The 57,671-nt window shown below is 60.7% G+C and carries 52 protein-coding genes and 1 riboswitch (1 of these 53 running past the window's edge); of the genes, 35 read left to right on the forward strand and 17 right to left on the reverse strand.

Annotated elements, in window-relative coordinates; genetic code table 11:
- Positions 1-304: 304 nt before the first annotated feature.
- The 3 genes from LK493_RS07000 to LK493_RS07010 all read right to left on the reverse strand — a co-directional run bounded on the left by LK493_RS07000 (position 305) and on the right by LK493_RS07010 (position 3,958).
- Positions 305-1,219: a helix-turn-helix domain-containing protein gene (locus LK493_RS07000; protein WP_055309474.1), complete on the reverse strand. Its 915-nt coding sequence runs from the start codon at positions 1,217-1,219 to the stop codon at positions 305-307.
- A 433-nt stretch (positions 1,220-1,652) separates the two neighbouring features.
- On the reverse strand, positions 1,653-2,732 hold the full coding sequence (locus LK493_RS07005) for a 6-phosphofructokinase (RefSeq protein WP_117847972.1): 1,080 nt from the start codon (positions 2,730-2,732) through the stop codon (positions 1,653-1,655).
- Between the two features lie 140 nt (positions 2,733-2,872).
- Positions 2,873-3,958, reverse strand: a complete 1,086-nt coding sequence (locus tag LK493_RS07010; protein ID WP_195361853.1) for a carcinine hydrolase/isopenicillin-N N-acyltransferase family protein — start codon at positions 3,956-3,958, stop codon at positions 2,873-2,875.
- A 161-nt stretch (positions 3,959-4,119) separates the two neighbouring features.
- On the opposite strand from LK493_RS07010, the gene LK493_RS07015 reads away from it, so the two are divergent.
- Positions 4,120-5,505, forward strand: coding sequence for a M18 family aminopeptidase (locus tag LK493_RS07015; RefSeq protein WP_227790561.1), 1,386 nt, complete (start codon positions 4,120-4,122; stop codon positions 5,503-5,505).
- Positions 5,506-5,688: a hypothetical protein gene (locus LK493_RS07020; protein WP_227790562.1), complete on the forward strand. Its 183-nt coding sequence runs from the start codon at positions 5,506-5,508 to the stop codon at positions 5,686-5,688.
- 287 nt (positions 5,689-5,975) lie between these two features.
- Here the strand turns inward: LK493_RS07020 and LK493_RS07025 are convergent, their stop codons facing one another.
- From LK493_RS07025 to LK493_RS07035, 3 genes are all read right to left on the reverse strand, one after another.
- A complete protein-coding gene (locus LK493_RS07025; RefSeq protein WP_227790563.1) occupies positions 5,976-6,911 on the reverse strand; it encodes a D-2-hydroxyacid dehydrogenase in 936 nt (311 codons plus the stop codon).
- A 126-nt stretch (positions 6,912-7,037) separates the two neighbouring features.
- Positions 7,038-7,925, reverse strand: a complete 888-nt coding sequence (gene map, locus LK493_RS07030) for a type I methionyl aminopeptidase (RefSeq protein ID WP_055286839.1) — start codon at positions 7,923-7,925, stop codon at positions 7,038-7,040.
- Between the two features lie 160 nt (positions 7,926-8,085).
- Complete coding sequence (locus LK493_RS07035; RefSeq protein WP_227790564.1) at positions 8,086-8,862, reverse strand: radical SAM protein; 777 nt, start codon at positions 8,860-8,862, stop codon at positions 8,086-8,088.
- 225 nt (positions 8,863-9,087) lie between these two features.
- Here LK493_RS07035 and LK493_RS07040 point away from each other — a divergent pair, with 225 nt between their 5' ends.
- The 8 genes from LK493_RS07040 to LK493_RS07075 all read left to right on the forward strand — a co-directional run bounded on the left by LK493_RS07040 (position 9,088) and on the right by LK493_RS07075 (position 16,177).
- Complete coding sequence (locus LK493_RS07040) at positions 9,088-9,885, forward strand: alpha/beta fold hydrolase (protein ID WP_227790565.1); 798 nt, start codon at positions 9,088-9,090, stop codon at positions 9,883-9,885.
- A 211-nt stretch (positions 9,886-10,096) separates the two neighbouring features.
- Positions 10,097-11,977 (forward strand): HD domain-containing phosphohydrolase, encoded by a 1,881-nt coding sequence (locus LK493_RS07045; RefSeq protein ID WP_227790566.1) that lies wholly within the window; start codon positions 10,097-10,099, stop codon positions 11,975-11,977.
- 23 nt (positions 11,978-12,000) lie between these two features.
- Positions 12,001-12,357 (forward strand): Hpt domain-containing protein, encoded by a 357-nt coding sequence (locus LK493_RS07050; RefSeq protein ID WP_227790567.1) that lies wholly within the window; start codon positions 12,001-12,003, stop codon positions 12,355-12,357.
- A 251-nt stretch (positions 12,358-12,608) separates the two neighbouring features.
- Positions 12,609-13,148, forward strand: a complete 540-nt coding sequence (locus LK493_RS07055; RefSeq protein ID WP_227790568.1) for a hypothetical protein — start codon at positions 12,609-12,611, stop codon at positions 13,146-13,148.
- Positions 13,149-13,156: 8 nt separating this feature from the next.
- Positions 13,157-13,486, forward strand: a complete 330-nt coding sequence (locus LK493_RS07060) for a helix-turn-helix domain-containing protein (RefSeq protein ID WP_161194074.1) — start codon at positions 13,157-13,159, stop codon at positions 13,484-13,486.
- A gap of 342 nt (positions 13,487-13,828) precedes the next feature.
- Positions 13,829-14,554, forward strand: a complete 726-nt coding sequence (locus LK493_RS07065) for an ABC transporter ATP-binding protein (RefSeq protein WP_118081114.1) — start codon at positions 13,829-13,831, stop codon at positions 14,552-14,554.
- Entirely contained in the window at positions 14,551-15,375 is an 825-nt protein-coding gene (locus tag LK493_RS07070; RefSeq protein WP_227790569.1) for a hypothetical protein, read from the forward strand. The genes LK493_RS07065 and LK493_RS07070 overlap by 4 nt, the downstream gene beginning before the upstream one ends.
- Complete coding sequence (locus LK493_RS07075; RefSeq protein WP_227790570.1) at positions 15,359-16,177, forward strand: hypothetical protein; 819 nt, start codon at positions 15,359-15,361, stop codon at positions 16,175-16,177. The genes LK493_RS07070 and LK493_RS07075 overlap by 17 nt, the downstream gene beginning before the upstream one ends.
- A 113-nt stretch (positions 16,178-16,290) precedes the next feature.
- On the opposite strand, the gene LK493_RS07080 is transcribed toward LK493_RS07075, so the two are convergent.
- From LK493_RS07080 to LK493_RS07100, 5 genes are all read right to left on the reverse strand, one after another.
- On the reverse strand, positions 16,291-17,100 hold the full coding sequence (locus LK493_RS07080; protein ID WP_227790571.1) for a gamma-glutamyl-gamma-aminobutyrate hydrolase family protein: 810 nt from the start codon (positions 17,098-17,100) through the stop codon (positions 16,291-16,293).
- An 87-nt stretch (positions 17,101-17,187) separates the two neighbouring features.
- Positions 17,188-17,952: an amino acid ABC transporter ATP-binding protein gene (locus LK493_RS07085; protein WP_321573276.1), complete on the reverse strand. Its 765-nt coding sequence runs from the start codon at positions 17,950-17,952 to the stop codon at positions 17,188-17,190.
- 36 nt (positions 17,953-17,988) lie between these two features.
- Positions 17,989-18,822: an amino acid ABC transporter permease gene (locus tag LK493_RS07090; RefSeq protein WP_227790572.1), complete on the reverse strand. Its 834-nt coding sequence runs from the start codon at positions 18,820-18,822 to the stop codon at positions 17,989-17,991.
- On the reverse strand, positions 18,819-19,478 hold the full coding sequence (locus LK493_RS07095) for an amino acid ABC transporter permease (protein WP_227790573.1): 660 nt from the start codon (positions 19,476-19,478) through the stop codon (positions 18,819-18,821). The genes LK493_RS07090 and LK493_RS07095 overlap by 4 nt, the downstream gene beginning before the upstream one ends.
- 138 nt (positions 19,479-19,616) lie before the next feature.
- The gene (locus LK493_RS07100; RefSeq protein WP_055309461.1) at positions 19,617-20,612 is read right to left on the reverse strand and encodes a glutamate ABC transporter substrate-binding protein; all 996 of its coding nucleotides are present in this window, start codon (positions 20,610-20,612) and stop codon (positions 19,617-19,619) included.
- Between the two features lie 269 nt (positions 20,613-20,881).
- On the opposite strand from LK493_RS07100, the gene LK493_RS07105 reads away from it, so the two are divergent.
- Positions 20,882-22,084 carry an iron-containing alcohol dehydrogenase gene (locus LK493_RS07105; RefSeq protein ID WP_055309460.1) on the forward strand — a complete coding sequence of 401 codons (1,203 nt, stop codon included), beginning with the start codon at positions 20,882-20,884 and terminating at the stop codon, positions 22,082-22,084.
- A 303-nt stretch (positions 22,085-22,387) separates the two neighbouring features.
- On the opposite strand, the gene LK493_RS07110 is transcribed toward LK493_RS07105, so the two are convergent.
- Positions 22,388-24,169, reverse strand: a complete 1,782-nt coding sequence (locus LK493_RS07110; protein WP_227790574.1) for a 1-deoxy-D-xylulose-5-phosphate synthase — start codon at positions 24,167-24,169, stop codon at positions 22,388-22,390.
- Between the two features lie 228 nt (positions 24,170-24,397).
- Between LK493_RS07110 and LK493_RS07115 the strand changes: the two genes are divergently transcribed.
- From LK493_RS07115 to LK493_RS07145, 7 genes are all read left to right on the forward strand, one after another.
- Positions 24,398-24,934, forward strand: a complete 537-nt coding sequence (locus tag LK493_RS07115; protein WP_227790575.1) for an HD domain-containing protein — start codon at positions 24,398-24,400, stop codon at positions 24,932-24,934.
- Positions 24,935-24,937: 3 nt separating this feature from the next.
- Positions 24,938-25,957: a putative ABC transporter permease gene (locus tag LK493_RS07120; RefSeq protein ID WP_227790576.1), complete on the forward strand. Its 1,020-nt coding sequence runs from the start codon at positions 24,938-24,940 to the stop codon at positions 25,955-25,957.
- A 26-nt stretch (positions 25,958-25,983) separates the two neighbouring features.
- Positions 25,984-26,130, forward strand: a complete 147-nt coding sequence (locus tag LK493_RS10300; protein WP_082437715.1) for a P-II family nitrogen regulator — start codon at positions 25,984-25,986, stop codon at positions 26,128-26,130.
- A gap of 87 nt (positions 26,131-26,217) precedes the next feature.
- Entirely contained in the window at positions 26,218-27,075 is an 858-nt protein-coding gene (locus LK493_RS07130; protein WP_227790577.1) for an HAD family hydrolase, read from the forward strand.
- A 121-nt stretch (positions 27,076-27,196) separates the two neighbouring features.
- Positions 27,197-27,907 (forward strand): TetR/AcrR family transcriptional regulator, encoded by a 711-nt coding sequence (locus tag LK493_RS07135; protein WP_055309457.1) that lies wholly within the window; start codon positions 27,197-27,199, stop codon positions 27,905-27,907.
- Positions 27,908-27,919: 12 nt separating this feature from the next.
- A complete protein-coding gene (locus LK493_RS07140) occupies positions 27,920-32,704 on the forward strand; it encodes a 2-hydroxyacyl-CoA dehydratase (protein ID WP_227790578.1) in 4,785 nt (1,594 codons plus the stop codon).
- 595 nt (positions 32,705-33,299) lie between these two features.
- Positions 33,300-33,650 carry a hypothetical protein gene (locus tag LK493_RS07145; protein WP_227790579.1) on the forward strand — a complete coding sequence of 117 codons (351 nt, stop codon included), beginning with the start codon at positions 33,300-33,302 and terminating at the stop codon, positions 33,648-33,650.
- 127 nt (positions 33,651-33,777) lie between these two features.
- Here the strand turns inward: LK493_RS07145 and LK493_RS07150 are convergent, their stop codons facing one another.
- Both LK493_RS07150 and LK493_RS07155 read right to left on the reverse strand, forming a co-directional pair.
- Positions 33,778-34,917, reverse strand: a complete 1,140-nt coding sequence (locus LK493_RS07150) for a DUF389 domain-containing protein (RefSeq protein WP_227790580.1) — start codon at positions 34,915-34,917, stop codon at positions 33,778-33,780.
- A gap of 216 nt (positions 34,918-35,133) precedes the next feature.
- Positions 35,134-36,837, reverse strand: a complete 1,704-nt coding sequence (locus LK493_RS07155; protein ID WP_227790581.1) for an OPT/YSL family transporter — start codon at positions 36,835-36,837, stop codon at positions 35,134-35,136.
- Positions 36,838-37,121: 284 nt separating this feature from the next.
- Here LK493_RS07155 and LK493_RS07160 point away from each other — a divergent pair, with 284 nt between their 5' ends.
- The 13 genes from LK493_RS07160 (at position 37,122) to LK493_RS07220 (ending at position 48,979) form a co-directional block, all read left to right on the forward strand.
- Positions 37,122-37,973, forward strand: a complete 852-nt coding sequence (locus LK493_RS07160; RefSeq protein WP_227790582.1) for a type III pantothenate kinase — start codon at positions 37,122-37,124, stop codon at positions 37,971-37,973.
- An 84-nt stretch (positions 37,974-38,057) separates the two neighbouring features.
- Complete coding sequence (locus LK493_RS07165; RefSeq protein ID WP_227790583.1) at positions 38,058-38,582, forward strand: deoxycytidylate deaminase; 525 nt, start codon at positions 38,058-38,060, stop codon at positions 38,580-38,582.
- Positions 38,583-38,753: 171 nt separating this feature from the next.
- Positions 38,754-39,032, forward strand: coding sequence for a NifU family protein (locus LK493_RS07170; protein WP_035137589.1), 279 nt, complete (start codon positions 38,754-38,756; stop codon positions 39,030-39,032).
- 108 nt (positions 39,033-39,140) lie between these two features.
- Positions 39,141-39,962 carry a prolipoprotein diacylglyceryl transferase gene (lgt, locus tag LK493_RS07175; RefSeq protein ID WP_227790584.1) on the forward strand — a complete coding sequence of 274 codons (822 nt, stop codon included), beginning with the start codon at positions 39,141-39,143 and terminating at the stop codon, positions 39,960-39,962.
- 80 nt (positions 39,963-40,042) lie between these two features.
- Positions 40,043-42,226 carry a DUF6020 family protein gene (locus tag LK493_RS07180; protein WP_227790585.1) on the forward strand — a complete coding sequence of 728 codons (2,184 nt, stop codon included), beginning with the start codon at positions 40,043-40,045 and terminating at the stop codon, positions 42,224-42,226.
- Between the two features lie 165 nt (positions 42,227-42,391).
- The gene (locus LK493_RS07185; protein ID WP_035137586.1) at positions 42,392-43,198 is read left to right on the forward strand and encodes a YebC/PmpR family DNA-binding transcriptional regulator; all 807 of its coding nucleotides are present in this window, start codon (positions 42,392-42,394) and stop codon (positions 43,196-43,198) included.
- A 165-nt stretch (positions 43,199-43,363) separates the two neighbouring features.
- Positions 43,364-43,909 carry an alkaline shock response membrane anchor protein AmaP gene (locus tag LK493_RS07190; RefSeq protein ID WP_227790586.1) on the forward strand — a complete coding sequence of 182 codons (546 nt, stop codon included), beginning with the start codon at positions 43,364-43,366 and terminating at the stop codon, positions 43,907-43,909.
- Positions 43,902-44,279 carry a DUF2273 domain-containing protein gene (locus LK493_RS07195; protein ID WP_227790587.1) on the forward strand — a complete coding sequence of 126 codons (378 nt, stop codon included), beginning with the start codon at positions 43,902-43,904 and terminating at the stop codon, positions 44,277-44,279. Before LK493_RS07190 ends, LK493_RS07195 begins: the two co-directional genes overlap by 8 nt.
- Before the next feature lie 44 nt (positions 44,280-44,323).
- Positions 44,324-44,851 carry an Asp23/Gls24 family envelope stress response protein gene (locus LK493_RS07200; RefSeq protein ID WP_035137581.1) on the forward strand — a complete coding sequence of 176 codons (528 nt, stop codon included), beginning with the start codon at positions 44,324-44,326 and terminating at the stop codon, positions 44,849-44,851.
- A gap of 207 nt (positions 44,852-45,058) precedes the next feature.
- A complete protein-coding gene (locus LK493_RS07205; protein WP_195245883.1) occupies positions 45,059-46,081 on the forward strand; it encodes a YitT family protein in 1,023 nt (340 codons plus the stop codon).
- Positions 46,082-46,230: 149 nt separating this feature from the next.
- The gene (locus LK493_RS07210; RefSeq protein ID WP_227790588.1) at positions 46,231-47,598 is read left to right on the forward strand and encodes a zinc-ribbon domain-containing protein; all 1,368 of its coding nucleotides are present in this window, start codon (positions 46,231-46,233) and stop codon (positions 47,596-47,598) included.
- Positions 47,599-47,793: 195 nt separating this feature from the next.
- Complete coding sequence (locus LK493_RS07215) at positions 47,794-48,489, forward strand: DUF4234 domain-containing protein (RefSeq protein WP_227790589.1); 696 nt, start codon at positions 47,794-47,796, stop codon at positions 48,487-48,489.
- A gap of 13 nt (positions 48,490-48,502) precedes the next feature.
- Positions 48,503-48,979, forward strand: coding sequence for a DUF2752 domain-containing protein (locus LK493_RS07220; RefSeq protein WP_227790590.1), 477 nt, complete (start codon positions 48,503-48,505; stop codon positions 48,977-48,979).
- A gap of 106 nt (positions 48,980-49,085) precedes the next feature.
- On the opposite strand, the gene LK493_RS07225 is transcribed toward LK493_RS07220, so the two are convergent.
- Positions 49,086-50,549, reverse strand: a complete 1,464-nt coding sequence (locus LK493_RS07225) for a M20 family metallopeptidase (protein ID WP_227790591.1) — start codon at positions 50,547-50,549, stop codon at positions 49,086-49,088.
- Positions 50,550-50,717: 168 nt separating this feature from the next.
- Here LK493_RS07225 and LK493_RS07230 point away from each other — a divergent pair, with 168 nt between their 5' ends.
- From LK493_RS07230 to groL, 3 genes are all read left to right on the forward strand, one after another.
- Positions 50,718-52,355 carry an amidohydrolase gene (locus tag LK493_RS07230; protein WP_227790592.1) on the forward strand — a complete coding sequence of 546 codons (1,638 nt, stop codon included), beginning with the start codon at positions 50,718-50,720 and terminating at the stop codon, positions 52,353-52,355.
- Between the two features lie 920 nt (positions 52,356-53,275).
- Positions 53,276-53,569, forward strand: coding sequence for a co-chaperone GroES (gene groES / locus LK493_RS07235; RefSeq protein WP_040358989.1), 294 nt, complete (start codon positions 53,276-53,278; stop codon positions 53,567-53,569).
- Between the two features lie 96 nt (positions 53,570-53,665).
- Positions 53,666-55,303, forward strand: coding sequence for a chaperonin GroEL (gene groL / locus LK493_RS07240; RefSeq protein ID WP_006234938.1), 1,638 nt, complete (start codon positions 53,666-53,668; stop codon positions 55,301-55,303).
- A 194-nt stretch (positions 55,304-55,497) separates the two neighbouring features.
- Here groL and LK493_RS07245 read toward each other — a convergent pair whose 3' ends face one another.
- Together LK493_RS07245 and LK493_RS10380 are read right to left on the reverse strand one after the other, a co-directional pair.
- On the reverse strand, positions 55,498-56,265 hold the full coding sequence (locus LK493_RS07245) for a transposase (protein WP_227790593.1): 768 nt from the start codon (positions 56,263-56,265) through the stop codon (positions 55,498-55,500).
- Positions 56,238-56,780: an IS110 family transposase gene (locus LK493_RS10380; protein ID WP_408583400.1), complete on the reverse strand. Its 543-nt coding sequence runs from the start codon at positions 56,778-56,780 to the stop codon at positions 56,238-56,240. Before LK493_RS10380 ends, LK493_RS07245 begins: the two co-directional genes overlap by 28 nt.
- 426 nt (positions 56,781-57,206) lie before the next feature.
- A riboswitch (FMN riboswitch) is annotated at positions 57,207-57,399 on the forward strand.
- Positions 57,400-57,404: 5 nt separating this feature from the next.
- Here LK493_RS10380 and LK493_RS07255 point away from each other — a divergent pair.
- Positions 57,405-57,671, forward strand: the 5' portion of a protein-coding gene (locus LK493_RS07255; protein WP_227790595.1) for an ECF transporter S component. It continues 324 nt past the right edge of the window; the window shows 267 of its 591 coding nt (coding positions 1-267); the start codon lies at positions 57,405-57,407; the stop codon falls past the right edge of the window.

Raw genomic sequence — 57,671 nt, forward strand, 5'->3', positions numbered from 1 at the left:
GCGCCCCCGCAGTGCCCGCTTCCCCCAAGGACAATTATCAGTGCAGGTAGAAGGCCTGTCGATTTTCGAAAAAGGCGGTCATGGTTGGCCCCATCGAGTTAAACGTAGTAGATAGGCCCTTTTCGTGGCGGACCATCAAACGAACGCCGACGCTTGTGCTGTAGCCGCTCCGACCATTCGTAAGTTGCGGTGGAATAGTTCCTAAACTCGACTACTCAAGGCTAAAACCGGAGCTATATCACCGCAACTTAGGGGGGATGGGCGGGGGAGTACTAGTTGGGTGCTGCTGTCGGGCTGGGATGGTTTAGGCTCGCTCGCGATGCTTCCATTGTTTGCGGCACCAGCGCATGAGTGCTTTTACGACCGGGATGGTGATGAGGATTACCCAGGCGGGATGGGGTTGTTCCAGGCAGAGCCACATGTAGAGGAACCATGCCTCGGCACTGACTGAATAGACGACATCGATCAGCTTAGATAAGTGGCGTTGGTCGATAAAGTCGCCAAATGCGTAGTAGACGGGAATCAAAAAGACGAGGAAGAGTCCCGCAGCCCATGTGCCGTAGACAATGCCGAGCACCAGATAGGCGAGGGCGACAAGCGCGGGGAAGGGGAATTTGTTCCATGTACGTCCGACCTTGGTGTGGAAATGCTTGCCATGATGGTCGAGCTTGTCGTGTGCTTCCTTCCAGCTGGAGAACGTCTCGCCGTCGATGGTGACGGTGCCGTCGTCATCGGTATGCACGCTATGTCCATCGTCCTCAAGCGTATCGACATGCACGCCGTCCGGCCCCACATGCACCTCTTCGCCCTTGCGCTCGTTGGTCACATGGATGCCGTTCCAGCCAACATGGACTTCCTCGCCTTTATTGGGATCAATGACGTGGATGCCGCGCGCGAGGGAAATATCGACAAGTGGTTTGTCGCCGCAATCGGCGTGCTCGGCAGAATCTTCGGCCTCTTTAGCCTCATCCACCGTTTCGGTGCTGCCGTCCTCTGAGCTATCGGCATCGCTAGCCGCTTCCCCATACAACAACTCATCCAGCGACACGCCATACAGCGCGGCGAGCGCAATGAGGTTATCGGTATCGGGTGAGGACTCGCTGCGTTCCCATTTACTGACAGCCTGACGACTCACACCCAGCTGGGCGGCAAGCGCCTCCTGAGAAAGCCCGGCAGCTTTGCGGCGATCGACGAGGCGCTGCGCCATCGCAAGATCCATGGTGGTTCCTTTCGTTTGATGGTCGAATCGAATGAGCCGAGTATGCCGAGAACAACCGGTAGCGACCACCATTTCTAGTTAGAATCTGCTCCAACCCTACCGCAACTACCGGTAGCAACCCCTAACGACCAGCCATTTCAGGACAAATGTCAGTGCAAGTAGCGGCCAAGAGCCCCCACTCAGTAAGTTGCGGTGGAATAGTTTCTAGATTCAGCCATTTGAGGGCTAAGCTGGAACTATTTCACCGCAACTTAATTTCAGGCTAGGCACCTGTAGCAAGAAGGCGAATAGCCTCGGCGAGTATGTAAACGAAGGGCCCTCCGACCCCGCCCGACGATTTCGATTGGCGACCTTTGACGGAGTCAAGGGAGGAGCCAAATCGAAATACGTCGGGCGGGGTCGGAGGGCCCGATGGGATGGATTTCGGCCGAGGCTATTCGTCGCCGAAGCTGATGCCCAACGCCTTGGCCTCGCGTACCAGGTCGCTCTGGGGATCGACATACTTGAGCTTGCCGGCGACATCCTCGAGCGGCATGTGGCACATCTTGCCATCGCGCAGGGCAATCATGTAGCCAAACTCGCCGCGCAGGCAGCCGAGCGCCGCCTCGACGCCGCACTGGGTCGCAAAGATGCGGTCCTGGGCATCGGGCTGACCGCCGCGCTGCGTGTGGCCGGGGATGGCGACGCGGGTCTCGCGACCGGTCTTGGTCTCAATCTCCTTGGCGATGTCGTAGACAATCGACGGACTCGTGCGCTCGGCGAGTTTCTTCTTGTACTCCTTCTTGGACAGCGCCGCGTCCTCCTTGGAGATAGCGCCCTCGGCGACGGCCACGATGGTAAAGCGGCTGCCGGTCTCCATGCGATGCTCGATGGTCTTGATGACGTTATCCATGTCGTAGGGGATCTCGGGAATCAAGATGACATCCGCGCCGCCCGCGACGCCGGCGTATAGCGGGATCCAGCCAACCTTGTGGCCCATGATCTCGATAACGAACACGCGGCCGTGACTCGAAGCGGTGGTGTGAATGTCGTCGATGCACTTGGTGGCGACGTCGATGGCGCTCGTAAAGCCAAACGTCAGCTCGGTGCCCCAGGTGTCGTTATCGATGGTCTTAGGCAGGGCGATAACGTTGAGGCCCTCTTCGCGCAGACGGTTGGCGGTCTTGGTGGAGCCGTTGCCGCCCAGCATAAACAGGCAGTCGAGCTGCAGCTTATGATAGGTGTGGACCATTGCCGGCACCTTCTCGACGCCGTCGGCCTCGGGAATATCCAGGCGCTTGAACGGCGTACGGCTCGTGCCCAGGATGGTGCCGCCACGGGTAAGGATGCCGCTAAAATCGGCGGGCGTCATGACGCGGAACCGGCTGTAGATAAGGCCCTGGTAGCCGTCCTCAAAACCATAGATCTCAATAGGCTCTTCGCTATTGGTCATAAGCGTTTTGACAATGCCGCGCATGGTGGCGTTGAGCGCCTGGCAGTCGCCGCCACTGGTAAGAAGACCGATCCTAAGCATGATGAATCCTTCCGGGCAAGTTATAACATGCGCATAAGTTTACCCCCGCACACTGTTGATACGGGGGTAAAACGTGTTAGCTCAAGCGTATAGAAATGTAAACAACGTCAGGCGAGCGTAAGGTCGACGAGCCTGGGTCCTTACAGTGCGAAGGCGTCGACGTCGCCCCAGTGGCGGCGCAGCGTAATGGCGGCGGCGGGTTCGGTATTGTCAAAGACGACCGACCATTGCGTATTGCTGGTGATGTCTTCCGGATTGGGTTCTTGCGCTGCGGCACGCAGGGCTTTCCAGACAATCGTTTCGTCCTGGGCACCGACATGGGCGTCAAGGACATCGGCGATTGCGACGGCGCGCTCTTTACCATGGCCCAGCTCGCCATTCTTTTGGTTGGGCAGCACTTCGTCGCCATAGCAGGCGTAGAAGTTCGTAACCTGGCGTACAGGAGTCGCTTTGAAAGCACGGTCCGGATCGCGCGGATCCCACTCTACTACGCGCGCGTCACCGGCGGCGTCGTTGATAAAGAAGTGGTAATCGCGTCCTGCCATGGCGTGCATGTCGTAGGCGGAAAGCAGGTCGACAGCTTCTTGCGTGGTGGCGGCACGGTCGAGCACCAGGCGGATGGCGAGCGAGGTATTGATGACGGGGCGCTGCGTGTCCTGGTCACAGGGCTTGGAGTCCAGAGTGAGTACGGCAATGGACACGCCGCATTCGTTAACACCGTCGAGCTGGGCAAACGGGCCCATGAGTGCGGCGGCGCGTCCGCCGACGGAGTCAAGCGGAGTGTTATCGCCCAGGTTGTTAAGGGCGGCAAACCCGATGGAGGCATAGCCGTCGCGTGGGTGATTGCGCACCAGCAGCGCCGAGGTGTCGTCCTTAAAGTCGTAATTGCGACCGGTGCGCACGCGGCCTTCGGCATCTACGGCGACAAAAGCGCTGCAGGCAAACTGGGGCGCCTGGACATGTACCGGCACACCGGGCAGCACCTGCGCCACCACGGCATCGATGTAGGCCTGGTCGTCGCGCACGCCAGCGGCGATGATGCGATCAAGATCGTAGTCGTAGGCGATGTCGATTGCGTACAGGTCATAGCTATCCGCGTAGCCGGTCAAGCGTTTGAGCGACGCGGCGGACTTGATTTGCTTGCGGTAAACGATACCGGTGGCAGCGGCAAGGCCGACGGCGACTCCCGCGACACCGCAGGCGATGGCAATGTTACGTGGCTTCATGACGGCTCCTCTCGTCCTGTTAGCGTAATTGTCGCAAAAGGAGCGCGGGCATGATGGCTCAACTTGGTGAGCGGCGCGGGATTAAACATGGAATGAAGAGTGCGGCGCTGGCGTGGCGGGGTATGCTGGAGGGGACCATCAACCCAGCGAAAGGGGAGAGCATGACGGATCAGGAAACGCCCGAGCGCGCGCATGTGACGGCCGACGATATCGAGGCCGCCAACGACCTCATCGACTTTATCGAGGCATGTCCCAGCATGTTCCATACGGCGGCGACCATTATGGCCGAGCTCGACGAGGCGGGCTTTACCTACCTGCCCGAGAACGCGGCGTGGGACATCGAGCCGGGCGGGCGTTATTACACGCAGCGCAATACCTCGAGCGTTATTGCCTTTAAGGTGGGCGAGGACCTGACCGCGACGTGGGGCGAGGACGGCGTTGCCGGTGACTATCATTTTCAGCTCACGGCGTCGCACAGCGATTCGCCGACGTTTAAGGTCAAGGCCGTGCCCGAGCTCGACGGCGCAGGCGAGACGCTGCGCCTGAACACCGAGGCCTACGGCGGCATGATCGACTACACCTGGTTCGACCGCCCGCTGGCGCTCGCGGGCCGCGTGTTGGTACGCGAAGGCGACCGTATTGAGAGCCGCCTGCTTGCCACCGAGCGCGAAGTCGCGATTATCCCGAGCCTTGCCATCCATATGAACCGCGGCGTTAACGAGGGCTTTGCGCCCAACCGAGCTGTTGACCTGTGCCCGCTCATCAGCGCCGGCGAGCTTAAGCAGGGTGACTTCGATGCCCTGATCGCCGACGAGCTGGACGTTGAGCCCGAGCAGATTCTGGGCCGCGATCTGTTCCTGGTCAATCGTCAGGATGCGCGCATTTGGGGCTGGGCCGATGAGTTTATCTCGACGCCCAAGCTCGACGACCTGGCCTGTGTCTATACCTCGCTACAGGCATTTTTGGGCGCCGAAAACGCGCACGACGTCTCGGTCTTCTGCTGCTTCGATAACGAGGAGGTTGGCTCCGAGACCAAGCAGGGTGCCATGTCGACCTTCTTGGCCGACGCGCTGTGCCGCATCAACGGATCGCTGGGTTTTGACGACGAGTCGTACCATCGCGCACTTGCTGCCTCGATGCTTGTAAGCTGCGACAACGCACATGCCGTGCACCCCAACCACGCCGAGAAGTGCGATGCCCGCAATCAGGTGGTGCTCAACGGCGGTATCGTCATCAAGGAAGCCGCCAACCAGCACTACTGCACCGATGCCTTTAGCCGCGCGGTGTTCCAGGCCATCTGCGATGACGCCGACGTGCCCACGCAGGCCTTCGCCAACAAGAGCGATATGGCCGGCGGCTCCACGCTCGGCAATCTGTCCAATATGCAGGCGAGCATGCATGCTGTGGACGTGGGCCTGCCGCAGCTTGCCATGCACTCGAGCTACGAGACCGGCGGCGTACGCGACGTGATGTACGCCATCCGCGCTCTCACCGCGTTCTACGAGCGCAACCTAACCATCAACGGCGCCGAAAGCGTGGAGCTCTAAATGCAAGCCGAAGACGAGAAGACCGAGGGCAGGTCTCAACTAATCGATCAGGGGTCGAAGCTGTTCGCCACCGCTTGCCATGAATCGGGAATCGACGTGTCCAACGCGTGGCCAGCGAGCGATGAAGAACTCAAGCGTAGCGCCTATTCGGACCATTATGGTAAGGAGATGGACTGGCTCTAATAGGCGAAACGTCGAAAACGCCAGATGAATGCCTGATATCACTTTGACAAAAGTATCGCAGGCAAAACCAACGTAATGGTGCAAACTAACCTGACCCCATTGCACCAAAAAGGGAGAATGCCGCAGGTCGGACAAAAGTCAGCGAGAGCCCGCCAGAGCGAGCAAGGTGACGTGAAAGAGGAGGGCATTGACCTTCTGGTCATGCCCGACGATTGAAAGGCAGATTGCCGCTCTGGCGGGCTCGCAGCGTCGAGGGGTTCCGGCGTTTGGTAAAACGCCGGAACAACCTAATGCTCAATCCAGCAACGCAGGGTCTCGCCGGCTTGCAGGTGACGCAGATTCTCCGCGGCGATGTCGACCACGTTGTTGAGCGTGGCTGCCAGGTGGAACCAGCCCGAGACGTGCGGCGTGATGAGCATGTTGGGCGCATCCCACAGGGGGTTTGTCGCAGGCAGTGGCTCGGGATCGGTGACGTCGACCGCGGCGCCGGCGAGATGTCCCGACTCCAGAGCGGCAACCAAGTCGTCGGCGACCACAAAATCGCCGCGGCCGCCGTTGGCAAAGAAGGCGCCCGGCTTCATCGCGGCGAAGAACTCGGCGTTCGCCAGGCCGCGGGTCTCGGGTGTGCTCGGCATAAAGGATGCGACGACATCGGCCTCGGCCAGGCGCTCAGACAGGGCATCCATGCCGTCCATGTCCTCAAATACAATGGGGTAGACGAGCGGATGGCGCTTGATGCCGCGGACGTGCGCGCCCATGTTGCGGCAGAGCGTGGCGAAGTGGCCGCCGATATCGCCCGCGCCCAGCACCAGCACATTGGCGCTTTTGAGCGAGGTGACCGGTCCCAAATCCTCCCAGCGATGCTCGCGCTGCAAGTCGTGATAGCCGGGCAGGTGCTTCATCATGGAAAGGACCATGGCAAACATGTGCTCGCTTACGGCCTGACCGTAGGCGCCGATCGAGCAAGACAGCTTGACGTCAGCCGGCACGGTGCCGGCAGCAAGGTAGTCGTCATAGCCGGCGGTCTGCAATTGCAACAGCTGGAGATACTCGCATGCCGTGAGCATGTCAGGGTCGATGTTGCCCAGGATCACGTCGGCATCGGCGACCTGCTCGCGCGTGGCGGCGTCGGCGCTCGTGTAGATAAAGTCCTCGCCCGGAGCGCTCGACTCAAGAATTACGCGATGACGGTCGTTGACGGGCAGCAAAACCAGGATGTTCACAAGCAGTCCTCTCCGCTCGACCTGCCAAAAAGGGACAGGTTTATTTTGGCAGGTTATATCAGGCAAAACGCTAAAAAACGCCGGATGCAAGACGAGCGTGCCCGTCAGCATCCGGCGCATCCACGGCTACCAGCTCAGCAGCTCGTAACCGTCCTCGGTCACCACGAGCTGTACCTCGCACTGGGCCGAATCGCTGCCGTCCTTGGTGCGCACACACCAACCGTCACCCTTGCTAATCTTGATGTCGGGCGCTCCGGCATTGACCATGGGCTCGATGGTAAAGACCATGCCCGGGGCCATGATGGTGTCCACATCGGGTGCCTCGGTGGTAAAGCCCACAAACGGGTCCTCGTGGAACTCCTTGCCAATGCCGTGTCCGCCGTACTCGCGCACCACGCTAAAGCCGGCGTCCTCGACGGTCTTTTGCACGGCCTCGGCCATAACGGACAGCGGTAGCCATGGCTTGACGGCCGCCAGACCCGCCTCCACGCTGGCGCGGGTGACGTCGACCAGGCGTTGGCGCTCGGCCGAGACCTCGCCGATGCAGAACATGCGGCTCGAGTCGCTAAAGTAGCCGTCCAAGATCGTGGAGCAATCCACGTTGATGATGTCGCCTTCGTGCAGCACATCCGTATCGCAGGGGATACCGTGACAGACCACGTCGTTGATTGAGGTGCACACGCTCTTGGGATAGCCCTCGTAGTTGAGATCGGCCGGCGTGCCACCGTGCTCGACGGTGTAGTCGTAGATCATCTGGTCGATCTGGTTGGTGGTCATGCCTGCGGCGATATGCTCGCCTACGTAGTCGAGCACGCCCACGTTGATGGCAGCGGAGCGCTTGATGCCCTCGATGTCGGCGGGCGTCTTGTAGAGTGTGCGGGGCAGAACCTCCCAGCCCTCTTCCCACAAGCGCTCGAGGCGCTCATCAAAGGCACTGTGGCATTTCTTGTATTTTTTGCCGCTGCCGCACCAGCAAGCGTCGTTGCGGCCAGGCACGGGTCCTTTGTCATACATGGCTAACTTCCTTTCATCCGCAGCTAGTATAGCCCACCCACGCGTCCATAAAAGTTGCGGTGATATAGTTCCGATCTAAGCGGTTTAACAGCATAAACAGGAACTATATCACCGCAACTGATGGAGTGGGATGGCGGACACTGGCTGCTGCGTGGCTTTGCTAGTAGCTCACCTGGCAGGGAATGCCGAGGGCTTGGACGCGCGCGGCAATGGCGTCAAGCACCTCGGGTGCTGCTTTGGCAAGGCCTGCGACCGGTGTCTCGCGCGCCACCGTGTAGATGGTCGCCTCCTGCGGACGAATGCGCTCGAGCGCCGCGAGCCAGGGGACAACGTACTCCTCGCCGGTGTTGTCGATGGGCTTGCCCTGATACTCGCCGGTCAAAAAGATCGTCTGGATAATAACGTGACCGTCAAAGCTTGCGAACGTCTCGATCTGGTGCTCGACGTCGTAGGGGCCAACAGGCTGGTCGAGCAGCTGGATAAACGCCGGGTCGACGGTATCGAGCTTAAGAATGTTGTCGTCGACCATCATGAGCGCGTCGTGCACCTCGGGACGGTCGGCGCGCGTGCCGTTGGAAAGCACGGCGATCTTGGAGTTTGGGGCAAGCTCGTCGCGCAGCGCGACGGCGCCGGCGATGGCCTGCGGAAACTCCGGTGCGGCGGTGGGCTCGCCGTTGCCTGCGAAGGTGATCACATCGGGGAGCTCGCCCTCGGCTGCCATCTCGCGCAGCTTTTCCTCGAGCGCGTCGAGTACCACGGCAGCTGTGTTGTACGGCTCATGACAGGGGCGCTCGGCGTTGAGGCCGTTTTCGCAGTAAATGCAGTCGAACGTGCAGATTTTGCCGCTGGCCGGCATCATGTTGACGCCGAGCGAGAGACCAAGGCGACGGCTGCGAACGGGCCCAAAGATGGGGCTGGCATTCAAAAACGTAGACATAGGCATGTGCTCCTCAAGACAATTGTGCCTAAGCATAGCATCGGCTCCAAAGCAAGGTGCGGGCTCTTGCTTTACAAGTTTCGTTTTTTCACGTCGCTCATTATGCCGTGCCATGAAAAGCCTCGGGTCGGGTACAGTTAATCTGTTAACAAGGCGTAAGGCAATGCGGGTCCATCCAACCGCACCGACGTGCAACTGGATGAGCATTGATGATGGGGGCACAACATGGATTTTACGGTCGAGAATGCGGGCACCACGATTGCCTGTCGCGAATATGCCGGCCCGGATGTGTCGCCTGATGCTCCTGCCTTGGTGTGCGTGCACGGCGCTTGTGTCGACGGCACATTTTTCGACGGTATCGCTTGTGAGCTCAGCCGCAACTACCGCGTAATTGCCTACGACCGCCGCGGCTGTGGTGACAGCAGCGAAGCGGCAGACGGCAGCTATGATCTTGCCGCTCAGGCCGCCGACCTGCAGGCCGTGATCGAACACGTCGGCGCTCCGACAAATGTGCTTGCGCACAGCGCCGGTACGTTGGTGGCGCTGGAGCTTCTTCGCGCCGAACCCCATCTCGTCGCCCGTGCGATTCTGCACGAGCCGGCTGTGTCGGCCGAAGGCGTCGGCATGGGCGCAGCTCCGGTTTTGCTCGATATGATTGCGGCTGGAAAGGTTTCAAGGGCGCTCCGGCTTTTCTTGGGAGCCCTCGGCGACTTGGACCCCGAGGCTCCTGGGACGACTAAGGCGGAAGCCAAACATGCCCTGCGCAATGGTCGTTGCTTCATGGCCAATGAATACGGAACAAATATGACATATGCTCCCGACTGGGAGCGCGCCTGCGCGTCAAAGGCGGTGTCGGCTGTGTTTTTGGGCGAGCTTTCGGTCGATACGCCCCGCGAGGCTGGCACGCGAGCGGCTGCCGAATATCTCAATTGCCCCCTTGTGATGATCCCGGGCGCGCATAACGGTCTGCGCGATCGTCCCGTTACGGCGGCAAACGCCGTTCGCGATATCTTGGAGCGTTAGCACGCTCGATGACCTGCGGGGAGGGGGACTGTTAGCGTTTCGTCATTGTTAACGAATGCGCCCATAACCGCGCGCCCGCGGCTCCATTACCGCCGTTTGCCAGGTCATAAAAATGTAACGATAATCGCGCGTTTGCCTTCAGCTGTTAGATGCTACCCTTGTACCAATTGATATGCACCGTTGCCGTGCGTAACGATAGGAAGGGCCCCATATGCTCAATGATCACGAGGTCAATCTAACCGGCGAGGAGGCTGCCGCCGAGGTCGCCCGCGTCGCGAAGACCTACCCCGTGGTGCGTTTGCTGTCGGCCGACCAGATTAAGAGCGAGCCTAACTGCTTGCTCGCCGGCGATCGCTGCCCTTGTTTACGTCAGTCGAGTCTTGAGGCCTTGGCAGGTTCCGATGAGATATCGGAGCGCCTGCTAAACGACGGTGTCGAGTATCGCGCTCGCCTGCGTTCTCTGATGGTGGAGGGCAAGCCTCATGTCCTGCTGATGGTGCGTCCGATCGATGAGCAAGAGGCTGCAGAAGAGGACCTTGTCTACACCGACGTGCTGACGAGTGTGCACAATCGCCGGTATTACGAGGAAAAGCTCCGAAGCGCCCGTATGAATGCCGGCGTGGCGGTGATCGACCTTGATGATTTTAGGGTCTTCAACGATACGTGTGGTCGTCATGCCGGCGACCTTGCACTCGGTGCTGTGGCGACAGCCATACGCAGCGGAATTCGTTCGACTGACGAGCTTGTGCGCTATGGCTGCGACAAGTTTGTGGTCGTCATGCCCAATATTCCCTCCGATGACTTCACCCGTCGCCTGCATCAGGTGTCCGATGCCGTTCGTTCCACGATTGTTCCGGGCCATGAGTACGTGAGCTTGACGGCATGTGTTGGTGGCGTTCGCATTCATGGCGAGACGGTCGATGAGGGCGTTGGCCGCGCTGTCCAGTTATTGAGCCGCGCTAAGGCAAAAGCCGGTACGGTCGTGACCGATGCCGATTCCATCGAGGCCTTCCAAAGCGAAAAGCCTTTGGTGCTTATTGTCGATGACTCCGAGATGAACCGAGTCATTCTCAACGAGATGCTCAAGGACGAGTATTGCATCCTCGAGGCCGATAACGGTCGTGCGGCGCTCGACATGGTCGACCGCTATGGCGATGAGTTGTCGCTCGTGCTGCTGGATATTGTCATGCCGGGCGTAAGCGGCTTTGAGGTGCTGGCCGATCTGTCGCGCCGATCGGTTAGTGACAATCTGCCCGCCATCATGATTTCGAGCGAAGATTCCGATGATATGGTTCTGCGCGCGTACGAGCTGGGCGCCTCGGACTATATCAACCGCCCGTTTGACTCCCGTGTCGTGCGCCGCCGCGTAAGCAACACCATCCGCCTATACGCCAAACAGCGCCGCCTGACGAACCTGCTGTCCCAGCAGTACAACGAGCGTGTCAAGAACAGTCGCATGCTCATCGACATCATGGCCGGCGTCATGGAGCTTCGCAACGGCGAGAGCGGCAGGCACGTTACGAACATCGAGAAGCTGACCGAGCTGCTGCTTGGCTGTCTGGTCCAGCGTAGTGGCACCATCTCCCTCGACAATGAGGAGCGCTCCACGATTGCCCTGGCTTCGGCGCTGCACGATATCGGCAAGATGTCGATTGACGATGCGATTCTCAACAAGCCCGGACGCCTTACGCCCGAGGAGTTCGAGATTATGAAGACGCATACCACGATCGGCGCCGACATGCTGCGTGAGCTGGGTAGCCATCACGCCGGCAATGCGCTTATGGAATATGCGTACCAGATTGCGCGTTGGCATCACGAGCGCTGGGACGGCAAGGGCTATCCCGACGGTCTTAAGGGCGACGAGATCCCCATTGCCGCGCAGGTGGTTTCGGTGGCCGACGTATACGACGCGCTCACGAGCGTGCGCGTGTACAAGGACGCCATCCCGCACCAGGAAGCGATTCAGATGATCCTGGACGGTAAGTGCGGTCAGTTTAACCCGCTGCTGCTCGACTGTCTGCTCGAGGTGCAAGACCGTATCGCCGAGATGTTGGCACGCCCTGCCGATGTCGTCGCGTTTCCCACGATTTAGTTTGACCGAAGGAGTTTTAATTCATGGGTTCCATGCGTGAAGCGTATGAGAAGATCGGCGCTAATTATGATGACGCGTGTGCTCGGCTGATGGGCGGGGAAATGCTTGCCCGCTTTGCCCTCAAGTTTTTAGATGACGAGAGCATGGACAAGCTGGAGGCTGCCATGGCGGCGGGAGACGCCGAGGAAGCGTTTATGGCAGCGCACACGCTCAAGGGCGTGAGCCAGAACCTGGGATTCGATAATCTGTACGAGCCGGCGGTCGTGGTGACCGAGGCGCTGCGCGGCGCCGATGTCGTTGACGGCGCTCGCGAGGGAATGCATGCGCTGCAGCAGCAATATGCGGCTACGATGTCGGCCCTGCGCGAGGCGGCCGAGTAAGAGGTTGTGAGCCTTGATGACTATGAGAGTGGATAATCTCCCGTTTTAGGCCCGGTGGTGGCCTCAAAGTGGGAGATTATCCACTCTCGTTCGATACGTGTCCAAAAATCCACTCTCACCCCTTCTGATTAGTGAATGGCCTATGCGCACTGGCGGGGCTTTCCGCATGCAATCCATATCGTTGTTCGATAAACTATTCGGATAACGATAGATTCGATGAGGGTGAGTGTATGTCCAACAGCGTTCAGCGTATGGCCAAGGCGGGCGAGACTGTAAGGAAGCTTGGCTTTTGCATGGCGGTCGTTTTTGCGGGAATGCTCGTCGCTTTCGCCGCGTTGGTTGTTTACGTGATCTGGTATGCGGTTGCAAACGCTGCTTCTGTCGATTCTTTCGGTGTTGTGACGCTTCTCAATGGCGGGTGCATCGTTATCCCAAGCGGACTGTGCATGGCGCTTGCCATGGGTATTTCGCTTGTCGTTTTGTGCGGAATCAGCCGCGACATTTCGCGGGGCGTATCGCCCTTTACCAGGGCGCATGTGCGGCTTATCCGTGTTCTCGCGCTTGCCTTTGCTGTTAACGCCGCGGTTTCGCTTGTTGGTGCCTATGGATCGGTCAATCTCACCATTGGCGGACTGGAGCTTTACATCGTGCCTCATTCCTTTGTTATTGAGATTTGCCAAGGCGCTACCTTTGATGCGGGGTCGTTTATCGGCGCAGTTGTCTGTCTGTTTATCTCGGCGATTTGGAGTTATGCCTCGCTGCTCCAGGAGCAGTCTGACGAGCTTGTGTAGGAGGAAACATGAGCTATCTCATCATCGAGCTTGAGACGCAGCTGCTTAAGACCGGAAAGACCAGCTCTGATCTGATTCGTGCCACGGGGCATACTCCGGCTAATATTTCTAAGCTAAGAAACGGAAAAATTAAAGCTATTCGTCTTAAGACGCTTCTTGAAATCTGTGATGAGCTTGATTGTCAACCGGGAGATATTATTCAGCGCGTGAGCGAGAAAGAGCTCGAGGAACTTATTGTCGAGCGCGCGAAGAATGCCGTGAGGCAGATGCGGGATGGCAGAGGCAATGAGGCGTCGCTTCCGACATCGGTCTTCGCTGTAGATTTGAGCGACGAGTAGCATAAAAAGAACAACTATAACGAAATATCAGTGTAGCGGAACCCGTGTCTAACACGGGTTCTTTGTTTATTAATTATCTTGACAAATATAAGTTATCGGCAAACAATAACATCAAGAACGAACGATAAAAGAAAGGAGGAACGATATGAGTTGGATTGTAAAGCCGAGTTATGTGGACCCCGGTGGTGGGTGCAACGGTTACTGCAAGGCATTCTGTGGAGCACGCGTCTGCGTCAATAACTGCAGCAAAAACTTGTGTGTTGTTAATTTCTAGCAGTTGCAGCTGCTGCCAGGCGACAGTCTGGCAGCAGCGGTTTTGTTATCAAGCAGAATAGGAGGCCAATGAGCGCATCAGCGATAAAGCTATCAAAGGTGTCAAAGCGCTATGGAAAACGGCGTGTGTTGCATGACGTTTCCTTCGAGGTGAATCAGTCTGAACTTTGCGCCCTTGTTGGTGCAAACGGGGCGGGCAAAAGCACGCTTATTAAAATAGTGCTGGGCCTCTGTGAGCCATCGTCGGGGAGCGTGGAGCTCTTTGGAGGCAAGTCGAAAAAAGAGCTGAGCCTGATGCGGACGCGTGTCGGCTATGTGCCAGATTCCAGCGGAGCATACCAATCCCTCAGTGCGGTGGAGAATCTTCGGATCCGATGTGCGGAATGGGGGCTCGATGAGACACGTGAGGTTCCTCGCGTTTTGGGCCTAGTCGGGCTGGACGTCGATGAGAAAAAGAGCGTGAGCAGTTTTTCTCTGGGAATGAAACGGCGACTGGATATAGCTACGGCTTTGTTGGGCGACACCGACGTACTAATTTTCGATGAGCCGGCAAATGGGTTGGACCCGCTGGGCATCGAGAGTATATGGGCCCTTATCGGCCGATTGAATCGAGAACAGGGTAAGACCATGCTCATCTCTAGCCATGATTTGGATGAGTTGGCATCGGTTGCAACAAGTTGCGTGTTTATTCATGACGGTGAACTGCTGAAAAAGGAATCGATGGATGTCATAAGGGATGAGGCGTCGTCCCTAAAAGAATATTACAGGCGCTTGATGAACGCGGTCTCGCTATGAAGCGGGCGATCCATCCCATAAAGGCAGATATGATGCGTCTACACAGGATGTTTCCGGCGCAGTTTGGTCTTACGCTTATGTTGGCGTGCGGTCTTCTCTTCGGTGTTTTTCTAAATAACGGAGCAACGTTGCTAGGCTTTGGCTATGGCGTTTGTGGGGAGGATATTGGTTTCCTCTGGAATGCAATCGATCCTTCTGCGCCTGATGAGTCCCTTGCGCGCAGCGCTTTTGCCGGTACATCCCTGTTCGTTCCACTCATCGTTTGTTTGGTGCTTTTACAGGAGCATGGCTATAAAGAGGGATGCCGAATTTCTTCAGCAAGAGGTCTCGCCCGCTTTAATGGGGCTCTGGCACATGTGCTTTCGTCTGCTTTAATAGTCGGTGCAGCTTATAGCGCACTTTGCCTTCTTTTGTTTGCAATAGCCATAATGCGTGGGGGGCAAAACTACACGCACGGCATGCTGGCTGCATTTTTGCCTGCGATGATAATCAACGCCGTATTGGTGATATCGGTTGCGTTGGAGACGATGACCATCTATCGGATTACAGGCAGCGCTGTATTGAGCGGGGCTGTAATAATAATTGGATTTGTCATGAGCTTGACGCTCTACGGAACCTTCCTTCAGGCACCTATACCATCCTTGCGATGGATCTTCCTCCTTCCGGGGCCGTACCTTGGAGCCGGATGTGCCCTTGGGTATAGCGATATGGGGCAGCTGACGCTTCTGGGATATGGCGTGGCAGCTGGCTGTCTATCGGTATTGATTTACGCTCTCGTGACCTGTCGTGTCGGAGGTGTGCTCAATGGCTCGTCAGATTAAAAGGTTCCTCCATTCAGAATTGAAGCATGTAAGCGAATGGACGTACGTCTTAATCCTGGCAATTTATGCGTGTATGGTGATATTGCAGCTTAATTCTTTCCCGATGTGGTTCTGTAGCCTCCGCGAGGGCAGTTTCTTGGGCTTTTTCCCAGACCCGACGCTTAAACTGTCGGCAGAGGACGCCCTTCTATTTGGTAATGCAGAGGTTTTTCGCGGCTTGCTGTTCAATGTGGCCCCGTTGGCTCATGCATTGTTCTTTCCGCTTGTCGCGCCTTGCGTTGTCCCACGCTTTGTCAGTTCGAGCTTTGTCGAGGAACCGTGGGGGCTGTCGGAGGCTCGGGGAGGGAAGCGGGCGTGCGTTACCGTTGCGCGAGCGATGCTGTCTTCTTTCGCCCTATTGGGCGCGTTTATCCTGTCAAGTGTCGTTTTGTACTGTCTTAACTGCGCAATCGTTTTGGATGCTCAACAGTATTTCAACCTGAATATGTTTTGCGATCGACTTCTTCTGACGAGTGCGGTCTGCCTTGCATACGTGGTCTCTTGCGTGATCGTTGTTTCCTATTTTGGATCCGGCTTCGGTCCTATTGGCATGCTGTTGCTTGTCAACGTCGTAACGATCTACATACAGGTCGGAGCCAATTCCATGCTTCCGTTTCCGTCCTCGATGCTCATGTGGATTTGCGGCGTGACCCCGTTGGAGGATAGTCAATGCACCTCGATTTTAATTGACTGCCTGATTAACGTAGCAAGCGTTCTTGCCATTTGCTTTACCGTCGACCAATTGCGGTCGAGATTTCTTTGATTGTTTGTGAGGGATAATCATACCGAGCATACCAAATACAGGGGGGGGCGGGCACCGTGGCTGGTGTCCGCCCCCCCCCGTCATGGAAAGCTTTAGCCTGTGTGATTCGCGAGCTAGCGGGCCTGCTTGACCTTGGCTGCCGCCTCGACAAACGACTTCCACAGGTTAAAGTCGGTCTCGAGCGTCTGCCAGGTGTACTCGGGATGCCATTGCACGCCCAGACAGAACGGCTGGCCTTCGACTTCGATGCACTCGGGAACGCCGTCGGTTGCTTTGGCGACCAAGCGCGTGCTTTTACCCAGACGGTCGACGCAGCAGTGGTGTGCGGAGTTGGTCTGGATTAGCCTGTGCCCGCCAACCGCGCGTTCCAGCAGCGAGCCCGGCACGACCTCGACGGGGTGCACGGGATCGTTGAGCACGTGGGTGTGACGCCACTGCGTGCGACCCTCGCGCGCACCCAGGCTCGGCACGTCCATGCACAGGGTGCCGCCGGTGGCGACGTTGAGCAGCTGCGTGCCGCGGCAGGTGGTAAAGAGCGGCTTTTTGGCGCGGAGCACCTCGTTAACCAGCTTAAACTCAAAACGGTCGCGAATCTCGCAGCACAGTGTGGGGTCGTAGGGGCGCTCGTCGCCCCAGCGCTTGGGGTTGACGTCCGGGCCGCCGGGAATAGCGATGCCGTCGGCGATATCGACGTAATGACGGATGACCTCAATGTCCTCGGTGATGGACATCTGCAGCGGCAGGCCGCCGGCGGCAAGAATGGCATCGACAAAGACACTTGCGATTTCCTCGTTGGGGGAGAGCGCCTCGCTCAAAAACGGCTTTGCCTCTTCCCAACGCGGTGCGACGAGGATGAGTGGGCGGTCGGCGGGGTCGACGTCGACATGCGGGGTGTAGGACGATGAGGTGCGGGTTCCGATCATGGTTGCGGCTTTCGAATCCGGGTGGACATGGCACAGGGGTGGCGCGGGGCAAACGTTACTGATGAATTTGCCCGCGTGGCAATTAGGTTAGTGGCCCTTGATAGAGTTGAGGAAGTCCTGGGCGCGCTTGGTCTGGGGGTGGTCGAAGAACTCGTCGGGCGTGCCGGTTTCCACGATCTGGCCGTCGGCCATGAACACGACGCGGTCGGCCACGCGGCGGGCAAAGTTCATTTCGTGCGTGATGACGATCATCGTCATGCCCTGCTGGGCCAGACGGACCATGACCTCGAGCACTTCGTTGATCATTTCGGGGTCAAGGGCACTCGTGGGCTCGTCAAAAAGCATGGCCTTGGGCTGCATGGCGAGTGAACGGGCGATGGCCACGCGCTGCTGCTGGCCGCCCGAAAGCTGTGCGGGCACCTTGTCGGCCTGCTCGGCCACGCCCACGCGGCTCAGCAGGTCCATGGCGCGCTCACGAGCTTCCTCCTTGGACACGCCCAGCACGTCGACCGGTCCCAGCATGACGTTCTGCAGTACCGTCATATGTGCAAACAGGTTAAACTGTTGGAACACCATGCCCAGCTCGGCACGCATGCGGGCAAGATCCTTGCCTTCCTGCGGCAGGGGCTCGCCCTCGATGAGAATCTCGCCCGAGTCGATGGTTTCCAGGCGGTTGATGGTGCGGCACATGGTCGACTTGCCCGAGCCCGAGGGGCCAATCACAACGACGACTTCGCCGCGGTCAACCGACAGATTGATGTCGTTGAGAACGTGTAGCTCGCCATAGTGCTTATCGACGTGTCTGAGCTCGATCAGCGGCTGATTGCCGGTGGAAGAGGTGCTCTGTGCCATGGTGCTCGGCTCCTTATGACTCGAAATGGTAAAGCGTTAGCGGATAATGGTTGCGCCGGTCTTGTGCGAAACATAGACAGCGGCTTTGTTGATCGCGACGTTGATGAGGATATAGATGACCGCGATTACCAGGTAGACCGACACGAGAGCGTCGTAGTTGGTAATGAGCACGCGGGCGTTTTGCATGAGGTCGGGGTAGCTCACCACATAGGCGACGGTGGTGTCTTTGACTACGACCACGAGCTGCGAAATCAACGACGGGATGATAAATCGAATAGCCTGCGGCAACACGATTTTAAAGGTGATTTTAGCTTTGGAGAGACCGAGTGCCTGGGCCGCCTCGACCTGCCCGCGCGGTACGGCGTTGACGCCGGCGCGGAAAATCTCGGCAAGTACACCGGCGGCAGCGAGCGCGACGGGAAGCGTGAGCATCCAAAACGACGGCAGCGCGATCTTGTACTGGGGCAGTACCAAAAAGAAGAAGTAGATGAACAGCAGGCTCGGCACGCCGCGGAAGAAATCGGTGAGCACGCGGCAGGCCAGCTGCAGCGGCTTAATGTCGCTGGTGCGGCCGAGCATAAGGGCTAAGCCCAGCACCAGCGCGATGGCGCCAGCGGTGAGTGCGACTTTAACGGTGCCCTCAAAGCCGGCAAGTAGGAACTTCCAGGTGGTGAGGTGCGTAAAGAAATACCAGTAGTGGACCGAAAGCTGGCCGGTCACATAAAAGCGCTGCAGCACCAGGGCGACGAGCGCGGCCACGGCGACGAGTGAGATGGCGGTGCCGATGCGAATCTTGGCGCGCATCTTGGGGCCGGGAGCCTCGTAGAGCGCATCGCACATGGTGAGTGCAGGGGAGGAATGCTTGCTCATCGGAGGATCCTCACCTTCTTATCGATATAGTTGCCAATGTGGCTCACCACAAAGGCCGTGCCCAGGTAGCCGAGCGCCGAGATAAAGAACGCGGCGACGCCGCCGAGCGAGCGGGTATTGATGTAGCTCACCACGCCGGTAAGCTCTTGCGGCTTAAGCGGCACCTGGCTGCCGAGCGCGGTGGTGAGCATGACGGCGATAAAGAGGTTGGTCATGGGCAGCACGCTCGAACGCAGCGCCTGCGGAATCACGATCTTAGCGAGGATACGGCTGAAGCTCATGCCGAGCGAGCGGGCGGCTTCCACCTGGCCGACGCCGACGGTGTTGATGCCGCTCATAAAGTTCTCGGAGCCAAAGGCCGAGCCCAAAAGGACCGTGGCGACGATAACGCAGGTGCGATAGGGCAGAACGACCTTAAGCGGCGGTAGCGCATAGACGACGATGATGAGCAGCGCGATGCCGGGGATGTTACGGAAGACCTGGACATACAGGTCGCCAAAGACGCGCAGTGGCTTGAGCGGCGACACGCGCATCACGGTGACGGCGACGGCCAGCACCATGGCGATGGCAAACGACTCAAGCGTCATGCCCCAGGTTGCTAGCAGCGCGTCGATATAGTTCTGGCCATAGAGCAACCAGAGCTCGGAGAGACTCATGCGGACCTCCCGCCGATAAGGAAAGGGGCTCCCGTGTGTACGGAAGCCCCGACAACTCAGTGAGGAAACAGTTTACCGCAATAAAGCGCACCATGCGTTTCCATATGGTTTCGTTGCGGTCGTTACCAGGTTCGCTGCCTAGGCGCCGATCTCGGGCAGCTCGGGAACATTGGTGTCGCCCGTACGGTCGCCGATGCAGATCTGCCACAGCTCGGTCCAGGTGCCATCATCCTCGATCTTCTTAAGGAAGTCGTTGACAAAGGCGACGCCGTCGGAATCGAGCGGCAGACCGATGCCATAGGGCTCCTTGCTGCCGAAGGGCTTGCCGGCAATCTTGTACTTACCGGGCTCGCGGACCAAGGCGCTCTGCTGCATGTTGTTATCGATGACGTAGGCATCGACGCGGCCCTGCTGGAGTGCCTGGCGGGCCTCCTCGTCGGTCTTGAACTCCTGCTGGCTGGCCTTGGGAACGAACTCCTCCAGGATGGCGGGGCCGTTGGAGCCGGACTGGACGGCGACGTTCTTGTCGGCCAGGTCGTCGACGCTCTTGATGTCGTCGTTATCGGCGAGCACCAGGATGGCCTGCTGGGTGTAGTAGTAGGGACCGGCAAAGGAGACGAGTTTCTTGCGCTCGTCAGTGATGGTGTAGGTGGCAAAGACAGCGTCGACCTGGCCGTTCTGCAGGACAGACTCGCGCGTGTCCGAGGTCACCTGGGTAATCTCGACCTTGTTCTCGCCCAGAATGTAGTTGGACAGGAGCTGTGCGATACCGGCATCGAAGCCGCGGGTCTGACCGTCTTTCTCGTTGAGGAGGGAGAAGAGCGTGGAGGTCTGAACGCCACCGATCTTAAAGACGCCGGCGTCCTTGACGGCCGTGGCCCAGGTGCTGGCGGCGATGGCGTCGTCATCGGCCTTGGGGCCGTCGTTGACGAGCTTGTCGAATGCCTTGGCATCGAGCGTGGTGGAAGCCTCGGTATCCTCGGAGCTCTTGGAGGAACCGGCGGCGGAACCCTTGTCGGCCTCGGCGCTGGTGTCGGAGCAGCCGGCAAGACCAAGGCCGGCGACGGTTGCGAAGGTGGCGGCAACGAAGCCGCGGCGGTCGAGAACGACCTGCTGGGAGAGGTTCTTGCTCATGGTAGAACACCTTTCTCAATAAAATCCCTAGCGGTTGAGTAGAGTTATACCCTATCGCGCTCAAATGGGTCAACACGAAATAACTCAGAAACATATTTACCTTATGGGTAATTCTACCTACCAAAAAGGGACAGGTTTATTTTGGCAGGTTTTATCTGGGCAAACGTCGATTATTACAGCTGAGATAGCGTTTTGCGGACGGCGTGGCCGCTCGCGGCGGTCGCTATAATGGCGGCAACGCGACACATATATGAGTAAGGAGATCGCGTATGAACGGTTATTCGTTTTTCGCACCGACCAAGGTGCTGTTTGGCGCGGGCAAGTTGGGCGAGCTGGGCACGCAGAAGCTGCCCGGCACCAAAGCGCTCATCGTTACGACCGGCGGCAACTCGGCCAAGCGCTTTGGATACCTGAGACGCGTGGAGGCCGAGCTCGAACGCGCCGGCGTGGCGCATGAGCTGTTCGATCGCATTGAGCCCAATCCCCTGCGCGAGACCGTCAATGCGGGTGGCTGGATGGCGCGCACCCATGGCTGCGACTTTGTCCTGGCGCTCGGCGGCGGCTCGGTCATGGACGGCAGCAAGGGCATCTGCGCGGTGGCGGCCAACCCGCATACCGATGCCGAGGGTAACGAATGCCTTGGTGACATCTGGGATTTTGTGAATGGCGGTACTGCGCTCGGCCTGCCGATCCCCAACGATCCGCTGCCGCTTGTTTGCGTAACCACCACGGCGGGTACCGGCTCCGAGGTCGATGCGGGCGGTGTCCTGTCCTGCGAGGACAATGACGAGAAGCTTCGCCTGGGCGATCCGCGCCTGTTCCCGGTACTTTCGATCGTTGATCCCGAGCTCATGGTGAGCGTCCCGGCGCGTCTGACCGCCTATCAGGGATTCGACGCTCTGTTCCATTGCGTTGAGTGCTACATCTCAAATACCAACACGCCCATGGGTGACATGGTTTGCCGCGAAGGCATCCGCCGAGCCGCCGCGGCGCTGCCTACGTGCATCAATAATGGCGATGACCTGGAGGCGCGCTCGAGCCTTGCGTTTGCCAACACGCTCGGCGGCTATGCCATGGATGCCTCGGGCACCACGGGCTCGCATGGTCTTGAACATGGCATGAGCGCGCATCATCACGACCTGCCGCACGGCGCCGGCCTCATCATGATCGCCCGTGCCTACCACACGTGGATGATCGATCACGGTGTTGCACCAGAGCGCTATATCGACATGGCGCGTCTGATGGGCAATGCCGCCGCGGATGATCCGCACGATTTTGTGATTGAGCTCACGCGCCTGATGGAGGCTTGCCATGTGGCCGACCTCGCCATGAGTGAGTGGGGGATTACGGTCGAAGAGCTGCCGGCCATCGCGCACAACGCTCTGACGACCAACGGCGTCCTGTTCAGCCACGACCCCGTGACGCTGACCGACCCCGACGTCGTCGAAATTCTCAAGCTAAGCTACCGCTAACCACCACAAAGGGGACACTTTGGCGGTTCGTCTCAATCTGTAACATCTGCAGCCGTTTTTGCCGAGCAACTGTTACAGATCGAGATTTGCTCTTCAGGGGAATTCGAATGTCTCGATCTGTAACATCTGGACGGACAAAAGGTCTCTATCTGTTACAGATTGAGACAAACGTCGGGGACTAAGACGTCTTGTCTCGATCTGTAACAGTTAGACGGGAATTCGGGCCCTGGATGTTACAGATTGAGATAATCGCGTCGCGAAAACAAAAACCTCCGCAGGGATGCTTCCCTTGCGGAGGTTTTCTTACTCGTTGAGTAGTCTTGCGGCTTCGGCGGCCATGTTCTCGACCGTCATGCCGTTTTGAGCGAGCAGTTCGTTGGGGTCGTAGCGGTCGGAGAAGCCCTTGGCGATGCCGAAGGTGCGCGTGCGCAACGGCGTGCATGCCAGATAACATGCCACACGCTCACCCCAGCCGCCGTCCAAGACGCCGTCCTCGAGGGTGACGACAACGCGATGCTCGGCGGCAAGGCTGTTGAGGAACTCGCGGTCGAGCTCGGTTGCAAAGCGCGGGTTGACGAGCGTGGCCTCGATGCCGTACTCGGCGGCCAAGCGGTTTGCCACGCGCTCGCCCAACTCAAAGAAGTCGCCGAGCGCAAGCACGGCCACATCGCGGCCCTGACGCACCACGTTGTAGCGAACGGCGCTATAGTCGGTGTCCTCGGCAGGCGCCAGATCGGGACGGCTCACCAGGCCAATACCAGGTACACGAATCGCCACGGGATGCTCGCGGTGGTCGAGCGACCAGCTCAGCATGGACAGGTATTCCTCCATGCAGACCGGCGCCAAGTAGCGCATGTTGGGAAGAGCGCCCAGCATGGAAATATCAAAGAACGAAAGGTGCGTCTCGGACGTGGTGCCAAAGATCGACGCACCAAACACCAGGATGGTTGCGGGGGCGTCGTTGAGGCACAGGTCGTGCCACAGCTCGTCGTAGGCGCGCTGCAAAAACGTACCGTACACGCCAAAGACCGGCTTGGCGCCGGCGCGGGCGAGCGCGGTGGCAAAGGTCACGGCATGCTCCTCGGCAATGCCCACATCGACGAACTGTTTGCCGGCGGCAGCGCGAAGCTCGGGTGTAAAGCCCATGATGTAGGGCGTGGCGGCCGTGATGCCCACGACCTGCGGATCGCGCTTGATGGCGGCGCTGAGCGCCTCGCCCGTAATGTCGGCATAGGTGCGCGGCGCGGGCTCGCTCGGATGACCCGGGCAAAGTTTGCGGCCGGTTGCCATATCGAAGGGTCCCACATGATGCCAGTGCTCGGGGTCGCTCTGGGCCGGCTCAAAGCCTTTGCCCTTGGCGGTCGAGACGTGCAGCACGATGGGGTGATCGATATCGCGCAACTCCTGCAGCGTATCGACTAGCGCTTGGACATCGTTACCGGCGTCCAGATAGCGGTAGTCGAGCCCCATCGCGCGGAAAACGTTGCGCTCACAGGTGCCGTTGCTGGCGCGCAGCTCGGCCAGATTGCGATACAGGCCACCGTGGTTCTCGGCGATGGACTGGTCGTTATCGTTGACGATGATGATCAGGTTGCTGTCGAGATCGGCGGCATTGTTGAAGCCCTCAAACGCCAAGCCGCCCGAAAGTGAGCCATCGCCAATAACGGTGATAACGTTGTACGCATCGCCCGCCAGGTCACGAGCGTGCGCCAGGCCGCAGCCCAGGCTCACCGACGTGGAGGTATGGCCTATGGCGAACAGGTCGTGCTCGGACTCGTCGGGATTGGCAAAGCCAGAGGCCTCGCCGTAGCGTGCCGGGTCGATATAAGTGTACGCGCGCCCGGTCAGCGCCTTGTGGGCGTAGGTCTGGTGCGAAACGTCAAAGACAATCTTGTCGATAGGGGAGTTAAACACGCGATGAAGCGCGACCGTAAGCTCAACGACGCCCAGGTTGGGGGCAACGTGCCCGCCGACGGCGGCGGAGCTTTCGAGGATGGCGTGGCGAATCTCGTCGCAGAGCTGCGGGAGCTCGGCACGATTAAGAGCCTTGACGTCCTCGGGCGTTGTCGTTTGCGTAAGCAGCATCGTTGTGGGTTACTCCATGCGAATCGAGCGCCGGCGCTCCCTCGGCCGACACAATTGCACAAGACAGTCTCGCACATTTTGGCGTTTGATATGTGACGGCGGCGCGGTAATTCGCCAACTGGTGGGGCAAAACGTTTTGTCCGATGCCATACTGATATGTTCCATAATGTTTTTATCGATCGTGCACAGGCTGTGGCTTGCCGCCGTGAGCCGCTGGAGGGAGGCAGCATGTCCGATGCCGTTCGTGCCGAGAAAATCGCGCGCGAAGTAGACCATGCTGCCCGTCAACTGGCACAGGCGGGCCGTCTGGACCTGACGCGCGAGTTTATCCAACATGGCGATGTGACGGTCTATGCGCACGTGACTTCGGTAGCGCGGGCGAGCCTGTCCTTTGCCGAGCGCCTGGGCCGCGTCGGTGTTTCGGTCGACCGCGCCTCGTTGCTGCGCGGAGCCTTGTTACACGATTACTTTCTCTACGATTGGCACGACCCCGACCCGAGCCATCGACTGCACGGATTCCGGCATCCATTTTTTGCTCTGGCGCGTGCCGAGGAAGATTTTGAGCTGACGTCGCGCGAGCGGAACATTATCGTGCGGCATATGTTTCCGCTGGTGCCGGTGCCGCCGACGTGTCGTGAGGCATGGATTGTATGCCTGGCAGATAAATGGTGTGCTCTGCGCGAGACGCTTGCCGGCCGCCTGCCACGCAAGGACGAGGCGGACGATGGCGTGAGCAGCGAATCGAGTGAAAAGAGGAGAGGGTAGACGGTGGAAACCGCGATTGATATGGCGTTTGGCGGCGCGACGCTTGCCGCCTGCCCACTCTCGGCACTGGTGCTCTCGTTTGCCTTTTACGGGTTTTGCGGTTGGGCATGGGAGCCGACAGTATGCGCCATGCTCAATCACGGACGATTTGCCAACAGTGGCTTTTTGCTGGGGCCGTGTTGTCCTATCTATGGTGTGGGCGGCATTGCCTGCTGGCTTTTGCTGCGCGGAATTCCGGATGCCGCGAGCCAGTTTGTCGCCGCGGCGCTTGTGTGCAGCGTAATCGAGTACAGTGTGGGCCTCCTATTGGAAAAGACAACAGGCGCTCGCTTTTGGGACTATTCGCACCTGCCGTTTAACTTGCACGGACGCATCTGTCTGTACTGGGCCTGTGCGTTTGGCTTGGGTGCGTTGTGCATCTGTCGCGTGGTGGAGCCGGCGGTGTTGGGCCTGCTTGCCCATCTGCCGGTGCTGATTGTGCGGCTGTCCGCCTTTATCGTCGCGGTCGCGATGGTGGTCGACGCGGTGTGCTCTTTGGCCAGCTGGCGGCGTCTGTCCGATCAGTTGGAGCGTGTGCGCGCCGACCTTGCCGACCGCATCAACGAGTCGCTTGCCGATGCGTCCGACTCAATGCTCGAGCGCATTCCCGAATCGACGATTGACTCGGTGGCACAGACGCATATCCGTAGCCGTGCCGTTAACGCGTGGCTGGCGGAGCTGGGCGATGCGACGCTCGATGCCCTGCGCGAGAAGGCTTCGATGCCGACTTTTATCGCGGATGGTGCTCGCGGCCTGGCGCTTGCCGCCCGCCGCGTGGCCGATGCCGCGCCGAACATGCCGCGTCCGTCGCTCAGTCGTCGCCTTGCCGGCAAGCGCATAAGCCGTCCGGTGCCGAGCGTGTCACTCAGCCGCCGCGACCTACGCTTCTTTAACGCCTTCCCGCGCCTGCGCATCAATCGCTACGAAGGTGTCATTCGAGCAACTAATCTCCGCGACCGCGCCCACGAGCTGTTCCGGCGCTAGCCGGGACGGGCGCGCTCGCGGCTTCCTTGCTCGCGTATTTCCCGTTGGTTTCGCGCCCGTTGCCGCGCCGTTTCCAAGATTGCGGCACCGTCGGCGATGGCAAGATCTGGGTCGAGCCGGTCGAGGAAGTTATCCGCATCCGTACCGGCGAACACGGCCCCGCCGCGGTGTAGGACAATCTTTCGCCTGACGGGCGTGCCTCTCTTGGGGCGCGCCCGTTCTCGTCTACAATATCGTGCAGACGAAGGAGAGGCATGCCCATGATCAAGATGTTTGCGAGTGACTTAGACGGAACGCTGCTGAACGCCCTGCACGAGGCGGACGGGACCATCCGCCGTGCCATTCGCGAGCTGACCGAGGCTGGCCTGCATGTGGTTCCCGCGACCGGACGCTCGACGCTGCCAATCGGCGAGCATGGCTTTACGGGCCTGGCGCTCGATGCTTGCTGCTCTAACGGATCCATCGTGCGTGACAGCCATGGCGAGGTGCTCAAGACCTGGACTATCGACCCGCAGATTACCGAGGAGCTGCTCAAGGAGTTTCCGGATATCTGTTTTGACTGCTCCACGCCCGATGGCATGTTTTCGAGCGGATCGTTCGAGATGCACCAGGCGGGCTTTAAAAAGGACAGTCCTATCAAGCGCATCGTGATGCGCGGCATGCGTGCACGTGGGGGGTATCACGAGGAGCAATATTTCGATCAGTCGATCGGTGACATCCTGCGCCATGACGTGTGCAAGATTAACTGTCGCGTGATCTCGTCCGAGCTGGAGCGCGACCTTAAGGCATATCTGGCCGAGCGATCGGACCGCGTGGTCAACGCACCGTTCGATCCGGTGATGTTTGAGATCACGGACGTGGCGTGCAACAAGGGCGAGAGCGTGGCCTGGCTGGCGGGCTACTACGGTATTGCCGAGGACGAGGTCGCGGTTTACGGCGACGGCGGCAACGACATTGCCATGCTCAAGCGCTTCCGCCACAGCTACGCGACCAAAAACGCAAGCGATGCAGCTAAGGCCGCCGCTAGTGCGACCATCGGCAGTTGCATGGTTCACGCCGTCCCCAAACACATGCTCGCCACCATGCATAAGCAGAACTCCTGCGCCATCATCGAATAATGCGACAAAAGGACTGCCCCTTCGTCACATCCCAAATATTGCCTTTACGTGTTGATGCACACGGTGTGCAATAATACTCGCACTGTGCAATAGCGCACAGGTTGAGTAACAAGGAGGACGCTTGTCCCAGCTCGAGAAATGCGATCGCCGGTCCCTTCGCTCGCAGCGTGCCCTTCGCCAGGCACTTGCCAGCGAGCTTGCCGAAAGCGGCGACCTTTCGCGCATTAATGTCGCGTCGCTCACCGAGCGCGCTGGCCTTACGCGCCGCACGTTCTATTCGCACTACCGCGATATCCCCGACTTTATCAATCAAATCGAGGATGGCTTGCTGGCCGAGATTCGTGAGCGCATTGAGCTCATCACTGCGGCTCAACTGCCCGATCTCTATCACAACATCGATGAGCTCGAGCCGGCGCCCGGTTCGGTTGAGTTGCTGCGCTACCTTGCGGCCAACCGCGATTTGATCGGATCGCTGCTGGGTCCGGGCGGCGACCAGGCCTTCATTAAAAGGATCATCGACACCGCGCGTGAGGCCGTGGTGCCTCGTGCGCAGACGGGCATTTTGGGCCTGGCGCTGGGTACATTCTTTGACTACTACGTTACCTACGTCGTGAGTGCCGAGGTCGGCCTGATCCAGCGCTGGTTTGAGCGTGGGCTCACCGAATCGCCCGAAGCCATGGCGCGCATTATGACGGTTATCGCTTTTGTGCGTCCCGGCGACCTATATGGCCAACCCATCGATATCAACGTGCCGGAATACGGCATGAAGCTATTGAACTTGCAGCTCGAGGACGCGGTCGACACCGCCGCAACCATCGAGTCCAACAACTAAGAGGAGAGACAGATGAGCAAACTCGTCGAGGGCATTAAGGACCGTATGGTCGCTGCCGCGCGTGAGGCCGCGCCCGCCGTGATGGACGCCGCGCAGAAGGCCGCGACCGCGGCTGCCGAGAAAGTTGCCGAGGCGGTTGCCGATGCCAAGAACGCGGCAGGGGAGACGTCCGTCGCTAACGAGCCCGCCGCCGCTGAGCCCGTAGCCGCCACTGCCGCCCACGCCCCCGAAGGCGCGATCTTCAACCCCGAGAACGCCCACGGCAACCTGCACCTGGGCATCGACGTGGGCTCCACCACCGTTAAGCTCGCCGTGCTCAACGACGACAACCAGATCGTGTACGCCAAGTACCAGCGCCACCACACCGACGTCCGTGCCTGCGCCCGCGACTTGTTCGAGGGCGCCGCGACCGTGCTGCCGACGGCCCAGATGACCTGCGCCATTACCGGCTCGGGCGGCCTGCTGCTGTCCCAGTGGCTCGACCTGGAGTTTGTCCAGGAAGTCATCGCCAGCAAGCGTGCCGTCGAGACCCTCATCCCGGCCACCGACGTCGCCATCGAGCTGGGCGGCGAGGACGCCAAGATCATCTACTTCGACAACGGCATCGAGCAGCGCATGAACGGTACCTGCGCCGGCGGTACGGGCGCGTTCATCGACCAGATGGCAACCCTGCTGCACACCGATGCCAGCGGCCTTAACGAACTCGCGGCCAACGCCACCACCATCTATCCCATCGCCAGCCGCTGCGGCGTTTTTGCCAAGACCGACGTTCAGCCGCTGCTCAACGAAGGCGCCCGCCCCGAGGACGTCGCCGCCTCTATCTTCCAGGCCGTCGTGACCCAGACCATCTCGGGCCTGGCGTGCGGCCGTCCCATCCGCGGCAACGTCGCCTTCCTGGGCGGCCCGCTGCAGTACCTCTCCGAGCTGCGCCACCGCTTCTACCTCACGCTCAACCTGGACGAGGAGCACCGTATCGTGCCCCAAAACGCTCACCTGTTTGTGGCGAGCGGCGCCGCCATGGCGCACGAGTCCAGTAAGCTCAGCACGTTCCCGCAGCTCATCGAGGCTATCGATGCCCTGGGTGACACGCAGGGTGCCGAGGTCGAGCGTCTGGATCCGCTTTTTGCCACCGACGAGGACTTTGCCGAGTTCAAGAACCGCCACGACACCGAGGTCGTCCCCAAGGGCAAGCTCGACGGCTACACCGGCCGCGTGTTCATCGGCCTCGACGCCGGTTCCACCACCATGAAGGCCGCGCTCGTGGGTGAGGACGGTCAGCTGCTGCACACCTGGTACGGCAACAACAACGGTGACATCCTGGGCACGGCCAAGGTCATCATGGCCGATTTCTACAACCACATCCCCGCCGACTGCACCATCGGCCACGTGACCACCACGGGCTACGGCGAGGCACTGCTCATCGAGGCCCTCAAGGCCGACTCCGGCGAGATCGAGACCGTCGCGCACCTGCGCGGCGCCAAGGCGTTCCTGCCCGGCGTCGAGTTCATTCTGGACATTGGCGGCCAGGACATGAAGTGCCTGCGCGTCAAGGACGGCGTCATCGAGCACATCATGCTCAACGAGGCCTGCTCGTCGGGCTGCGGCAGCTTTATCGAGAGCTTCGCCGTGTCTATGAACATGGACGTGCGCGCGTTCGCCGACGCCGCCATCCATGCCAAGGCCCCGGTCGACCTGGGCAGCCGCTGCACGGTCTTTATGAACTCGCGCGTCAAGCAGGCGCAAAAGGAAGGCGCCACGGTGGGCGACATCGCGGCCGGCTTGTCCTATTCCGTCATTAAGAATGCCCTGTTCAAGGTCATTAAGCTGCGCGACCCCAAGGAGATCGGCAGCCAGGTGATCGTCCAGGGCGGCACCTTTATGTCCGATGCCACGCTGCGCGCGTTTGAGCAGCTCACCGGCGTTCACGCCGTGCGTCCCGACATCGCCGGCTGCATGGGCGCCTATGGTGCGGCCCTGCTCGCCCGCGATCGCGCCGGCGCCGACGGCACCTCGACCATCCTTTCGGCCGAGGACATCGCGCACCTCACCGTGACGCAAAAGCATGTCCGCTGCGGTCGTTGCTCCAACAACTGCCAGCTTACCGTCAACGACTTTGGCGGCGGCAGGCGCTTCATTACCGGCAACCGCTGCGAGAAGGGCGCCGGCCATAAAAAGCAGAAGACCGAGGCCCCCAACCTCTTCAAAAAGAAAAACGAGCTGCTCTTTAACCGCGAGGTCCTGAGCCCCGACGAAGCCCCGCGCGGCACCGTCGGCATCCCCCGCGCACTCAACATGTACGAGAACTACCCCTTCTGGCACGCGTTCTTTACGCGCCTGGGCTTTAGCGTGCAGCTGTCCGACCAGTCGAGCAAGAAGACCTACCAGGCGGGCATCGAGTCTATGCCGTCCGAGAGCGTGTGCTACCCGGCAAAAATGAGCCACGGCCATGTGATGAACCTCATCGACCGCGATGTCGACTTTATTTGGATGCCGTGCGTGCGCTGGGAGCGCAAGGAGGATTCGACGGCCGGCAACTGCTATAACTGCCCCATCGTCATGAGCTACCCCACGGCGCTGGCGCTCAATATCGATGAGATTCGCGAGCAGAACATCGAGTTCCTGTACCCGTTTGTGCCCTATCACGACAAGACCGAGCTCAAGCGCCGTCTGTACCAGGTGCTCGCCGTCGACCGTGTGGCCGATGCTGAGACCGGTCGCGGTCGCGTGCGCGGTCCCAAGATCACGCGCTCCGAGGTCGATGCCGCCGTCAACGCTGCCTTTGAGGCCGATGCGCGCTTCCACGAGGATATCCAGACCATGGGCGAGGAGGCCCTTAAGTGGGTCGAGGACCACGGCGGTCACGGCATCGTGCTCGCCGGTCGTCCCTACCATAACGACCCCGAGATCAACCACGCCCTGCCCGAGCTTATCTCGAGCTTTGGCTTTGCGGTCTTTACCGAGGATTCGCTTGCGCACCTTGTGAAGCCCGAGCGCCCCATCCGCGTGGTCGACCAGTGGATGTACCACAGCCGCCTGTACGCCGTCGCCCGTTTTGTGACTATGCGCAACGACCTGGACCTGATCCAGCTCAATTCCTTCGGCTGCGGTCTGGACGCTCTGACCACCGACCAGGTGCAGGAGATTCTGGAGGCCAGCGGCAAGATCTACACCGTGCTCAAGATCGACGAGGTGTCCAACCTGGGCGCCGCACGCATCCGCATCCGCTCGCTCATGGCAGCGCTCAAGGACCAGGAGGCCGAACGCCTGGCAGAGGCCACGGCCGCGGGCGAGGCCTACGAGCAGGGCGATGCTGCGCCGGTGGCTCCCTCCACGGACGCTCCCGCGTTCGCGAGCCGCAAGTACACGTTCGAGGCGCAGCGCGAGAGTGCTTCGACCGCGTGGCCCAAGGTGCCCTTTACCGAGCAGATGCGCGAGGAGGGCTACACCATCCTGTGCCCGCAGATGGCGCCGATCCACTTTGATCTGGTCAAAGAGGTGTTCCGCGGTGCTGGCTACAACTTGGAGCTGCTGCCCTCGACTGACCACGATGCCGTCGAGGCCGGCCTGCGCTACGTGAACAACGACATCTGCTATCCGTCGATCCTGGTGACGGGCCAGATCATGGAGGCTATCGAGAGCGGTCGGTACGACCTGTCCAAGACGGCCGTGGTTATCAGTCAGACCGGCGGCGGCTGCCGTGCCACCAACTACATCGCGCTCATCCGCAAGGCCCTGCGCGAGAGCGGCCACCCAGAGATTCCGGTGATCTCGCTTTCGGCCGTGGCGCTGGGCGAGGACAACCCTGGCTTTAAGATTACGCCGGCGCTGCTTAAGCAGGCAGTCTACGCGGTGCTCTTTGGCGACGTGATGATGCAGATGCTCTATCGTTGCCGCCCGTACGAGGCTACGCCCGGTGCCGCCAATGCGCTCTACGAGGAGTACATGACGCGCGCCCGCAAGCTGGCGCCTAAGTTCAACAGGCACAACTACACCAAGCTGTGCCGCGAGGCCATCCGCGCGTTCGACACTATGCCGCTTGTGGGCGAGGGCACCAAGCCGCGCGTGGGCGTGGTCGGCGAGATCTTGGTCAAGTTCCACCCCACGGCCAACAACCACGTGGTCGACGTTATCGAGCGCGAGGGCTGCGAGGCCGTGGTGCCGGGCCTGCTCGACTTCTTCCTGTACTCCATGAGCAACGCCGAGCTGCAAAAGGACGAGCTGGGTAGTGCTGCTACAACGCGTGCGGGCATGCAGGCGCTCATCAAACTCGTGGACTGGATGCGCACGCCGGTGGAGGAGATGCTCGAAAAGTCCCGCCGCTTTGAGGCGCCCGAGCGCATCGGCACCATGGCCGACAAGGCCCGTACGGTGCTTTCGGTGTGCAACAACATGGGCGAGGGCTGGTTGCTCACGGCCGAGATGCTCGACCTGATTGACCATGGCGCGCCCAACATCATCTGCACGCAGCCCTTCGCGTGCCTGCCCAATCACGTGGTGGGCAAGGCCGTGATCAAGGAGCTGCGCCGTCAGCACCCCGAGAGCAATATCGTCGCGGTTGACTATGATCCTGGTGCGTCCGAGGTCAACCAGCTCAACCGTATTAAGCTCATGATCAGCGTGGCGAAGGAGAACATGCGCGCCGGCAAGGGCTTTAAGCTCGAGAAGGTGGCGCCGCTCGCGATGGACGAGGTCACCGGCCAGATGCGCGCCCATGACGGCTGCGTGAGCTGCGGCTCGGTCGATGAGAGTGCCGTGGCGTCGGTCGCTGAGCGCCTGGGACGCGGCATTAAGAAGTAGTTGGCCTGCTTCGAGCCGGATATAAGACAAACGGGTGGCAGCCGTGTCGGCTACCACCCGTTTTTGCTGGACATATGTTGCGTAAATGACCTTGCTGCAGCCTTCCGTGGGCTCGCCCGATTTCTGGGCTGGCTCGGGCTTTGAAGACAAGTTATTGCAGGCCCAGGGCGATTTTTCGCTCAACGCGGGTCAACACAGTGTGACGTATCTGCCAAACGACGAGACGACCGCTACGGACTGCCCATCGCCACCTACGAGATGGAAGCCGAAAAGTACATCTACCGCGTGTACAAGTACGAGCTGTAGGGCCGCGCTTAGGTTTGACCAATGGAGTATGAAAACACGCCGTTCGCCGATGCCCCCTCCGCGAGTGGCAGCCATATGGTTTGATGTCAGAAACATATAGTTGTCGCCAGCCTGCTGGCGACGTTCCCCCTTATATCGGAGGTTCCAGGTATGTTTCGCGCTCCGTTAAACAACTATCGGTTGGTCTAACATGGGTCGCCGTGCTATTTCGATAACCCTTGCAGTGGTCTGCCTGGCTGTGCTCCTAGGCGCTACAGGGCTGTTTGCTATAAGCCGAGAAACGTCCTACATGCAGAAATGCGCTTCCGAAGGTTTTGCCATTGATGGTTTCTATCGGGACGACAAGACGAGTCTGGAAACCCTGGCCTTTCTTGAAGAGGATAACCATCGGTGGCAACTGGTCGACAAAGACGGCAGCTGCGTTGACGGGCAGTTTAAGCGTACGGATGACCCCAACATCCTGATATTAAAGAAGGAAAACGGCGAAGAATTCGGCACGGTTCACGTTGCGTATATATCGCGCCGACGCAATCAGGGGCAGATTTACCTAATTAGAAATACTGAGGTGACCCGATTTTATCTTGTGAGCACCGATACGGCGTTTTCGGTGGAGTCTGGCGATGTCGATGCGGACGTCTGATTCACGGCAATAAAACAGCGAGCGGGGCGCGGACGTGAACTACGTCCCGCTTTTTGCATGTGCCTGCGTCGCGTCTGAGCCTCGCCGCGACTTGCGCCTGTGCGCGGGAGCCATCCCATGCTCCGCATTACTTCACATCAAACTCCACGCGATCGAGTTCGGGCACGTTGAGGTCGATGAGCTTGCGGGCGACGTGGCGGTCGTGCGTTCCGAGCGCCTCGCTCGTTGTCACATGGGCGACAGTTTGGCGCTCGACGATGCCCTCCTCGTCGCCTTCGGTGGCCGAGGTCTCGACGGCGACGGTGTAATCCTTAAAGCCCGGCAGCACCGCGGCAAGCTCGCGCGTGGTTTCGGTGACACCGTAGCCGTCCTGCACGCCGGCCTGCGCCGAGCCAATGGAGCCTGCGGTCATAACGATGCAGGGGATGGCAAAGATGGCCGTTCCCACGATGATGCGGCGGCGCACTTTGCGTGACAGCTCGTCGACCTCGGCGTCTTCCTCAGCGGTCACAATACCGTCGCCGTTCAGGTCGCGCTTGAGCGGCACGCGCAAAAGAAGCAGCACGGCTTCGGCAGCCAGTGCGATAAAGACCACGTTGATGCCAAACTCATAAAGCGCCGAGAGAAACAGTGACCCGCTTGCGATGGCGATGCCGTAGCCCGCCGCGCACAGGGGCGGCATGAGCGCGGTCGCCACGGCCACGCCGGCGATGAGCGTGGCGGGTTCCTGGCCGCGCGAGTTGCCCAGCCCGCCTGCAAAGCCGCCTGCGAGTGCGACGGTAAGGTCCCAGACGGTGGGTGTCGAGTTGTCGATGATGGCGGCCGTGGTGGTGCCAAGGGGCGAGAGCTTAAAGTACAGCGTGGACGTGACCAGGCAAAAGGCCATCTGCAGCGCAAGGCTGGCGACGGCTTCGACGGTAATCTCGCGGTCGAGCGTGGCAATACCGTATGCCATGGCAAGGACCGAGCCCATGAGCGGGCAGATGAGCATGGCGCCCACGATGGCGATGTCCGAATCGATATCGAGGCCGATGCTTGCGATCAGCATGGCGATGATGAGGATGCATAGGTGGGAGCCAGTCAGACGCGCCCCGTTTACAAAACGCTTGCGGATCACGTGATAGGGCGCGCGTCCCTCGCGAATGTTGAACGCGCGCTTTAAAAAGCGACCAGCCTGTTCGGCAGCCTCACTATGGGCAGGGCGGATGCCATGGCGCCGGTGATGGCGTTCACGCAGTCGCTTGAGCTGTTGTCTATCGAGTTCCATGTTTACCTCGTTTGGCTTCTGAGCCGCTTGTTGCGTCTGTCGTCTTTACTCTACACCGCGCTGAGCGAGGTGTCAGAAAAGGTTTGTTGACCTGGAAGTCAGGCCAATCGGCATGACTAAAAACGCTGTGAGGATCATAAGAGTCAAATAGACAAAAAAGCGCGGGGCCGGATGGTCTCCGACCCCGCGCTCTGCACGGGTACGTTGTTGTTGGGTTTAGCCCAGCAGGCTTAAGCCCACGGAGACAAACGCCAGGATAACGCCGACGATGGACTCGCCGCCGAGCAGGCCGCTGGCAACGACCAGACCCTGTTCCTGGAAGGCGGCATCCTTGGCAGCCCTCTCCTCGTCCGAAAGACCGGCCTCGGCGTCGCGGTGAGCGGCCCACTTGTCGTAGGCGAGCTTGACGCAGGAGCCCAGGAATGCCGTGAGTGACATGTAGAACGGCAGGTACACGCCCAGGCCGATCATCATGGCTGGAATGCCGAGCCAGTACATGACGATGCCGGCGATAAAGCCGCCCGCAAACCACGGCACGCTCGGGATGCCCGAGACCATGGTGGCGACGACGCTTGCCTGCGCGGCAACAAAGCTCTTGTCGGGACCAAAGGCGTCCGGACCATAGGCAGTGACGAGCGCGACCATGACGGCGGCAGCGACCAGGGCGCCCACGATGCCGCCGATGGCCTGGCCGATCCACTGCGCACGCGGGTTGGTGCCCAGCACGGCGCCGGCCTTAAAGTCGTTCATGACGTCGCCCGCAAGGCCGCACGCCACGGCTACGATGCCGGCGATAAAGAACAGCTTGACCTGAGCGATCTGTGCGAAGGCAGCCACGATGAGCATGACGATGAGGCCAAAGATCTCCATGGGGTCGATACCCGTCTGGCCGCAGCTCTGCGCGCTCATGATGGTGGTGACAAAGGTGAACAGCGTGACGATGACGGCCGGGACGGGACCAAGGTCGAGCGCGATGGCAACGATCACGGCGATGGCTGCGGTGCCCAGGCCGATGATGCCGGCATCGAGCTTAAGGGAGCCCGAGATGAGCGACTGCTCGTTGGTGTCGGTGGAGCTGTCGGCGGCGAGGCCGCGGACGATGCCGGTGACCTGCGGCAGGATGTCCTTAAGGACGACGGCGACGCCAAAGCCCATCATAAGGCCCATGCCGAGGGACTTGACGATGCCCTGCGCGGTCACAACATCGAACAGACCGGCAGCGGTGCCGCCGACGATGATGCCAAAGTTGCCCAGCAGCGCGCCGGCAAACCAGAACGCGACGGGGGCGAAGCCCACCAAAAAGCCGATGGACAGCAACATGGGCGAGTTATAGATGGCAAAGGTCACGCCGGGGATATTGAGCGTGCACAGCATGCTGGGCACCACGCCCAGAGCGTCGCGAAGCACGCTGTAGATGCCTGCGATGGCCATGGAGCCAAAGAGCTGCTTGCCGGTCTTGCCGCCGGCCTCGGTGGCGCGCAGGGTCTGAGCTGCGGCGTTGCCGGTGGGGAACTCCAGCGCGGCGTCCACGATAAAGTGACGGTGGATGAGCGCTGTCGCCAGAAGGCCCAAGATGGTGCCGGCGAGCGCCACGATAAACATGTCGAGCCAGCTGATTTGGTCGGCATAGCCCAGCATCCAGGCGCCCGGGATGGTAAACGCCAGGCCGCCGGCGACCATGGCGCCCGCGGACATGATGGTGTGGGTGACGTTGGCCTCGTTGAGGCTGGCGTTGCCCATGAGCTTCAGGAAGAACAGCGAAATGACGGCAGCGAAAATGATCGGCCAGGGGAGTGCGCCCATCTTGAGGGCCGTGTAGGCCGAGCTTGCCGTGATGATCACGCAGCCAAGGACGCCGATGACGACGCCGCGCAGTGTGAGTTGACCGCGCATCGAGGTGCGGTTCGAGGGATTGCTCATATAGAACTCCTTTGCGTATATCCGCTTCCCCCGGGAGCGCCGCTACGGATACGGCGCGGGAAGTCGGGTTACCAAGGGCCGCCGCGTGAGCTCGCAAACGACCGCGCACCAGTATAGCCGCACGGCAGCTCATTTGGGACGGGGCTTTTTTAGCTGCCCCTGTTTGCCGGATGATTATTCTGGGACGGGGATTTAAAAATCATTAGGTACGCAATGATTTTTAAATCCCCGTCCCAGAATAATCATCGGGATATACTGCTGGACAGACGAAAGGAGCGCCGACGATGCTTAATGGCTGCGCATATATATTGACGGTCGACGTGGGCAACACGTTCATTCGCTTTGGCCTGTTTGCCGAGGATTCAGCCGCGGCGCAGGAATGCCCGCTTGCGACGTGCGAGATCACCACGCCGTCGAGCATCACAGCAGACGAGGCGCGCATGCGTCTCGTGCGGGTCATGGCCGCACTGGCGGCCGACGCAGGCATGCCGGGTGCGCTTGTGCCCGCGGCTGCTGTGCTGAGCTGCGTGGTCCCGGCGCTCGAGCGCCCGTGGAAGGCGGCTCTTTCCCGTACCTGCACGGGGCGCGTGCTCACGGTGGGGCCGGGCCTCAAGACCGGCATGCCCGTGCACTACGATGACCCGGCCGAGATCGGCCCCGACCGCATCGCCGATGCCGTGGCGGCTCGCGCCGTCTACGGCTCGCCGTGCATCGTGATCGACCTGGGCACGACGACCAATATCGAGGTCATCGACGCGCGCGGCACCTTTGTCGGCGGCGTTATCGCGCCGGGTCTGGCGCTCGGCGCCCGTTCGCTTTCGGCGGCAGCAGCGCGCCTACCCCAGGTTGAGCCCTCGGCGCCGACACACGTCATCGGCCGCAACACGCGTGAGGCCATGCGCTCGGGCGTGGTTTTGGGCGAGGTGGCCCGCATCGACGGCATGCTCGACATGGTGCTCGCCGAGATGCGCGCGACCAAGGTCGCGGGGGAGGGCGATGTGCCCATCGTCATTACCGGCGATGATGCCGAGGCGCTCGCGGCGTTGGTCGGCCATAGCCTGACGGTAGACGACGCGCTGACGCTGCGGGGTCTCGCCGAGCTCTACCACATCAACCAAAAGCCCCGCCGCGTGTAAAAGTGAGGGCGCCGGTGGGACAAACGCCTCCACCTTTCACCTGCTACAATGGGTCAAACTATTGCGATTACGGAGGTGTCTGCCATGTCGGACGATCTTCATCAAACTTCGTCAGGCAAGCGCCTGGACGTCATTAGCTGGGACGAGTTCTTTATGAGCGTGGCCATCGCCGCGCAGCGCCGCAGCAAGGACCCCAACACGCAGGTGGGTGCGTGCATCGCCAGCACCAACCACCGCATCCTTTCGGTGGGCTACAACGGTACGCCCTCGGCGCTCAACGACGACTTTTTCCCGTGGGGTACGAGCGACGACCCGCTGCAGGATAAGCACAACTACGTGGTGCATGCCGAGGCCAACGCCGTGCTCAACTACCGCGGCTCGCTCAAGGACCTTGAGGGTTCCACGGTCTACGTCACGCTGTTTCCGTGCCACGACTGCGCCAAGATCCTGGCGCAGGTGGGCGTGGGCGAGGTCGTCTACCTGGACAATAAGTATGCCGACACCGATGACGGCCGTATCAGCCGCCGCATTCTCGATTCCTGCGGCATCAGCTACCGCCAGGTCATCGTCGATGTCCAGATCGGTACCGGGGGACAGGCTCAGCAGTAATATGCGTTGTCGCTATCTGACGACGAACGCAGCCAAAAGAGCCCCGTCTCAAATTGACTACTCGTGAAAGTCGCGTCTGCGCGCATGGACGGCTCGTGAGCGGGTACATGGCTGTAGTAACATAGCTTCTGTCCGCGGGCGTGCCCGCGTTATTGTGAGAAAGGAGCCCCTGTGGCTGTTAACGAAGAGCTGCTTAAGAAGGTTCTTGAAGAGATTCGCCCCAACCTGCAGGCCGACGGCGGCGATATGGAGTATGTGGGCGTCGACGACGAGGGTGTCGTCAAGCTGGAACTGCAGGGCGCCTGCGCCGGCTGCCCCATGAGCTCGCTGACTCTTTCCATGGGTATCGAGCGTATCCTGAAGGAGCATGTGCCCGGCGTTACCCGCGTCGAGCAGGTCAATGCTTCCGGCGAGGCCGAGGACCTGTACGACGAGTACGCGCCGTTCTAAGATGCGAAAGCTGCGGACGGTACGCTCCGCATAGACGTTACGCCCAGATATGCGGCTGCGAGCACAAGGCCCGCGGCCGCATTTGTATGTAGGGAGCAGGGGATCGATATGCTCAACGACCTCTACCACATGCTTGACCCCGTCGCGATCTCGGCGGGCCCCATCACGATCTACTGGTACGGTCTGGCCTATGTGGTCGGTGCCCTGCTCACGGCGGTCGTTATGTACCGCACGCAGCGTCGTTGGGGCTTCGACATTACGATCGATGACCTGACGAGCGTCGTGGTCGGCGCGGTCTTTGGCCTCATCATCGGCGCGCGCCTGTTCTACGTCGTCTTTTACGGCGATGGCTACTATTGGACTCACCCGCTCGAGATCTTTGCCACCAACGAGGGCGGCATGAGCTTCCACGGTGGCCTGGTGGGCGGCATCTTGGGCGGCATCATCGTGTGCCGCATGTACAAGCTTGATGCATGGACCGTCGCCGACCTTGCCGTGATCGGTGCTCCACTGGCGCTGTGCCTGGGCCGTTGCGCCAATTTTGTGAACGGTGAGCTGTGGGGTAAACCGACCGATCTGTCTTGGGGTGTGGTCTTTGGCGGCACCGCGGGCGATATGCCGCGCCATCCCTCCCAGCTCTACGAGGCGTTTCTTGAGGGCGTCGTGCTCTTCTGTATTTTGCAGGTGCTCAGCCGCAAAAAGCCGCTGCCGCCCCAGGGTACGTTTATGGGCGTGTTCGTGATGGGGTACGGTATCGTCCGCTTTCTCGTTGAGTTCGTGCGCGTGCCCGATGCCCAGCTGGGTTATCTGCTGGGAGGCGTTATCACCATGGGCCAGCTGCTGAGTCTGCCGCTTGTGATCGCCGGCCTGGCTCTCATCATCTTCGCCCGACACCGCAATCGCCCCCAGCGCATCTACCTCGACGCCTAACCAAGACCACCACAAAGGGGACAGGCACCTTTGTGGTGGTCTTGCCGAGTTTGATAGGTTTCTAGAAAGGCTTTCGGACTGTGAAGGATCCCGACCTCTCCACAACGGCTGCGCGCGACGCTGCCCGCATCGTCTGGTTTAAGCGCTACCCCGCCAAGCAGACGCTCATCGCATTTTTGCTCGCGCTGTTGGCGACCACGGCGTTTTCCATCGATCCCGCCCCGGTGTCGAGCAACGCAGTCTTGGCGATTGACCCCAAAGCCTCGGGCATGCTGTACGTGTGCTACGAGGTGCTCCTCTCGTTTGCCGGCCATACCGACGCGGTCATGCTGCTTGCGCTTGCCTGCCTGCTCACGCTGCCGTTTCGCTACGTGTTCTTTGGCCGCGGCGACGCTTGGCGTCCCTCGGTGATCCTTCCGTCGCTGTTCTTTGCCGCCTGCATGGTGTTTGGCCGCAGCTACGACCTCACCGATTCGGCCGAGATCGTGCTCGGCGACAAGGCCCGCATCATCTGCGCCTGGATAGGCGGTGCGGGCTGGATGCTCTTGGCGGTCGTTGCCTTCTACCTTGCCTTTGAGTGTCTAGATTGGCTGAGCTCTCGGCGCATTCCGTTTTCCGAAGCGCACTTTGGCCGCGTATGGCGTGTGGCTCACGCCGTGCTCTCGGTCCATCCCTTTGCCGGGCCCTTCCTGGTTCTTATGATCGCCTGGGCGCCCACGCTCATCGCTTCGCTGCCCGGCCTTTTTATGGGAGATACGGGCGCGCAGATTCGCCAGTGGTTCAACTACCCCAACGGAACGAGTGACTACCTGCGCCTGCTCAATCCCAATGTGTTGCTCAACGGACATCACCCCGTGGTGCACACGGCTATCATCGGTTCGTGCGTCCAGCTGGGGCTTTCACTGTTCAACAGCGCCAACGCGGGTCTTGCCATCTACACCTGCGCTCAGTTCGTTATTACGGCCGCCTGTATGGCCTATTCCATCTCGTCGCTGCGCAAGCTGGGCGTGAGCCTGCCGGTCCGCGGCGTGATCTTGCTGTTCTTTGTGTTTATGCCCATGTTCTCCAACTACGCGGCGCTGCTTACCAAAGATGTGCTGTTTGCCGACGCGTTTTTGGTGCTGTTGGTGCAGACCGTAAAGCTCGTGGCCTGCGGCCTGCCCCGTCGCGATGCCAATGCCGAGCGTGCGGGCGAACAGAGGCCCGTGCTCTTTGCGCGCCATGATTGGCTGCTGCTCGCTCTGGGCGCCATGGGTTCCACGTTTCTGCGTAACGGCGGCCTGGTGTTTCCCCTGGCGGCATGCGTAATCGCGGCGGCGTTTTGCGCATGGGACGCGCATGTGGCTCATCGTGCAGCCAAGCAGGCTGGTGCTGCGACTTTGGGCGCCACGCCGCGCTTCCGCTGGGTCGGCGTCCTCGCGGTGCTCGCGCTCTGCCTTGCCTCCAACATGTACTTCACCAAGGTCTTTATGCCGGTGCACGACATCACGCCTGGTTCCAAGCGCGAAATCCTCTCGATTCCGTTTCAGCAGACGGCTCGTTTCGTCCAAAAGCACGACGGCCTCAACTCGGGTGTTAACCCCACGGTTAAGGAGGACGGCACCATCGTGGAGGCTCCTTGCGACGGCTTGGTGACCGACGAAGAGCGTGCCGTGATCGACCGTGTGCTCAAGTACGAGAACCTGGGCCGCCGTTACAACCCGGATAAGTCGGACGCCGTCAAAAATTGCTTTAACGAGTACGCCTCGCAGGAGGACATCAAGGCTTATTTTGAGGTGTGGGCCCAGATGTTCAAAAAGGATCCCGAGTGCTATATCTCGGCGCTCATCAATAACTACTACGGCTACTTTTATCCGAGTGCCCGCGATGCGTGGGTCTACAGCACGGCGCGCAGTGCCGAGATCATGGCGAAGCCCGATAACCTCAAGTACTTCGACTTCCATCCGGTCGATAGCAAGGTTGTGCGCTGGTGCGACCACCTGATCAACCTGTATCGCGTGGCAGTGCAACGTATCCCGTTTATCTCGCTCACCATGAGCTCGGCCACCTATGTGTGGATCATGATCGCCGTGGTGGTCTATCTGCTACGTCGTCATTCGTGGCGCGGGCTGGCCATTTGGGTGCCGCTGCTGGGCGTGCTCGCCGTGTGCCTGATCGGTCCCTGCAACGGCTCGACCTACATGCGCTACCTGTATCCGGTCATCGCCTGCATGCCCTTTGCCATTGGCGCCACCATCACCCGCAGCGACCTCCTCTGGTCCTAATTTGGTGCATTGGGGTCAGGTTGCTTTGCGCTAAGGGGCCGCATCATCACGACGCCTTCATTTTGGGGTTTATCTCGCAGGCCAGTAGGTATATCATAACGACGTTTGTTTATATTGCCCGAGCATCTGCGCTGGGCTTTAGGTCGAAACCGATAGGAGACACGTATGTCCGGACACTCTAAGTGGGCCACAACCAAGCATCGTAAGGGCGCGCAGGACGCCAAGCGTTCCGCCCTCTTCTCCAAGCTGAGCCGCAACATCACCGTTGCTGCCCGTCTCGGCGGCGACCCGCTGCCCGAGAACAACGCCAGCCTCGCCGCTGCCGTTGCTAAGGCCAAGGCTCAGTCCATGCCCAAGGACAAGATCAAGTCCGCTATCGACAAGGCCTTCGGTTCGGGTGCCGATGCCGCCGTCTACGAGAACATCGTGTACGAGGGCTACGGTCCCGCCGGTGTCGCCGTCTACGTTGACTGCCTGACCGACAACCGCAACCGCACCGCCGCTGATGTCCGTTCCGCCTTCTCCCACGCTGGTGGCAACCTGGGCACCTCGGGCTCCGTCGCCTTCCAGTTTGAGCGCAAGGGCCAGATCGTCGTCGCTAAGGAGATCCTGGACGAGAACGCCAAGAAGGAGACCATGATCGCCAACGGTCCTGCCGGTGACGAGGATGAGTTCATGATGGCCATCGCCGAGGCCGGTGGCGAGGACTACGAGGACGCCGGCGAGGAGTGGATCGTCTGGACCGCTGCTAACGACGTCATGGCTGTCTCCAAGGCGCTCGAGGAGCAGGGCGTCCAGGTCAAGGGCTCCGAGACCACCATGGTCCCGACCACCCCGACCGAGGTCTCCGGTACCGACGCCAAGAAGGTCCAGCGCCTCATCGACCGTCTTGAGGAGCTCGACGACGTCCAGGACGTCTACAGCACCATGGACATGACCGACGAGGTCATCGCTGCCCTCGAGGAGGAGTAGCGCCCACACGGGTTAAGCCGTGCATATCTGGGCATAATGAAGCGAGCATGCAAGCCTCGTGGAATAGATGAGCCGGATCCGCGTGCGTATGGCACCGGACCCGGCTCTTTTATAATGATGCGAACCGTTTTGCATTCTGTGGACCGAAACCTGAAGGGAGCGCGCGTGCGCGTACTCAAACGAGCCCTAGCGATCGTGTATCTTGCCGCCGCCATCGTGGCGCTGGGTACGCTTGTCTGCCAGTTCTGGGGACCGTATACGTATCGCTTTATGCTGCTGTTGCGTGACACCATGCCTCGCGTCGTCGTTACGGTGTGCGCCGCTATCGTGGCGCTTGGCGTGCTCATCGGTTTTTTCCGCCTGATGTTCGCGCGTCGCGAGCCGTCCTGCGTGCATCCGGCGGGGGAGCGCAATATCGAGGTCACGCTCGCAGCGCTTTCCTCGTGCGCCCGTGCCGCGGCAGAGTGCGATGATCGCGTGATGGTTGAGCATATCGAGGCACGCGTTCAAGGCTCCGACGAGTCGCGCGTTCGTTTTAAGGTCGAGGCCATCGCGCTCGATGACAAGGACGTTGCCGCTCTTGCCACCTCGATGCAGCAGCGCATCGAGAAGGCCTGCGACACCATGCTCGGCACGCCGGGCACGACCGCGCGCGTCCGTTTTTTGCCGTCCAAGACTACCGTCCAGACCGTGGAGGTTTCCGGTGAGTGATACCAACCAAGACAAGACCGCCCGCACGCCGCGCCTGACGATCGACCAGAACGCTACGCCGGCAGGCGAGTCCGCCGACACCAAGCCCGAGGCCGGCGAGCAGCACGACAGCGCCGCCAACGACTTTGACGAGGCCATGGGTCTCATCAAAGGTACGGGCGCTGCTATCTGGAGCTACGCCGTGCGCCACCCCAACACTACGCTCGGCGCCTTGGCAGGCTTTATCCTCGCCGTGCTGGTACTTACGTTGGGCCTGTGGGACACGCTCGTCATCGCATTCTTTGTGCTGATCGGCGCCGTGATCGGCCAGATTCGCGACGGCGAGAACGGTATCGTCAACTTCTTCGGCCGCCTGTTTAGCGGCCGCTAATACGTATTCGACTGTCGCATCCGCGGCAGGCATAAGGAGGAACCATGGCTTTTAACACGAAGGTCGATGTAGCCGATACCGAGCTCGAGGCGAATGAGGCCGTCGCCGCCGAGGCGGAGGACGTAACGCTCGAGGACGAGGCACTCGTCGAGGCCGAGTCCGATGCGGACGAGGATAACGAGGAGATGGATGAGGAGGCGGACGAGTCCGAGGACTCGCTGACCTATTCCAACGGCGTGATCGAGAAAATCGTCGCCATGGCCACCCGCGAGGTGCCGCACGTCCTGGGCATGAAGGGCAACCTCATGCACTTTGTGCAGGAGCAGTTTGGTGCCGAGAACCTGACCAAGGGCGTGACGGTTGAGGTCACCGATGACAACCGCGTGGTCGTCAACATCTCGGTCATCATCGAGTACGGCGCCTATGCGCCTGCGATCTTTGACGACGTTAAGGCGCGCGTCACCGAGCGTCTGGCCGCGATGACCGGCCTTGAGGTGGCAGGCGTCAACCTGCGCATCGAGGATGTCATCACCCCCGAGGAGTACGAGCACCGCACCAGCCAGCACGAGTAACCTACCAAATAGGGACAGGTTTGTTTCGATAGGTTTTACCTGCGAAAACGCTAAACGGTCGACCGCGCAAGCAAAAGTGCGGTCGACCGTTTTCTATATGCCCCCGATGCGGGCATACCGCTCGTCTAACTAAGGGTTGCAATCTTCGCGTTCCGCGTTACCCTAATGGGCGCATTGTTTCCAAATTGTTAACGAAGGGTTGCCGTAATGGCCGACGAACACGAGACCGAAAGCAAGGCATGGGCGATTGAAGCCGCTGCGGCAGAGGCGGCGTCGCGTGCCGCCGAGGAGATGCATCGTCCTCCGGTGGTGCCGATGGAGCGCGTTGTCGGTCGCGAGGATATCGAACGTGGCGAGCGCGCCGGCCGCAAGCGCAGCCAGGAACCAGGCTTTCCGCGCTTTTTTGCCGAGCTCAATTTGGGCCTGGTCCTCACGGCCTTTGCCATCGTGGCCTTTAAAACCCCCAATCACTTTGCCTTCGGCGGCACCTCGGGCGTGTCGGTCATTCTTTCCACGCTGTTCCCGACCCTGCCCGTCGGCGTCTTTATGTGGATTATCAACGCGGTCCTGGTCATCCTGGGTTTTATCTTTTTGGAGCGCAAGGCAATCCTTTGGAGTGTCTTTGCCTCGTTTGCGCTTTCGGCCTACGTCTCGCTGTTTGAGCTCTTCATTCCGTCGGATGTTTCGATGACGGGCGATATGTGGCTCGACCTGTGTTTTGCCGTCATCTTGCCGGCGCTGGGCAGTGCCATTGTCTTTGACATTGGCGCCTCCACGGGTGGTACCGACATTCTTGCCATGATCCTCAAGCGCCGCACGACGCTCGAGATCGGCCGTGCACTGTTGCTGGTCGATATCGGCATCGTGACCATCGCGGCTTTCCTGTATGGCCCGCGCGTCGGCCTGTACTGCGTGCTCGGTCTGTTTGCCAAGACGCTTGTGGTCGACAAGGCTATCGAGAGCATTCACCTTCGTAAGGTCTGCACCATCATTTGCTCCGAGCCCCTTAAGGTCGAGGAGTTTATCGTCAAGCATCTCAACCGCACGGCAACGATCAGCCGTGGCTACGGCGCCTTCTCGGGCAAGTGCGTCACGGTGATTATGAGCGTGCTGAGCCGTCGCGAGGCAGTGCAACTGCGCCGCTATACCCGCGAGATTGACCCTGGCGCCTTCATCACCATCGTCGATAGCTCCGAAATCGTCGGCAAGGGCTTCCGCGGCACGAACTAGCCCGGTCGTACCCTTCGAATCATTGAATAAACCGGCTACGTTGCAAATCGGTCATCTTGCGGTATTTGTCCCCACATTGGGCGATAATGATGCCAAAGACATCGTTTGCGATCCAGGTGATTCGCTCTAGATACGAAGGGATGATTTCGATGTTCTGTTCGCAGTGTGGCGCCCCCATGGGCGATAACGACAAGTTCTGCGGCGTGTGCGGTGCCCCTAATACCGAGGTTAAGGCCGCCGGTCCCGCTCCGCAAGCTCAACCTCAGCCGCAGGGTCAGCCGTTTGCCCAGCCGCAGCCGCAGCCGTTCGTTGCGCCCCAGCCGGCTATGAACGCGCCCAAGGGTTGCATGGCTCAGGCCTTCAACGACATGCTCAAGGTTCCCGGCGCCTTGGTTCGCGTATGCCAAATCGCCTTTTTGCCGGCGCTGATCTGCGTCGTGTCGGTGCTTGTGCTGTTTATCCCCGTTATCGGTGGCATTGCGGCGGCCATTGGCTTTTTGCTTGCGTACGTGGCAAGCGTGTGCGGTGCCGGCTTTGCTATCGAGTGGGGTCGTGACCTGTCGCTCAAGGATGATAACGGCATGGAGCGTCCGCTGTTGCGCTCGACCTCGTTTGGATTGGGCATTTTCTCGTCTGTCATTACGAACGTGCTCCGGCTCATAGCCATTATTCCGGTGATCGGTGTGGTGTTCTCGGTGCTTGAGAGCGCTGTGATCGGTGCCGTTGGCTCGTACTATTACTACGGTTCGAGCGGCCTCGAGGGTGCACTCATCGGGTCGATGGGTCTGCTTGTCTTTGCCATGATCGTGTCGGTGGTACTGGGCATCTTCTTTAAGATGTTTGGCGATGCCGCTGTGATGCACTTTGCAGTCGCCGGCCGCGTGGAGAGCGCGTTTTCGCTCGAGAAGGTTTGGAAGTCCTATAAGGCCAACCTGGGCAAGTTGTTCTGCGCATCGATTCTCCCCGAGTTTTTGACGGGCATTGTTTCCAATATCATCACTTGGATTTTCACCGCCATCTTTGGTTTTGTTGCCGCGCTGGGCATTAGCAGCTATGGCTACTACGGCTACTATTCTCGTCCTTCGGGTCTCGAGGCAATCATCACGGGCGGCGGCATCACGCTCATTCTGTTCTTGATGATTGTTGCCTTTGTCACGGTGTTCCTGACTGTGTTTGGCAAGATGCTCAAGTATCGCGCCGTTGGCTATTGGGCGGCACGCCATGCCAGCGAGTGGTCCGACGAGGATACCGACGACGTCCTGACGTTTGTGCTCCCGGGTGAGAAGAAGCCTGCTCCTGCGGGATTCAATCCCACGGCCGCCACTGGTGCTGCACCTGCTCCGGCACCTGCCCCTGCACCTGCCCCTGCACCCGCGCCTGCACCCGCTCCGGCACCTGCCCCTGCACCCGCACCGACGCCCGAGGCGACGCCTGCGGAGCCCGATTGGGATGCCGTTGCCACGCCGGCGGATGAGCCGGGCGATAATCCTGCTGCCGAAAACAATCAAACCGAATAGTCGGTCGAGGCGCCCTGGGCAACTGAGCCCGGGGCGCCTTTTTCTACTGCGAAAGCAAGAAAATGCCTGGGAAAACGGTTGCAGCAATATTTCTCGGAAATTGATCAATGTTGCGCAACAACGTCGCGGCTATTGTTGAGAACATAGTCGTGTAAGGTTTGAAGGCGTGCAACGCCTTAGGAAAAGGAGAGGCTTATGTTCTGTCCCACTTGTGGTTCTCCCATTTCGGATGATGCCAAATTCTGCCCTGTCTGCGGTTCTGCCGTCGGTGCCGCTTCCGCTGCTCCTGCTCCGCAGCCCGCGCCCCAGCCTGCACCTCAGCCCCAGCCTGCACCTCAGCCCCAGCCTGCTCCGCAGCCCACGCAGATTCAGCCCACTCCGGTTCAGGCAGTTCAGCCTCAACCTCAGCCGCAGTACGCCGGCCAGCAGCAGTACGCCGGGCAGCAGCAGTATGCTCAGCAGCCTGCACCTGCCCCGATGGGCTATACTCCGATTAAAACCGACCGTGGCGTGATCGGCTGGCTCCTGCTTTCCATCGTGACCTGCGGCATCTATTCATATTACTTCCTCTATTGCCTCGCCCGCGACATCAATGTCATGTGCCAGGACGACGGCGATTCCACGCCGGGTCTGGCAGCATTTATCCTGCTGTCGTTCGTGACCTGCGGCTTCTACGCACTCTACTGGTACTACAAGATCGGTAACCGCCTGCAGGCTAATGCTCCTCGCTATGGCCTGATGTTCCAGGAGAACGGTACCACCGTTCTTATGTGGCAGATCGTCGGCGCGCTGCTGTGCGGCCTTGGCCCCATCTTTGCCATGAACATCATCATCAAGAATACCAATGCCATGGCAACGGCTTACAACGTCCGTCTTGGCGCTCGTGCCTAACGATAAGAGCGGCGTGAACAGCTCCCAGGGACATAAGGGCGCGGCGGAACTCATTCGCCGCGCCCTTTCTTGCATCGGTGTGCTCTTTGTCGCCTGGCTCGCACTCTACCTGCTCGATATTGGCTGTGTGTTTCGCCTGATGACGGGCATCCCTTGTCCGGGATGTGGCATGACGAGGGCCTGGCTGGCAGCACTGCGCCTCGATTTTGCGGCGGCCTTCGCTTATCATCCACTGTTTTGGGTGGTGCCGATTGCGTTTGTGCTCGCGTTCGTGCGCGAGGAGGTGACGTCGAGCAAGCTAAAGCGCGGCATCGACATTGCGGTTATTGTTCTGTGCGTGCTGGTCGTTGCCGTATGGATCGTGCGCCTTATCAACCCGGCAGACGCGGGCCTGCTCTTTGGTGGTCACGCTCCCGCCGGAGTTCCCACCGATATCATCCACTTCGAAACCCCACGCTGGCTCACCATTCTTCACTCTTACCTGTCGTGACGGAGGACGCGCTAGAAAAGCGGTCGACACATAAGCGGGGGCGAACGTTGAGATAACGTTCGCCCCCGCTTTGCTATAGCCAGGTTGTTATGGGTGGGCGTGATGGCTACTCGCCATGCTTCTCCTCGTGGCGAGCGGCAGTCCGCGCATCGTGGATGCCCTTGATTGCGGCATGGCGGGCGGTGCGGGCGTCGTGCATGGCGTCGCGGGCCTCGGCGGCCGTTGCCTTGGCAGAGCGCAGCTTGGCTGCCAGGTCGGGATTGGTCTCGGCAACCGCGGCGATCGCGGGGCCGTCGAGCTCTTCTTGCGTGGGCTCGGCCAAAAAGTCGATGGCATACTGAGCGGCTACCATGGAGCCCTTGGCGAGCACGCTCACGTCGATCTTATAGAAGCAGGAGTGCTGGGCATAGGTGGCGCCAATCTGGGGGTTGCGCGTGCCAACAAAGGCGAGCACGCCCGGTACGCGGCGCAGATACTCCGAGAAGTCCTCGCCCGAAAGCGTGCCGCGGTAATGGCCCTCGCCCGCGGGACCCAGGCACTTGAGCACAGCTTGGCGGCAGCGCTCGCTCGAGGCGGCATCGTTTTCGACCTTGTAGTTGGCGATGGTGTAGTCGGTGAGCTCGGCCTCGGCGCCCAGAGCAGCCGCGGTGTGCTCCACGATGCGGCGCATAAGCTCGGGCATCTCCTCATGCGTCTTGTCGCCATAGGTGCGCACCGTGCCGGCGAGGTACGCCGTGCCGGCGATAACGTTGCGCGCGGTGCCGCCATGCAGCTCGCCGACGGTGATGACGGCAGGTTCGTAGGGGCTAATCTCGCGCGAGACGATGGTCTGCAGGGCGTTGACGATTTCGGCGGCAACCATAACGGCGTCGTGGCCGCGCTGGGGCATGGCTCCATGGCACGAGGTGCCGCGGACGTCGATGCGGAACCAGTCGGTATTGGCCATGCGCGGGCCGGGCTCGCAGCTTACGGTGCCGGCATCGACCTCGCTCCAGATGTGCGCGGCGTAGGCGCCGTCGACGCCGTCGAGTACGCCCGTGCCGATCATGAGCTTGGCGCCCTGGCCGTTTTCCTCGCTGGGCTGGAATACGATGCGAATCTCGCCGTGGATGTCATCGGTCATGTGGCGCAGGATTTGCAGCGTGCCGAGCATCATGGCGATATGGCAGTCGTGACCGCAGGCGTGCATGCAGCCCTCGTTGACGCTGGCGAACTCCTCGCCGGTCTGCTCGGTGACAGGCAGGGCGTCGATATCGGCGCGCAGCAGGATACGGCGGCGCGGCGTGCCGTCCTCGCGGTAGGCATCGGGCGCGGTACCGCGAAGCGTTGCCACCAAGCCGGTCTTGAGCGGACGCTCGTAGGGGATATTCATGGCGTCGAGCTGGTTGGCGATGTCGGAAGTCGTGCGCTCCTCGGCAAGGCTCAGCTCCGGGTGCTTATGGAAGTGCCGGCGCTGCTTGATGATGTAGGGTTCAAACTCGGCGGCGATATCCTGGATGGCCGCGGTGACGTCGTCTGCCGCGCGAACCTCGGTTGCCGCCATAATCTGCTGTGCCTTGGTCTTCGTCATGGTCGATTTGCTCCTTGCTGGGTTGATCGCAAAATCGTACAGGCTCTCTCCAGTATGCCACCTGCCGCTAGGGCTGGTAAAGTTGCCGTTTGCCGCTTGGCGTTTTGTTGCAAGGGCGGGGGAGTACACTCGGGAGTGTTGAATTTCCTGCCAGAGATGGGGACGCCCATGCAACATATCGATCGGATTATCTGCTCCAAGAACGTTTTTACCGCGCAAGACGGCATCGATACCGCCCGCGAGTTGGCGATCGCCATCGCGGGAGATCGCATCGTCGCAGTCGGCGCGCCCGATGACGTGATTGCCGCCGCACCTGCCGCCACGCCGGTGGTCGACTACGGCGAGCAATTCATCTGCCCCGGTTTCCATGACGCCCACCTGCACTTCTTCCATACCTCGGTCGGTTCCTCGCCGTACATGCTCATGGATATGGGCACGTCCGAGGCGGCGCTGGTACAACACGCGCTCGAGTTTTCCCAGGACCTGCCTGACGACGCTTGGGTTGTAACGCAGGGCTGGCGCGACTACCGTTGGGATCCGCCCGAGCATCCTACCAAGGCCTCCCTCGACGCCGCCTTCCCCGATCGCCCCTGTGTTATGTATTCGGGCGACGGGCATACCCTGTGGCTCAACAGCCGCGCACTCGAAGCCCTCGGCGTGACGCGTGACAGCGAGTCGCCGGCGGGCGGCAGCTACGACAAGAATGCAAATGGCGAACTCACGGGTATCGCTCACGAGGCTGCGGCCATGCAGCTGCTGCCGCGCTGTCTTGAGTGGCTGGGCGAGGATCGCATCGCGAGCGCTTACGCCGACCAGATGAAGCGTATGGCCGAGCAGGGCATCACCTCAATCTGCGATATGTCGCTCATGCCCATGCCGGGCTGCGACTTTATTCGCGACGATGTTTACGACAAGCTGCGGGCCGCCGGCAAGCTGGGCATCCGTGCCCATCTGTTTCCCACGCTGCTGGATGACCAATCACGCTTGGAAAAACTCCAGACCCGCTACGCGAACAACGCGCTGCTCTCGGCGCCAGGCTTTAAACAGTTCTTCGACGGCGTGTCGAGCGAGCATACCGCATACCTCACTGAGCCCTATACCAACCCGCGCTTCCCGGGCGACCAGGGTCGCCTGACGGTTCCTGTCGAGCGCATGCGCAAGTTGGTTCTGGCGGCAGCCGAGCGTGGCCACACCGTGCGCATCCACGTTATCGGCGACGGTGCCATCCATGCTGCGCTCGATATCTTTGAGGAGGCGGCAGAGCTCTACGGCCTGCCCCCGCACGGCCATAATACGCTTGAGCATTTGGAGAATCTGCTGCCCGAGGACATCGATCGTCTGCGCAAGCTCAACGTCATTGCCTCGAGCCAGCCTTGCCACATCACGCTCGACCCGGGTGGCCCGGAGCGCGACCTGGGCCTGGAACGCAGCCGCATCATGTGGCCGTTTGCGACCTATCAGCAGCGCGGCATCCGCCAAGCATTCGGTACCGATAGCCCCATCACAGCCGTTACCAGCATGAACGTGCTCTACACGGCTATCACGCGCCAAGACCCCCGCAGCCACTGGCCCGAGGGCGGCTGGCTCCCCAGCGAGCGCGTCGACGCGGCTACAGCTCTGCGCAACTACACCCTGGGCAGCGCTTACGCAGCAGGTGACGAGCAAAACCTCGGCAGCCTAGAGCCCGGCAAATACGCCGACCTGGTAGTCCTGGACCAAAACCCGCTCACCATCGACCCCCAAGAGCTGCAGGCCACCAAGGTTCAGGCCACCTACCTGGCAGGCAACTTGATTTACGAGCGCTAATAATCATGCCGTACCGTTAAACGCGGCTCGGGCAGCCTATTTTGGGATGGCGCTCGAGCCGCGTTTGTATATCGGTGGGGACCCGCTATGAGCGTCCCTGCTCTGCTTGATTTGAGCGTGGGGTGGGGGCGCTGCTGCCCCGCGCATTTAATTTGGACATCAGCAATGCCGTCTCTTGGTGTTTTGCATACTTTCCATTGCAGATTGCATAAAAAGGCTGGGATGTTCTTTCTGGTCCTGATGTACCCCCGCCCGGGCCGTGCAAAAAACGGAGTATTCAGCAACGCAAGCCCCGCCGGCGCCGCTGCAGTCGGGTAGCATCGCGGAGCTCGATGACATTTTGTGGTCCGGTACGGCGCGAAGTACGCCTATTTGCCCCAACGGGGTCTGCCCACCGACCAAAATCGCCCGCTGAAGGCGTCCTTGGGACCAATAAGGAATGTCCAGTGCGTATGCAGCCGTCCTGGTCTGCTGAATACTCCCAAAAATGCACGGTGCTCCCCGGGGGACCCGTGCGCGCGGCGAAAACCATGCCCATGTCGCTATCCGCATCGCCATTTTGCTGCACTGACTTTTCTGAATACCGGGCCCGATAACGTTGACTCAGCTCCCGTGTGGCGCCGGAGGGGCGGGGCATAAGGTTTATCGCGAGTTCCGCACGAGCCGAAGGCCACTTAATGTGGCCTTCGTGCGAGCAGGACTGCCCGAGCAGGAAACCTTATGCCCCGCCCCTCCGGCGCCACACGGGAGCCGCGCACAAGTTATCCCCCGGCATTCAGAAAATCTAAGTGCCAAAAAATAAGATTTTTTGACTCTGTGTTGTATAACCCGCCATTCGTGGGTACCATTCAACGCGTACGCAAACGAAGTAGGGAAACCCGCACGGCTCAACCGCGCGGCCCAAAAAGGAGGAAACAAGCATGTCGTCTTTGAAGCCGCTTGCAGATCGCGTCCTGGTCAAGCCCGACGAGGCCGAGCAGAAGACCGCTTCTGGTCTGTACATCGCTAGCAACGCTCAGGAGAAGCCGCAGCGCGGCACCATCGTTGCCGTTGGCGCCGGTAAGGTCAACGACAAGGGCGAGCGCATTCCCATGGACGTTCAGGTCGGCGACGTTGTCATCTACGGTAAGTTCGGTGGCAACGAGGTCAAGGTCGACGGCGAGAAGTATCTGCTGATGCGCGCCGACGACATCTACGCTGTCGTCGAGGCCTAGTCTCGTCAGAATCTCTGATTCGTCTTTGAGCGCGCCCGCCGCATAGGACTCGGAAGCGGCGACGCGAGTCACATTTCTTTTGGAGGATTACCCACTATGGCAAAGAACATTACGTTCAACACCGATGCCCGCGCTAAGCTCGCCAAGGGTGTCAACACTCTGGCCGACGCCGTTACCGTCACCATGGGCCCCAAGGGCCGCTATGTCGCTCTGCAGCGCACGTTCGGTGCTCCGACCATCACCAACGACGGCGTTTCCGTCGCCAAGGAGATCGAGCTCGAGGACAACATCGAGAACATGGGTGCCCAGCTGGTGAAGGAGGTCGCCACCAAGACCAACGACACCGTGGGTGACGGCACCACCACCGCAACCCTGCTCGCTCAGGCCATCGTCAACGACGGTCTGCGCAACGTCGCCGCTGGCGCCAACCCGCTGGCCATCCGTCGCGGCATCGACAAGGCCGTCAACGCCGCCGTCGCTGAGATGAAGAAGCAGGCCAAGCCGGTCGAGACCAAGGAGCAGATCGCTTCCGTCGGTACCATCTCCGCCGGTGACCCCGAGGTCGGCGAGAAGATCGCCGAGGCCATGGAGGTCGTGGGCAAGGACGGCGTCATCACCGTCGAGGATTCCCAGACGTTCGATATCACCATCGACACCGTCGAGGGCATGCAGTTCGACAAGGGCTATGTCTCCGCTTACTTCGTCACGGACAACGACCGCATGGAGGCCGTGATGAAGGATCCGTACATCCTCATCACCGACCAGAAGATCTCCAGCGTTCAGGACATCATGCCTGTTCTCGAGGCTGTCCAGCGCGCCGGCCGTGGCCTGCTCATCATCGCTGAGGACATCGACGGCGAGGCTCTGCCGACCCTGGTCCTCAACAAGATCCGTGGCGCTCTCAACGTCTGCGCCGTCAAGGCCCCGGGCTATGGCGATCGCCGCAAGCGCATCCTCGAGGACATCGCCGTCCTCACCGGTGGCCAGGCCGCTCTGGACGAGCTGGGCGTGAAGGTCGCTGACATCACCGCCGATATGCTCGGTACTGCTAAGTCCGTCACCATCTCCAAGGACAACACCGTCGTCGTCGGCGGCGCTGGCTCCAAGGAGGCCATCGACGCCCGCATCGCTCAGATCAAGGGCGAGATGGAGAACACCACCTCTGACTTCGACCGCGAGAAGCTCCAGGAGCGCCTGGCCAAGCTCTCCGGTGGCGTTGCCGTCATCAAGGTCGGCGCTGCTACCGAGTCCGAGCTCAAGGAGATTAAGCACCGCGTCGAGGATGCCCTGCAGGCTACCCGCGCTGCTGTCGAGGAGGGCATCGTCGCCGGCGGCGGCGTCGCCTTCATGGACGCCGCTCCTGCGCTCGACGCTGTTGAGATCGACGACCCCGAGGAGAAGATTGGCGTCGATATCGTCAAGAAGGCTCTGACCGCTCCGGTCGCTACCATCGCCAAGAACGCTGGCTTTGAGGGCGCTGTCGTGGTCGACAAGGTTGCCGAGCTGCCCGCCGGCCAGGGTCTCAACTCTGCCAACGGCGAGTGGGGCGACATGATCGAGATGGGCGTCCTCGACCCCGTCAAGGTCAGCCGCGTCACCCTGCAGAACGCTGCTTCTGTCGCCAGCCTGATCCTCATCACCGAGGCCACCGTCTCCGATGTGCCCAAGAACACTCAGCTTGAGGACGCTATCGCTGCTGCCACCGCTGGTCAGCAGGGCGGCGGTATGTACTAAGGCCGACAAGGTCTAGAACTCCCACCGGGAATCCGGGGGCGTGACGGGGTTTCTCTCCGGAACGTCCTCGGACATGCAAAGAGGCTCCTATTTGGCAAGGTGTTTTTTAGAATCCATTTTGCGCTCGGCCTCGAAGGCTTGCCTGTCCCAATCGAGCGGAAGTCCGGCCTCGACCCATGCCTCGTAGGCCCTCCTTATGGGCTTGAGCTCCACCTTTGGCCCCTCTCCAGCATCGAGATGTACTTCTCGCTGGTTCCCAATATGGACGCCGCCCTCACCTGGCTGACCCTCGCCGCACGCCTGGCCGCCACGAGCCCCGAGGCGTCCTCGGGCCTCCTGACCTCGTGCGGGCGCATCAGCGCCCGGTACGCCTCCCTGGCCACGTAGCGCTTGAGGCACCTCATGACCTCCCTGTCGCTCTTCCCCCGCGCCCTGGCCCTCTCGGCGTACTCGGCGGTCTCGGGGTCGCGCATGACCCTCTGCCTCGCGATCTCGTGCAGAGCGCTGTTCGCCTGCCGGTCGCCGCCCCTGTTGAGCCTGTGCCTCACGGTCTTGCCGCTCGAGGCGGGGATTGGGCAGGCCCCGCATATCGCCGCGAACGACGCCTCGGAGCGCAGCCTGCCCGGGTTGTCCCCGGCCGCGACCGCGAGCTTGGCCGCGCTCACGGGCCCGCACCCGTACATCGCCAGCAGCGCGGGGCAGTTCTCCTCCAGGGACGCCTCGATCGCGCGCTCCATGTCGAGCGCCGCGTCGCGCGCCGCCGCCCACAGGTCCGCCAGCGCGCCGAGCGCGGCGCCCAGCGCGCCCTCGGCGCGCACGGAGGGGAGCTCCTCCATCAGCCTCGGCCCTCCCATGCCGCGGAACCTCGACCTGAGCCCTTCCGGCGCGGTGGTGAGCAGCGACCTCGCGGTGTTGATCGCCGAGGTCCGCGCCTTCACCGCCCCGGAGCGCGCCGCGAGCATGCAGCGCACCCCGTCGACCCACCCGTCCTGGCTCTTGGGGGTCCCGAGCCTTGAGCCGGACATCGCCGCGCGGGCGGCCCTCTCCGCGTCCGCCTCGTCGCACTTTCCCTGCCCCGGGCGCCTCCTTGCATCCTCGCCGGGGAGAGCGCCTCGCGCACGGGCATCCCAAGCGACGCGAGGTGCCTGGTGAGGCCCGCCCCGTAGGACGACGTCCCCTCCATCGCGACGCAGGCCGGCTCCCCGGCCGCGGCGATCGCCCCGGCGAGCGCCTCGTAGCCCGCCGCGTCGGCGGGGAACTGGCGGGACAGGACCTTGCGGCCCCTCCAGTCCAGGACGCACAGCCAGTGCGAGTCGGCGTGGGTGTCGACCCCGCAGAAGACCGGCCCGCGGGCGCCGGGTGTCGATTCGTTTTGCATGTCTCGCTCCGTTCTTTCCGTGCTCGCCTGGACCGGGCAGACGGCACACTGACGGGGCGCGATAGAATGCGGTTGTTCGGGTCCGCGGTATCGCTCCATGCTCCTATTAGGTCATGCGGCGGTCTCGGCTCGCCGCGGCCCGCGCGGGACATGTCAGGAAACGAGGGCAGCCCTGTGGGCGCCAGCGGAATGTGGGGTCACCGCGCGGTCCGCATCTGATGGTGTCGACGTCAATGGTATACGGGTGCACCATCGACGTCTTCAATACAGAAGATATCAGTGCGGAATGTTCCGGAGAGAAACCCCGTCACGCCCCCGGATTCCCTGCGTTTACGGCCTTGAGGTCGGCGTGGGCGGAGATCGTGGCTGATGGGGATACGTGTCCCGGTCGCTGTTTCGCGGCTTTGCCGCGAAAGGCGCGTTACTTTGGGATGGGTGGGGAACGTGGTTGTTGCGGCAACTGATCTCCGCCACAAATTACCCTTGGCATACTTGCGCGAAAACCTGCTCGTGCTACACTTGCAATTGCTGTTTCAGGGCGGGGTGGAATTCCCCACTGGCGGTAAATCGGGCGGTGCCAAAGGGGTACCGTGGCGCAGGTGAGATGCCTGCGACCGAGCCGATGAGTCCGCGACCCGTGTGTGCGTTGGTTCGCATGCCGGCTGAACTGGTGAGATCCCAGTACCAACGGTTAGAGTCCGGATGAAAGAGGCAGGTGATCTTATGTCTGAACAGTCGCAGCATATCCATTTTGAGAACACGAATAGGTGGAGCACCAAACAGCTCGTTACCATGGCGTTGATGTGCGCCTTGGGCGCCCTGTTTATGTACGTGCAGCTGCCTATCCTTCCTTCGGCGCCGTTTTTGACGTATGACCCGTCGCTGGTGCCGGCGATGGTGTGCGGTTTTGCGTATGGTCCTGGCGCCGGCACTGCTGTTGCCGCCATGGCGATCGTTATCCATGCGCTCACCACGGGTGACTGGGTCGGC

The organism is Collinsella aerofaciens (assembly GCF_020709435.1).
Taxonomy (GTDB): Bacteria; Actinomycetota; Coriobacteriia; order Coriobacteriales; family Coriobacteriaceae; genus Collinsella; species Collinsella aerofaciens_AU.

Excerpts from the sequence above, each read along its gene's own strand:
- LK493_RS07000 (WP_055309474.1), bottom strand. The coding sequence starts at position 1,219 with ATGGATCTTGCGATGGCGCAGCGCCTCGTCGATCGCCGCAAAGCTGCC.
- LK493_RS07005 (WP_117847972.1), bottom strand. The coding sequence starts at position 2,732 with ATGCTTAGGATCGGTCTTCTTACCAGTGGCGGCGACTGCCAGGCGCTC.
- LK493_RS07010 (WP_195361853.1), bottom strand. The coding sequence starts at position 3,958 with ATGAAGCCACGTAACATTGCCATCGCCTGCGGTGTCGCGGGAGTCGCC.
- LK493_RS07015 (WP_227790561.1), top strand. The coding sequence starts at position 4,120 with ATGACGGATCAGGAAACGCCCGAGCGCGCGCATGTGACGGCCGACGAT.
- LK493_RS07020 (WP_227790562.1), top strand. The coding sequence starts at position 5,506 with ATGCAAGCCGAAGACGAGAAGACCGAGGGCAGGTCTCAACTAATCGAT.
- map (WP_055286839.1), bottom strand. The coding sequence starts at position 7,925 with ATGTATGACAAAGGACCCGTGCCTGGCCGCAACGACGCTTGCTGGTGC.
- LK493_RS07035 (WP_227790564.1), bottom strand. The coding sequence starts at position 8,862 with ATGTCTACGTTTTTGAATGCCAGCCCCATCTTTGGGCCCGTTCGCAGC.
- LK493_RS07040 (WP_227790565.1), top strand. The coding sequence starts at position 9,088 with ATGGATTTTACGGTCGAGAATGCGGGCACCACGATTGCCTGTCGCGAA.
- LK493_RS07045 (WP_227790566.1), top strand. The coding sequence starts at position 10,097 with ATGCTCAATGATCACGAGGTCAATCTAACCGGCGAGGAGGCTGCCGCC.
- LK493_RS07050 (WP_227790567.1), top strand. The coding sequence starts at position 12,001 with ATGGGTTCCATGCGTGAAGCGTATGAGAAGATCGGCGCTAATTATGAT.
- LK493_RS07055 (WP_227790568.1), top strand. The coding sequence starts at position 12,609 with ATGGCCAAGGCGGGCGAGACTGTAAGGAAGCTTGGCTTTTGCATGGCG.
- LK493_RS07060 (WP_161194074.1), top strand. The coding sequence starts at position 13,157 with ATGAGCTATCTCATCATCGAGCTTGAGACGCAGCTGCTTAAGACCGGA.
- LK493_RS07065 (WP_118081114.1), top strand. The coding sequence starts at position 13,829 with ATGAGCGCATCAGCGATAAAGCTATCAAAGGTGTCAAAGCGCTATGGA.
- LK493_RS07070 (WP_227790569.1), top strand. The coding sequence starts at position 14,551 with ATGAAGCGGGCGATCCATCCCATAAAGGCAGATATGATGCGTCTACAC.
- LK493_RS07075 (WP_227790570.1), top strand. The coding sequence starts at position 15,359 with ATGGCTCGTCAGATTAAAAGGTTCCTCCATTCAGAATTGAAGCATGTA.
- LK493_RS07080 (WP_227790571.1), bottom strand. The coding sequence starts at position 17,100 with ATGATCGGAACCCGCACCTCATCGTCCTACACCCCGCATGTCGACGTC.
- LK493_RS07085 (WP_321573276.1), bottom strand. The coding sequence starts at position 17,952 with ATGGCACAGAGCACCTCTTCCACCGGCAATCAGCCGCTGATCGAGCTC.
- LK493_RS07090 (WP_227790572.1), bottom strand. The coding sequence starts at position 18,822 with ATGAGCAAGCATTCCTCCCCTGCACTCACCATGTGCGATGCGCTCTAC.
- LK493_RS07095 (WP_227790573.1), bottom strand. The coding sequence starts at position 19,478 with ATGAGTCTCTCCGAGCTCTGGTTGCTCTATGGCCAGAACTATATCGAC.
- LK493_RS07100 (WP_055309461.1), bottom strand. The coding sequence starts at position 20,612 with ATGAGCAAGAACCTCTCCCAGCAGGTCGTTCTCGACCGCCGCGGCTTC.
- LK493_RS07105 (WP_055309460.1), top strand. The coding sequence starts at position 20,882 with ATGAACGGTTATTCGTTTTTCGCACCGACCAAGGTGCTGTTTGGCGCG.
- LK493_RS07110 (WP_227790574.1), bottom strand. The coding sequence starts at position 24,169 with ATGCTGCTTACGCAAACGACAACGCCCGAGGACGTCAAGGCTCTTAAT.
- LK493_RS07115 (WP_227790575.1), top strand. The coding sequence starts at position 24,398 with ATGTCCGATGCCGTTCGTGCCGAGAAAATCGCGCGCGAAGTAGACCAT.
- LK493_RS07130 (WP_227790577.1), top strand. The coding sequence starts at position 26,218 with ATGATCAAGATGTTTGCGAGTGACTTAGACGGAACGCTGCTGAACGCC.
- LK493_RS07140 (WP_227790578.1), top strand. The coding sequence starts at position 27,920 with ATGAGCAAACTCGTCGAGGGCATTAAGGACCGTATGGTCGCTGCCGCG.
- LK493_RS07145 (WP_227790579.1), top strand. The coding sequence starts at position 33,300 with ATGCAGAAATGCGCTTCCGAAGGTTTTGCCATTGATGGTTTCTATCGG.
- LK493_RS07150 (WP_227790580.1), bottom strand. The coding sequence starts at position 34,917 with ATGGAACTCGATAGACAACAGCTCAAGCGACTGCGTGAACGCCATCAC.
- LK493_RS07155 (WP_227790581.1), bottom strand. The coding sequence starts at position 36,837 with ATGAGCAATCCCTCGAACCGCACCTCGATGCGCGGTCAACTCACACTG.
- LK493_RS07160 (WP_227790582.1), top strand. The coding sequence starts at position 37,122 with ATGCTTAATGGCTGCGCATATATATTGACGGTCGACGTGGGCAACACG.
- LK493_RS07165 (WP_227790583.1), top strand. The coding sequence starts at position 38,058 with ATGTCGGACGATCTTCATCAAACTTCGTCAGGCAAGCGCCTGGACGTC.
- lgt (WP_227790584.1), top strand. The coding sequence starts at position 39,141 with ATGCTCAACGACCTCTACCACATGCTTGACCCCGTCGCGATCTCGGCG.
- LK493_RS07185 (WP_035137586.1), top strand. The coding sequence starts at position 42,392 with ATGTCCGGACACTCTAAGTGGGCCACAACCAAGCATCGTAAGGGCGCG.
- LK493_RS07200 (WP_035137581.1), top strand. The coding sequence starts at position 44,324 with ATGGCTTTTAACACGAAGGTCGATGTAGCCGATACCGAGCTCGAGGCG.
- LK493_RS07205 (WP_195245883.1), top strand. The coding sequence starts at position 45,059 with ATGGCCGACGAACACGAGACCGAAAGCAAGGCATGGGCGATTGAAGCC.
- LK493_RS07210 (WP_227790588.1), top strand. The coding sequence starts at position 46,231 with ATGTTCTGTTCGCAGTGTGGCGCCCCCATGGGCGATAACGACAAGTTC.
- LK493_RS07215 (WP_227790589.1), top strand. The coding sequence starts at position 47,794 with ATGTTCTGTCCCACTTGTGGTTCTCCCATTTCGGATGATGCCAAATTC.
- LK493_RS07225 (WP_227790591.1), bottom strand. The coding sequence starts at position 50,549 with ATGACGAAGACCAAGGCACAGCAGATTATGGCGGCAACCGAGGTTCGC.
- LK493_RS07230 (WP_227790592.1), top strand. The coding sequence starts at position 50,718 with ATGCAACATATCGATCGGATTATCTGCTCCAAGAACGTTTTTACCGCG.
- groES (WP_040358989.1), top strand. The coding sequence starts at position 53,276 with ATGTCGTCTTTGAAGCCGCTTGCAGATCGCGTCCTGGTCAAGCCCGAC.
- groL (WP_006234938.1), top strand. The coding sequence starts at position 53,666 with ATGGCAAAGAACATTACGTTCAACACCGATGCCCGCGCTAAGCTCGCC.
- LK493_RS07245 (WP_227790593.1), bottom strand. The coding sequence starts at position 56,265 with ATGCTCGCGGCGCGCTCCGGGGCGGTGAAGGCGCGGACCTCGGCGATC.
- LK493_RS10380 (WP_408583400.1), bottom strand. The coding sequence starts at position 56,780 with ATGGAGCGATACCGCGGACCCGAACAACCGCATTCTATCGCGCCCCGT.